The sequence below is a fragment of the Actinophytocola xinjiangensis genome (genome assembly GCF_001921215.1).
Taxonomy (GTDB): domain Bacteria; phylum Actinomycetota; class Actinomycetes; order Mycobacteriales; family Pseudonocardiaceae; genus Actinophytocola; species Actinophytocola xinjiangensis.
Genome location: NZ_MSIF01000041.1, coordinates 1 through 55,735, shown reverse-complemented (window position 1 = coordinate 55,735; position 55,735 = coordinate 1). Strand labels below are relative to the sequence as shown.

The 55,735-nt window shown below is 71.3% G+C and carries 56 protein-coding genes and 1 pseudogene; 37 read left to right on the top strand and 20 right to left on the bottom strand.

The window, feature by feature from the left end; translation table 11 throughout:
- From BLA60_RS44480 to BLA60_RS40170, 9 genes and pseudogenes are all read left to right on the top strand, one after another.
- Positions 1-329 (top strand): annotated as a pseudogene (locus BLA60_RS44480) (SCO3242 family prenyltransferase); the annotation flags it as partial.
- Positions 326-1,798 carry an EboA domain-containing protein gene (locus BLA60_RS40205; protein WP_075138345.1) on the top strand — a complete coding sequence of 491 codons (1,473 nt, stop codon included), beginning with the start codon at positions 326-328 and terminating at the stop codon, positions 1,796-1,798. The pseudogene BLA60_RS44480 and the gene BLA60_RS40205, both read left to right, overlap by 4 nt.
- Positions 1,795-2,658 (top strand): TatD family hydrolase, encoded by an 864-nt coding sequence (locus BLA60_RS46050; RefSeq protein ID WP_075138344.1) that lies wholly within the window; start codon positions 1,795-1,797, stop codon positions 2,656-2,658. The genes BLA60_RS40205 and BLA60_RS46050 overlap by 4 nt, the downstream gene beginning before the upstream one ends.
- The gene (eboE, locus tag BLA60_RS46045) at positions 2,655-3,791 is read left to right on the top strand and encodes a metabolite traffic protein EboE (protein WP_084736109.1); all 1,137 of its coding nucleotides are present in this window, start codon (positions 2,655-2,657) and stop codon (positions 3,789-3,791) included. The genes BLA60_RS46050 and eboE overlap by 4 nt, the downstream gene beginning before the upstream one ends.
- Positions 3,788-5,194, top strand: coding sequence for an alkaline phosphatase family protein (locus BLA60_RS40190; protein WP_281257524.1), 1,407 nt, complete (start codon positions 3,788-3,790; stop codon positions 5,192-5,194). Before eboE ends, BLA60_RS40190 begins: the two co-directional genes overlap by 4 nt.
- Complete coding sequence (locus BLA60_RS40185) at positions 5,191-6,195, top strand: sugar phosphate isomerase/epimerase family protein (protein WP_075138343.1); 1,005 nt, start codon at positions 5,191-5,193, stop codon at positions 6,193-6,195. The genes BLA60_RS40190 and BLA60_RS40185 overlap by 4 nt, the downstream gene beginning before the upstream one ends.
- 49 nt (positions 6,196-6,244) lie before the next feature.
- Complete coding sequence (locus tag BLA60_RS40180; protein ID WP_075138342.1) at positions 6,245-7,105, top strand: sugar phosphate isomerase/epimerase family protein; 861 nt, start codon at positions 6,245-6,247, stop codon at positions 7,103-7,105.
- 50 nt (positions 7,106-7,155) lie between these two features.
- Positions 7,156-8,562 carry a xylulokinase gene (gene xylB / locus BLA60_RS40175; RefSeq protein ID WP_075138341.1) on the top strand — a complete coding sequence of 469 codons (1,407 nt, stop codon included), beginning with the start codon at positions 7,156-7,158 and terminating at the stop codon, positions 8,560-8,562.
- Positions 8,563-8,648: 86 nt separating this feature from the next.
- Positions 8,649-8,999, top strand: coding sequence for a hypothetical protein (locus BLA60_RS40170; protein WP_084736108.1), 351 nt, complete (start codon positions 8,649-8,651; stop codon positions 8,997-8,999).
- A gap of 111 nt (positions 9,000-9,110) precedes the next feature.
- Here the strand turns inward: BLA60_RS40170 and BLA60_RS40165 are convergent, their stop codons facing one another.
- The gene (locus BLA60_RS40165) at positions 9,111-9,539 is read right to left on the bottom strand and encodes a hypothetical protein (protein WP_075138340.1); all 429 of its coding nucleotides are present in this window, start codon (positions 9,537-9,539) and stop codon (positions 9,111-9,113) included.
- Between the two features lie 95 nt (positions 9,540-9,634).
- Between BLA60_RS40165 and BLA60_RS40160 the strand changes: the two genes are divergently transcribed.
- The 7 genes from BLA60_RS40160 (at position 9,635) to BLA60_RS40130 (ending at position 18,066) form a co-directional block, all read left to right on the top strand.
- Positions 9,635-10,822, top strand: a complete 1,188-nt coding sequence (locus BLA60_RS40160; protein WP_075138339.1) for a saccharopine dehydrogenase family protein — start codon at positions 9,635-9,637, stop codon at positions 10,820-10,822.
- Positions 10,823-11,155: 333 nt separating this feature from the next.
- Positions 11,156-12,316: a BMP family lipoprotein gene (locus BLA60_RS40155; RefSeq protein WP_075138338.1), complete on the top strand. Its 1,161-nt coding sequence runs from the start codon at positions 11,156-11,158 to the stop codon at positions 12,314-12,316.
- Between the two features lie 82 nt (positions 12,317-12,398).
- On the top strand, positions 12,399-14,009 hold the full coding sequence (locus tag BLA60_RS40150) for an ABC transporter ATP-binding protein (protein WP_084736104.1): 1,611 nt from the start codon (positions 12,399-12,401) through the stop codon (positions 14,007-14,009).
- On the top strand, positions 14,006-15,103 hold the full coding sequence (locus tag BLA60_RS40145) for an ABC transporter permease (RefSeq protein ID WP_245812489.1): 1,098 nt from the start codon (positions 14,006-14,008) through the stop codon (positions 15,101-15,103). Before BLA60_RS40150 ends, BLA60_RS40145 begins: the two co-directional genes overlap by 4 nt.
- Positions 15,100-16,377: an ABC transporter permease gene (locus BLA60_RS40140; protein WP_084736103.1), complete on the top strand. Its 1,278-nt coding sequence runs from the start codon at positions 15,100-15,102 to the stop codon at positions 16,375-16,377. Before BLA60_RS40145 ends, BLA60_RS40140 begins: the two co-directional genes overlap by 4 nt.
- A 22-nt stretch (positions 16,378-16,399) precedes the next feature.
- Positions 16,400-16,792 (top strand): cytidine deaminase, encoded by a 393-nt coding sequence (locus tag BLA60_RS40135; protein WP_075138353.1) that lies wholly within the window; start codon positions 16,400-16,402, stop codon positions 16,790-16,792.
- Positions 16,789-18,066 (top strand): thymidine phosphorylase, encoded by a 1,278-nt coding sequence (locus tag BLA60_RS40130; RefSeq protein ID WP_075138336.1) that lies wholly within the window; start codon positions 16,789-16,791, stop codon positions 18,064-18,066. Before BLA60_RS40135 ends, BLA60_RS40130 begins: the two co-directional genes overlap by 4 nt.
- Positions 18,067-18,132: 66 nt before the next feature.
- Here BLA60_RS40130 and BLA60_RS40125 read toward each other — a convergent pair whose 3' ends face one another.
- On the bottom strand, positions 18,133-19,275 hold the full coding sequence (locus BLA60_RS40125; protein WP_075138352.1) for a coiled-coil domain-containing protein: 1,143 nt from the start codon (positions 19,273-19,275) through the stop codon (positions 18,133-18,135).
- Between the two features lie 258 nt (positions 19,276-19,533).
- Between BLA60_RS40125 and BLA60_RS40120 the strand changes: the two genes are divergently transcribed.
- On the top strand, positions 19,534-20,637 hold the full coding sequence (locus BLA60_RS40120) for an adenosine deaminase (protein ID WP_154814948.1): 1,104 nt from the start codon (positions 19,534-19,536) through the stop codon (positions 20,635-20,637).
- Between the two features lies 1 nt (position 20,638).
- On the opposite strand, the gene BLA60_RS40115 is transcribed toward BLA60_RS40120, so the two are convergent.
- The 8 genes from BLA60_RS40115 to deoC all read right to left on the bottom strand — a co-directional run bounded on the left by BLA60_RS40115 (position 20,639) and on the right by deoC (position 27,864).
- A complete protein-coding gene (locus BLA60_RS40115) occupies positions 20,639-21,940 on the bottom strand; it encodes a primosomal protein (RefSeq protein WP_075138335.1) in 1,302 nt (433 codons plus the stop codon).
- Positions 21,941-22,016: 76 nt separating this feature from the next.
- Complete coding sequence (locus BLA60_RS40110) at positions 22,017-22,526, bottom strand: YbaB/EbfC family nucleoid-associated protein (RefSeq protein WP_075138334.1); 510 nt, start codon at positions 22,524-22,526, stop codon at positions 22,017-22,019.
- Positions 22,523-22,933, bottom strand: coding sequence for a YbaB/EbfC family nucleoid-associated protein (locus BLA60_RS40105; protein WP_075138333.1), 411 nt, complete (start codon positions 22,931-22,933; stop codon positions 22,523-22,525). Before BLA60_RS40105 ends, BLA60_RS40110 begins: the two co-directional genes overlap by 4 nt.
- Before the next feature lie 31 nt (positions 22,934-22,964).
- A complete protein-coding gene (locus BLA60_RS40100) occupies positions 22,965-24,071 on the bottom strand; it encodes a C40 family peptidase (protein WP_075138332.1) in 1,107 nt (368 codons plus the stop codon).
- Complete coding sequence (locus tag BLA60_RS40095; protein WP_075138331.1) at positions 24,068-24,415, bottom strand: hypothetical protein; 348 nt, start codon at positions 24,413-24,415, stop codon at positions 24,068-24,070. Before BLA60_RS40095 ends, BLA60_RS40100 begins: the two co-directional genes overlap by 4 nt.
- 186 nt (positions 24,416-24,601) lie before the next feature.
- Positions 24,602-25,468 (bottom strand): aldehyde dehydrogenase family protein, encoded by an 867-nt coding sequence (locus tag BLA60_RS40090; protein WP_075138330.1) that lies wholly within the window; start codon positions 25,466-25,468, stop codon positions 24,602-24,604.
- Entirely contained in the window at positions 25,461-26,894 is a 1,434-nt protein-coding gene (locus BLA60_RS40085; protein WP_075138329.1) for an aldehyde dehydrogenase family protein, read from the bottom strand. The genes BLA60_RS40090 and BLA60_RS40085 overlap by 8 nt, the downstream gene beginning before the upstream one ends.
- Before the next feature lies 1 nt (position 26,895).
- Positions 26,896-27,864, bottom strand: coding sequence for a deoxyribose-phosphate aldolase (gene deoC / locus BLA60_RS40080; protein WP_075138328.1), 969 nt, complete (start codon positions 27,862-27,864; stop codon positions 26,896-26,898).
- Positions 27,865-28,105: 241 nt separating this feature from the next.
- Here deoC and BLA60_RS46390 point away from each other — a divergent pair, with 241 nt between their 5' ends.
- Positions 28,106-28,789 carry a methyltransferase gene (locus tag BLA60_RS46390; RefSeq protein WP_084736102.1) on the top strand — a complete coding sequence of 228 codons (684 nt, stop codon included), beginning with the start codon at positions 28,106-28,108 and terminating at the stop codon, positions 28,787-28,789.
- Positions 28,771-29,145 (top strand): methyltransferase, encoded by a 375-nt coding sequence (locus BLA60_RS46385; RefSeq protein ID WP_084736123.1) that lies wholly within the window; start codon positions 28,771-28,773, stop codon positions 29,143-29,145. The genes BLA60_RS46390 and BLA60_RS46385 overlap by 19 nt, the downstream gene beginning before the upstream one ends.
- Positions 29,146-29,156: 11 nt before the next feature.
- Here BLA60_RS46385 and BLA60_RS40070 read toward each other — a convergent pair whose 3' ends face one another.
- Complete coding sequence (locus tag BLA60_RS40070; protein WP_075138327.1) at positions 29,157-29,801, bottom strand: DUF1707 SHOCT-like domain-containing protein; 645 nt, start codon at positions 29,799-29,801, stop codon at positions 29,157-29,159.
- Positions 29,802-29,908: 107 nt separating this feature from the next.
- On the opposite strand from BLA60_RS40070, the gene BLA60_RS40065 reads away from it, so the two are divergent.
- From BLA60_RS40065 to BLA60_RS40015, 11 genes are read left to right on the top strand one after another with little or no spacing between them, the layout of a single operon-like run.
- Positions 29,909-30,637: a GntR family transcriptional regulator gene (locus BLA60_RS40065; protein ID WP_075138326.1), complete on the top strand. Its 729-nt coding sequence runs from the start codon at positions 29,909-29,911 to the stop codon at positions 30,635-30,637.
- 33 nt (positions 30,638-30,670) lie between these two features.
- Entirely contained in the window at positions 30,671-31,468 is a 798-nt protein-coding gene (locus BLA60_RS40060) for an ABC transporter ATP-binding protein (RefSeq protein WP_075138325.1), read from the top strand.
- Positions 31,465-32,334, top strand: coding sequence for an ABC transporter permease (locus BLA60_RS40055; RefSeq protein ID WP_084736099.1), 870 nt, complete (start codon positions 31,465-31,467; stop codon positions 32,332-32,334). Before BLA60_RS40060 ends, BLA60_RS40055 begins: the two co-directional genes overlap by 4 nt.
- The gene (locus tag BLA60_RS40050) at positions 32,331-33,191 is read left to right on the top strand and encodes an ABC transporter permease (RefSeq protein WP_084736097.1); all 861 of its coding nucleotides are present in this window, start codon (positions 32,331-32,333) and stop codon (positions 33,189-33,191) included. Before BLA60_RS40055 ends, BLA60_RS40050 begins: the two co-directional genes overlap by 4 nt.
- An 18-nt stretch (positions 33,192-33,209) precedes the next feature.
- On the top strand, positions 33,210-34,232 hold the full coding sequence (locus BLA60_RS40045; protein WP_162293085.1) for an ABC transporter substrate-binding protein: 1,023 nt from the start codon (positions 33,210-33,212) through the stop codon (positions 34,230-34,232).
- Between the two features lie 12 nt (positions 34,233-34,244).
- A complete protein-coding gene (locus BLA60_RS40040; RefSeq protein WP_075138323.1) occupies positions 34,245-35,003 on the top strand; it encodes a fumarylacetoacetate hydrolase family protein in 759 nt (252 codons plus the stop codon).
- A gap of 30 nt (positions 35,004-35,033) precedes the next feature.
- Positions 35,034-35,657 carry a uracil phosphoribosyltransferase gene (upp, locus tag BLA60_RS40035; RefSeq protein ID WP_075138322.1) on the top strand — a complete coding sequence of 208 codons (624 nt, stop codon included), beginning with the start codon at positions 35,034-35,036 and terminating at the stop codon, positions 35,655-35,657.
- A 40-nt stretch (positions 35,658-35,697) separates the two neighbouring features.
- Positions 35,698-35,904, top strand: coding sequence for a type II toxin-antitoxin system VapB family antitoxin (locus BLA60_RS40030; RefSeq protein ID WP_075138321.1), 207 nt, complete (start codon positions 35,698-35,700; stop codon positions 35,902-35,904).
- Positions 35,905-35,936: 32 nt separating this feature from the next.
- A complete protein-coding gene (locus BLA60_RS40025; protein WP_075138320.1) occupies positions 35,937-36,326 on the top strand; it encodes a type II toxin-antitoxin system death-on-curing family toxin in 390 nt (129 codons plus the stop codon).
- Positions 36,327-36,364: 38 nt separating this feature from the next.
- A complete protein-coding gene (locus BLA60_RS40020) occupies positions 36,365-36,769 on the top strand; it encodes a MerR family transcriptional regulator (RefSeq protein ID WP_075138319.1) in 405 nt (134 codons plus the stop codon).
- Positions 36,770-36,816: 47 nt separating this feature from the next.
- Positions 36,817-37,464, top strand: coding sequence for a DUF8017 domain-containing protein (locus tag BLA60_RS40015; RefSeq protein ID WP_075138318.1), 648 nt, complete (start codon positions 36,817-36,819; stop codon positions 37,462-37,464).
- Here BLA60_RS40015 and BLA60_RS40010 read toward each other — a convergent pair.
- From BLA60_RS40010 to BLA60_RS39995, 4 genes are read right to left on the bottom strand one after another with little or no spacing between them, the layout of a single operon-like run.
- Positions 37,457-37,906 (bottom strand): flavodoxin family protein, encoded by a 450-nt coding sequence (locus BLA60_RS40010; RefSeq protein WP_075138317.1) that lies wholly within the window; start codon positions 37,904-37,906, stop codon positions 37,457-37,459. The genes BLA60_RS40015 and BLA60_RS40010 overlap by 8 nt on opposite strands.
- 40 nt (positions 37,907-37,946) lie before the next feature.
- Complete coding sequence (locus BLA60_RS40005; RefSeq protein ID WP_075138316.1) at positions 37,947-39,566, bottom strand: phospho-sugar mutase; 1,620 nt, start codon at positions 39,564-39,566, stop codon at positions 37,947-37,949.
- Positions 39,563-40,348, bottom strand: coding sequence for a purine-nucleoside phosphorylase (locus tag BLA60_RS40000; RefSeq protein ID WP_075138315.1), 786 nt, complete (start codon positions 40,346-40,348; stop codon positions 39,563-39,565). Before BLA60_RS40000 ends, BLA60_RS40005 begins: the two co-directional genes overlap by 4 nt.
- Positions 40,349-40,381: 33 nt before the next feature.
- Positions 40,382-42,106: a serine/threonine-protein kinase gene (locus tag BLA60_RS39995; RefSeq protein ID WP_075138314.1), complete on the bottom strand. Its 1,725-nt coding sequence runs from the start codon at positions 42,104-42,106 to the stop codon at positions 40,382-40,384.
- A 60-nt stretch (positions 42,107-42,166) separates the two neighbouring features.
- Here BLA60_RS39995 and BLA60_RS39990 point away from each other — a divergent pair, with 60 nt between their 5' ends.
- From BLA60_RS39990 to BLA60_RS39970, 5 genes are all read left to right on the top strand, one after another.
- Positions 42,167-43,606, top strand: a complete 1,440-nt coding sequence (locus BLA60_RS39990) for a methylmalonyl-CoA mutase subunit beta (protein WP_075138313.1) — start codon at positions 42,167-42,169, stop codon at positions 43,604-43,606.
- Complete coding sequence (gene scpA / locus BLA60_RS39985; protein WP_075138312.1) at positions 43,603-45,789, top strand: methylmalonyl-CoA mutase; 2,187 nt, start codon at positions 43,603-43,605, stop codon at positions 45,787-45,789. Before BLA60_RS39990 ends, scpA begins: the two co-directional genes overlap by 4 nt.
- On the top strand, positions 45,789-46,787 hold the full coding sequence (gene meaB, locus BLA60_RS39980) for a methylmalonyl Co-A mutase-associated GTPase MeaB (protein ID WP_075138311.1): 999 nt from the start codon (positions 45,789-45,791) through the stop codon (positions 46,785-46,787). The genes scpA and meaB overlap by 1 nt, the downstream gene beginning before the upstream one ends.
- A 10-nt stretch (positions 46,788-46,797) precedes the next feature.
- Complete coding sequence (locus BLA60_RS39975; RefSeq protein WP_075138310.1) at positions 46,798-47,115, top strand: hypothetical protein; 318 nt, start codon at positions 46,798-46,800, stop codon at positions 47,113-47,115.
- 134 nt (positions 47,116-47,249) lie between these two features.
- Positions 47,250-48,566 (top strand): amidohydrolase, encoded by a 1,317-nt coding sequence (locus BLA60_RS39970; protein ID WP_075138348.1) that lies wholly within the window; start codon positions 47,250-47,252, stop codon positions 48,564-48,566.
- Between the two features lie 3 nt (positions 48,567-48,569).
- Here the strand turns inward: BLA60_RS39970 and BLA60_RS39965 are convergent, their stop codons facing one another.
- Together BLA60_RS39965 and BLA60_RS39960 are read right to left on the bottom strand one after the other, a co-directional pair.
- A complete protein-coding gene (locus BLA60_RS39965; protein WP_075138309.1) occupies positions 48,570-48,860 on the bottom strand; it encodes a hypothetical protein in 291 nt (96 codons plus the stop codon).
- Between the two features lie 10 nt (positions 48,861-48,870).
- The gene (locus tag BLA60_RS39960; protein WP_075138308.1) at positions 48,871-49,323 is read right to left on the bottom strand and encodes a gamma-glutamylcyclotransferase; all 453 of its coding nucleotides are present in this window, start codon (positions 49,321-49,323) and stop codon (positions 48,871-48,873) included.
- 117 nt (positions 49,324-49,440) lie between these two features.
- Here BLA60_RS39960 and BLA60_RS39955 point away from each other — a divergent pair, with 117 nt between their 5' ends.
- The gene (locus BLA60_RS39955) at positions 49,441-50,844 is read left to right on the top strand and encodes an NAD(P)H-quinone dehydrogenase (protein ID WP_075138307.1); all 1,404 of its coding nucleotides are present in this window, start codon (positions 49,441-49,443) and stop codon (positions 50,842-50,844) included.
- Here the strand turns inward: BLA60_RS39955 and BLA60_RS39950 are convergent.
- The 3 genes from BLA60_RS39950 to BLA60_RS39940 form a co-directional block, all read right to left on the bottom strand.
- The gene (locus tag BLA60_RS39950) at positions 50,775-51,287 is read right to left on the bottom strand and encodes a DUF3592 domain-containing protein (RefSeq protein ID WP_154814945.1); all 513 of its coding nucleotides are present in this window, start codon (positions 51,285-51,287) and stop codon (positions 50,775-50,777) included. The two genes, BLA60_RS39955 and BLA60_RS39950, sit on opposite strands and share 70 nt — an antisense overlap.
- A gap of 77 nt (positions 51,288-51,364) precedes the next feature.
- Positions 51,365-52,879: a glycerol kinase GlpK gene (gene glpK / locus BLA60_RS39945; RefSeq protein ID WP_075138305.1), complete on the bottom strand. Its 1,515-nt coding sequence runs from the start codon at positions 52,877-52,879 to the stop codon at positions 51,365-51,367.
- Between the two features lie 17 nt (positions 52,880-52,896).
- Positions 52,897-53,646: an MIP/aquaporin family protein gene (locus BLA60_RS39940; protein ID WP_075138347.1), complete on the bottom strand. Its 750-nt coding sequence runs from the start codon at positions 53,644-53,646 to the stop codon at positions 52,897-52,899.
- A 236-nt stretch (positions 53,647-53,882) separates the two neighbouring features.
- Here BLA60_RS39940 and glpD point away from each other — a divergent pair, with 236 nt between their 5' ends.
- A complete protein-coding gene (gene glpD / locus BLA60_RS39935) occupies positions 53,883-55,598 on the top strand; it encodes a glycerol-3-phosphate dehydrogenase (RefSeq protein WP_075138346.1) in 1,716 nt (571 codons plus the stop codon).
- The last annotated feature ends 137 nt before the right edge of the window (positions 55,599-55,735 follow it).

Here is a 55,735-nt window from a genome sequence, read left to right as displayed (position 1 = left end):
GGTCGCCCGCCTCGGCCGCGACCGCGCTCGCCGCCACGGCGGCGGCCAGCGTCGCGGCGGTCGGCGGCCACGCCCACTCCGGGCGCCACCGGCTCGGCGCGCTCACCGCCGGGGCGCTGTACTCGGCGACCGTCGGGCGCGCGCAGCTCGCCGCCCGCGACGACCCGTCGGCCGACACCGTCCGGCGCGCCACCATGGCCGGGATCCACGGCATGGTGCCGTTGCAGGCGGCACTGGCCGCGCGCCGGGGCTCGCTGCTGGGCGCGCTCGCGGTGGTCGCCGCGCTGCCGCTGGCCCGCCGGCTGTCACGGAAGGTGAGCCCGACATGAGCGCCTTCCACCTCGGGTACGGGACCAACGGGTTCGCCAACCACCGCCTCGACGACGCGCTCCGGCTGATCGCCGACCTCGGCTACACGGCCGTCGCGCTCACCCTCGACCACCACCACCTCGACCCCTACGACGACGACGTGCTCGCCGAGACCGACCGGGTCGCGCGGCTGCTCGCCCGGCTCGGGCTGCGCTGCGTGGTCGAGACCGGCGCCCGCTACCTGCTCGACCCCAGCCGCAAGCACCACCCGACGCTGGTGTGCGACGAACCCGCCGCCCGGATCGACTTCCTGCGCCGCGCGGTGCGCATCGCCGCCGAGCTGGACGCGGACTGCGTGTCCTTCTGGTCGGGGATCCGGCCCTCGTCGGTGAACCCGGAGCTGGCGTGGCGGCGGATGCGCACCGGGGTGTCGACCGTGCTCGACGAGGCCACCCCGCTCGGCGTCCGGCTGGGACTCGAACCGGAGCCGGGGATGTTCGTCGAGCGGCTGGCCGACGCGCTGCACCTGCGCGCCGACCTCGGCGAACCCGAGCTGCTCGGCATCACCCTGGACGTCGGGCACTGCGTGGCCGTCGAACCCCAGGACGCGCCGGCGTGTGTGCGGGAAGCCGCCGGCCTGCTGGTCAACGTGCAGCTCGACGACATGCGCCCCGGGGTGCACGAGCACCTGGAGTTCGGCGAAGGTGACCTGGACCTCGCCGCGACCCTGGCCGCGCTCGACGAGGTCGGCTACACCGGTGTCGCGGCGGTCGAGCTTCCCCGGCACAGCCACGCGGCGCCCGACGTCGCCGCCACGGCGATCAGCGCGCTGCGCGCGGCGATGGTGCCCGACCGGGCGCCCCGAACTGTGGAAGGCGAGGTGGAGTGGGTGACACAGGTGGATCATCCCTGGCTGGTCGACGCCGAGGACCGGGTGCGGGCCGACCCGGCCGCGATCGCGACGTTGTTCCCCGCCGTCGGGCGCAAGGTCGGCCGGGCGCCGCTGCGTCCCGAGTCCGACCCGCAGGGTCTGGTGCACGGCACCGTCGACGACCTCGCCCGCACCCGGCTGCTCACCGTGCTGGCCGGGGTCCTCGCCGGTGAGGCGCTGACCACCGAGATCGCCCAGCTGTACCGCTACGGCGACGACGCCGAACGCCGGGGGGTGCTGCGCGGGCTCGGGGCGCTGCCAGAGGAGGTCGCCGGTACCGGGCTGGAGATCGTGCGGGACGCGTTGCGTGCCAACGACATCCGGCTGGTCGCCGCCGCCATGGGCGCCTTCGGCGCCCGGCACCTCGACGCGCACGCCTGGCGCCACGGCGTGCTCAAGTGCCTGTTCGTCGGCGTGCCGCTGGCCGCGGTCGCCGACCTCGACCGGCGTGCCGACGCCGAGCTGCGGCGCATGGTCTCCGACTATGCCGACGAACGGCGCGCCGCCGGCCGGGACGTTCCGGCCGACGCGGAACGACTGCTGGAGGTTCGCTCGTGAGGATCTTCGACCCGCACATCCACATGACCTCGCGGACCACCGACGACTACGAGGCCATGTACTCCGTCGGCGTCCGCGCGCTGGTCGAGCCGGCGTTCTGGCTGGGGCAGCCGCGGACCAGCGTCGCCTCGTTCACCGACTACTTCGACAGCCTCATCGGCTGGGAGCGGTTCCGGGCCGCGCAGTTCGGCATCCGCCACCACTGCACCATCGCGCTCAACCCCAAGGAGGCCAACGACCCCCGCTGCCGCGAGGTGCTCGACGTGCTGCCCCGCTACCTCGCCAAGGACGGCGTGGTCGCCGTCGGCGAGGTCGGCTACGACTCGATGACCCCCGAGGAGGACGAGGTCCTGGCCGCCCAGCTGGCGATGGCCGTCGAGCACGAGCTGCCGGCGCTGGTGCACACCCCGCACCGGGACAAGCTCGCCGGCACCCGGCGCACGGTCGACGTGGTGCGCGAGTCGGGCCTGGCCCCCGGACGGGTGCTGGTCGACCACCTCAACGAGCCGACGGTCGCGGTGGTCGCCGACTCCGGCTGCTGGATGGGTTTCTCGATCTACCCGGACACCAAGATGGACGAGCAGCGGATGGTCGCCATCCTCCGCGAGTACGGCACCGACCGGATGATCGTCAACTCCGCCGCCGACTGGGGCCGCTCGGACCCGCTCAAGACGTACAAGACCGGCCTGGCCATGCTGGAGGCCGGCTTCGACGAGTCCGATGTGGACAAGGTGCTGTGGCAGAACCCGGTCGAGTTCTACGGCCAGAGCGATCGGCTGGTGCTCGACGAGCTGCCCGGGTTCACCGCGTCCACCGACACCTTCGCCGGCAACTCGGTGCTGCGCGGCGGTGGCGCGTGACCCCACTGTCCTACTGCACCAACGTGCACCCGGCGGAGGACCTGCCGGGTGTGCTGGCGCAGCTGGACCGCTACGCCGAGCCGGTGCGCCGGCTGGTCGGGGTCGACGTGCTCGGGCTCGGGCTGTGGCTGCCGGCGGGGCTGGCCGGTGAGCTGGCCGGCGACCCGGCGCTGCGGGCCCGGCTGCGCGCCGAGCTGGACGCGCGCGGCCTGGAGGTGTACACGCTCAACGCCTTCCCCTACGGCGGCTTCCACGACGACGTGGTCAAGCACTCGGTGTACCGTCCGCAGTGGACCGATCCCCGACGTCTCGAGTACACGGTGGACTGTGCGACCGTGCTGGCCGACCTGCTGCCCGACACCGCGAGCTACGGCAGCATCTCGACCCTGCCGCTGGCCTGGCGCGCCCCGTGGGACGGCGCCGACGACACGGCCGCCACCTCGGCGTTCGCCGAGCTGACCGGTGTGCTGGCGGGGATGGCGCGGCGGGACGGGCGGCCGATCCGGTTGGCCGTCGAGCCGGAGCCGGGCTGCGTGCTGGACACCGTGGCCGACGCGGTGAGCTGGCTGGCGAACCGGGTCGACCCGCGGTTCGTCGGACTCTGCCTGGACACCTGCCACCTGGCGGTGTCCTTCGCCGACCCGGCCGAGACCGTCGCCGCGATCCACCGGGCCGGGCTGTCGGTGGTGAAGGTGCAGGCCTCGGCGGCGTTGCAGGTCGAGGAGCCGGCCAGCGAGGCGGCGCAGGCGGCGCTGGCCGACTTCACCGAGCCGCGCTACCTGCACCAGGTGCGCGAGCGCACCGGCGACGGCGCGGTCCTCGGCTCCGACGACCTGCCCCAGGCCCTGGCCGAGCTGCCGGCCCAGCGCGCCTGGCGGGTGCACTTCCACGTGCCGCTGCACGCCCGCCCGGCCGCCCCGCTGTCGGCGACCACCGACGTCCTGCGGGGCGCGGTGGCGGCCCTGGAGTCCACTGTGGAGGAATTGCCGCACATCGAGGTGGAGACCTACACCTGGAGTGTGCTGCCAGAGACCGCGGGCAACGGTGGGGACACCGCCCTGATCCGCGGCATCGCCGCCGAGCTGCGTTGGGCCGCCGCCCAGCTGCTCGGCCAGGAGGGAGGGGTCCGGTGACCGTGTCGACCACCCGGCTGGTGCTGCTCGACGTCGTGGGACTGACGCCGAAACTGTTGCGGTACATGCCCAACCTGTCCGCGCTGGCCCACCGGGGCTGGCAGGCCGAACTGGGCACCGTGCTGCCGGCGGTGACCTGCAGTGCCCAGTCGACGTTCCTGACCGGCGCGATGCCGGCCAGCCACGGGATCGTCGGCAACGGCTGGTACTTCCGCGACGTCGGCGAGATCCACCTGTGGCGCCAGCACAACCGGCTGGTGGAAGGGGACAAGGTCTGGGAGGCCGCGCGGGCGCGGGTGCCCGGCTACACCGCGGCCAACGTCTGCTGGTGGTACGCCATGGGCGCCAGTACCGACATCACGGTCACCCCCCGGCCGATCTACCACGCCGACGGCCGCAAGTCGCCCGACGCCTACGTGCGTCCGCCGGCCCTGCACGACGAGCTGGTCGGCGCGCTCGGCGAGTTCCCGCTGTTCCAGTACTGGGGGCCCACCGCCGCGCTGCGGTCCAGCGAGTGGATCATCGGCGCGGCCCGCAAGGTGCTCGCCGAACACCACCCCGACCTGGTCATGGTCTACGTCCCGCACCTGGACTACGACCTGCAACGCTTCGGCCCGGACGCCCCGCAGGCCGCGCAGGCCGCCCGCGAGGTCGACGCCGCGCTCGGCCCGCTGCTGGCCGACGCGCAGAACGCCGGCGCCACCGTCGTCGCGCTCTCCGAGTACGGCATCACGCCGGTGCGCCGCCCGGTCGACATCAACCGCCTGCTGCGCACCGAGGGACTGCTGGAGGTCTACACCCAGGCCGGCATGGAGTACCTGGACCCGTGGACGTCGCGGGCGTTCGCGGTGGCCGACCACCAGGTCGCGCACGTGTACGTCAACGACTCCCAGGACCTGCCCAGGGTGCGCGAACTGCTCGGCGAGCTGACCGGCGTCGACGAGGTGCTCGGCCGCGAGGAGCAGGCGAAGTACGGCATCGACCACCCGCGCTCGGGCGAGCTCGTGGTCACCGCCGAGCCCGACGCGTGGTTCACCTACTACTACTGGCTCGATGACGACCGCGCACCGGACTTCGCACGCGGCGTGGAGATCCACCGCAAGCCCGGCTACGACCCGGCCGAGCTGTTCTTCGACCCGGCCGACAGGTTGGCCAAGGCCAAGGCCGGGCTGAACCTGGTGCGCAAGAAGGCCGGCCTGCGCTACGCGATGAGCGTGGTGCCACTCGACCCGACCTGCGTGCGGGGCTCGCACGGACGGTTGCCCGACCGGCCGGAGGACGGGCCGGTGCTGCTGTGTTCGGTGCCCGACGCCGAACCCGGCGGAGCCCTCGGCGCGACCGAGGTACACGACCTGTTGTTGCGACTGCAAGGAATTGGCGTACCGGAAGGAGTTCGACGATGAGTCGACCAGTCACCCTGTTCACCGGCCAGTGGGCCGACCTCCCGTTCGAGGAGGTGTGCAAGCTCGCCGCGCAGTGGGGTTACGACGGGCTGGAGATCGCCTGCTCCGGCGACCACTTCGAGGTGGACCGGGCACTGGCCGAGGACGACTACGTGGCCAACAAGCTCGCGCAGTTGGAGTCGCACGGCCTGAAGGTGTGGACCATCTCCAACCACCTCGTCGGCCAGGCGATCTGCGACGACCCGATCGACGAGCGGCACCGCAACATCCTGCCGGCCCGCATCTGGGGCGACGGGGAACCCGAGGGCGTGCGCCAGCGCGCCGCGGCCGAACTGGCCGACACCGCCCGCGCGGCGGCCAAGCTCGGGGTGAACACCGTCGTCGGGTTCACCGGCTCGAAGATCTGGAAGTACGTGGCGATGTTCCCGCCGGTGTCCCAGGAGGTCATCGACGACGGCTACGCCGACTTCGCCCGCCGGTGGAACCCGATCCTGGACGTGTTCGACGAGGTCGGGGTGCGGTTCGCGCACGAGGTGCACCCGTCGGAGATCGCCTACGACTACTGGACGACCAAACGGACCCTGGAGGCGGTGGACAACCGGCCGGCGTTCGGCCTGAACTGGGACCCGTCGCACTTCGTGTGGCAGGACCTCGACCCGGTCGGGTTCATCCTGGACTTCGCCGACCGCATCTACCACGTGGACTGCAAGGACACGAAGAAGCGCTTCGACGGCCGCAACGGCCGGCTCGGCAGCCACCTGGCGTGGGCCGACCCGAGGCGCGGCTGGGACTTCGTGTCCACCGGCCACGGTGACGTGCCGTGGGAGGAGTCGTTCCGCGCGCTCAACGCGATCGGCTACACCGGCCCGATCTCGGTGGAGTGGGAGGACGCCGGCATGGACCGGCTGCGGGGGGCCGAGGAGGCGGTGACGTTCATCCGCAACCTGATCTTCGACAAGCCGACCGCGGCGTTCGACGCCGCCTTCTCCACCAAGGACTGACGGGGCACCGGGGGACTGATTCCGACAGGTTCCAACGAAGGGATTCGTCATGGCTCTCTCCAGAAGGACGATGTTGCGCGGCGCGGCGGCCGGTGCCGTGGCGGCCGGTGCGGCCGCGGCGTTACCCGGCACCGCGAGCGCGACCGGTGAGCGCGGCGGCGGCCGGCCGTGGTCGCGGCGGGTACCCAAGGACAAGATCAGCATCCAGCTCTACACGCTGCGTTCGGTCCTGGAGACCGACCTGGAGGGCACGCTCTCCGCGCTGGCCGACATCGGCTACCGCAAGGTCGAGCTGGCCGGCACCTACGGCCGCAGCGCCACCGAGTTCCGCGCCATTCTCGACCGCTACCACCTGCGGGCGAGTTCGACCCACGTCGGCATCGACGGTGACCTCGACCAGGCCATCGCCGACGCGAAGATCCTCGGCAACCGCCGCAGCAACGTGGCCTGGGCGAGCTACCCGACGCTGGCCGAGTGGCGGGAGTTCGCCGGTCGCCTGGACGCGGCCGGCAAGCTCTACCGGCGCGCCGGGATCGGGTTCGGCTACCACAACCACGCCCACGAGTTCGCCAGGATCGACGGCGTGCGGCCGTGGGACGTGCTGGTGCGCGGGACCTCGCGGCGCAACGTCAGCCTGGAGATGGACCTGTACTGGGTGGTGGTCGGTGGCGGCGACCCGGTCGGCGAGTTCTACAAGGTGGCCGGCCGGGTCAGGCAGTACCACGTGAAGGACCGCGCCCCCGACGGCGGTTTCGCCGACCTGGGCGAGGGGAACATCGACTTCCCCCGCATCTTCCGGTCGAACTGGCCGTTGGAGGTCGACGAGTACATCGTCGAGAACGACGAGCCGGTCGACGCGCTCAGGTGCGCGAAGACGGGTTACGACTATCTCGTCGGAGTGCGGTTCTAGTTTCTCGGTTCGTTGCTCGGAGCCTGTCTGTCGTTCGGAGGTTGGGGACCATGCCGCTGGTGGCCGGGGTCGACTCGTCGACCCAGTCCTGCAAGGTGGTGGTGCGAGACGCGGAGTCCGGTGCGCTGGTGCGCAGCGGATCCGCCCGGCACCCCGAGGGGACCGAGGTGGACCCCACGGCGTGGTGGGAGGCACTGGAGGTCGCGATCGAGCGGGCCGGCGGCGTCGACGACGTCGCCGCCGTCTCGGTCGCCGGCCAACAGCACGGGATGGTGTGCCTGTCGGACACCGGGGAGGTGGTCCGCCCCGCCCTGCTGTGGAACGACACCCGCTCGGCCCCCGCCGCCACCGCCCTGATCGACGAACTGGGCGGCGCGGCGGCGTGGGCCGACGCGGTCGGTGTGGTCCCGGTCGCGTCGGTGACCGTGACCAAGCTGCGCTGGCTGGCCGAGCACGAGCCGGACTCGGCCGCCGCCACCGCCGCCGTGTGCCTGCCGCACGACTACCTGACGTGGAAGCTGCGCGGCACCGGCGACATCACCACGCTGACCACCGACCGTGGCGACGCCTCCGGCACCGGGTACTTCTCCCCGGCGACCGGCCGCTACCGGCCCGACCTGCTCGAACTGGCCCTGGGCCGGGTACCCGGCCTGCCGACCGTGCTCGGCCCGTCGGACACCGCCGGCCGCCTGGCCTCCGGTGCCCTGGTGGGCGCGGGCACCGGCGACAACATGGCCGCCGCTCTCGGCGTCGGCGCCGAACCCGGCGACGTCGTGGTGTCCATCGGCACGTCCGGCACGGTGTTCGCCGTGGCCGACAAGCCAAGCGCCGACGCCTCCGGCCTGGTCGCCGGTTTCGCCGACGCGTCCGGCCGGTACCTGCCGCTGGTCTGCACCCTCAACGCCGCCCGGGTCCTGGACGCGGTCGCCAGGATGATCGGCGTCGACCAGGACACGTTCGCCGAGCTGGCCCTGTCCGCCCCGCCCGGTGCCGACGGCCTGGTCCTGGTCCCGTACCTGGAGGGTGAACGGACCCCGAACCTGCCCACCGCCACCGGTGCGCTGCACGGCCTGCGCCTGGCCAACGCCACCCCCGCCCACCAGGCGAGGGCCGCCGTCGAGGGCGTGCTCTGCGGCCTGGCCGACGCGATGGACGCGCTGGTCGCCCAGGGCTGCCGCGCCGACCGGATCCTGCTGGTCGGCGGCGGCGCCAGGTCGGCGGCGGTGCGCCAGGTGGCCCCGCTGGTCCTGGGCCGCCCGGTGGTCGTCCCCGAACCCGGCGAGTACGTCGCCGACGGCGCCGCCCGCCAGGCGGCCTGGGCACTGACCGGCACCGACAGCCCACCCCGCTGGCGGCTGGGTGCCGTCGACGAGGTGACCGGGAAACCGACCCCGGGCCTGCGCGAGCGCTACGCGCAGGCACGCGGCAAGTTCCTCGACCGCCCCGCCGGCAGCTGACCCGGCGGGCCAGGTCACATCGGCGGACCTGCTAGAACTGGGTTCCCACGGGCTGACCCGGCCTGGCCGACCCAAGGAGACCTTTCGTGGAGTTCGTGCGGCTGTTGTTGGTGTTCCTCCATCTGCTCGGTATGGCCGTGCTGATCGGTTCGTTCCTGGTGCAGCGCCGGGTGCCCGCCGGCGGGCAGCTCAACGCCGGCTGGCTGCACGGCGCCGGCCTGCAACTGGTGACCGGTCTGGCACTGCAACTGTTGGCCCCGACCACCGACACCGAGTACAACCACATGAAGCTGGGCATCAAGATGTTGGTGCTGCTCGTGATCGGCGGCCTGGCCCTGACCTACACGCTCAAGAAGAAGCCGGCCCCGTCGTGGCTCAACCCGGTTCTGGGTGGGCTGGTCGTGCTCAACGTCGGCCTGGCCGTCTTCTGGACGTGACCGGGGGACATGACTTCCTGTGAGGGTGGGCCGCCGGCTGGCGGCCCACCCTTTGCCGGTTCAGGGCCGACCCGCCGCGGGGGTGGGCGAGCTGTTCGGCCTTCCCGGTTCTCAGTCCGCCTTCCCGTCCTCCCGTGTGTCCACTGTGGTCTCGACACGGTCCATCCTGGTGACGAGCCCGTCGACCCTGCCCTCCAGTGTGGAGGTCCGGCTCTCGAACCCGGTGAACACCTCTTTCAACTCGATGACGTGGCGCTCGGTGGTGGTCTGGCGGGCGGACAGGTCACCGATGGTCGTCGTGAGAGTGCTGAGCTGGGCGGCCACGGCGTTGACGGTCCGCTCGATACTCCTGAGACGTTCGCCGGTATCGGCGGCGAACTGGTGGTGGAGCGTTTCGAGGTTGGTGAGACGTTGGTCGATGGTGGTGGTGAGGGATTTGAGGCTCTTGACGTTGTCGTTGGTTTCGGTGCTGAGTTCGTAGAGTGCCGCGATGTCGTTGGTGTTGCGGGTGACCATGCGCTGGAGGTCGAGCTGGGCCATGCGAGGGATCCTAACTTTGGGGCCGGCGGGCGGATGCCCGCTCGGGAACGGGTCGGTAGGGTCGGCTACTTCTGGGTAGGAAAGGGGTTTCAGGCATGTCGGTGGGCCGTGAGTTCGACGTGGTGCTGTTCGGGGCGACCGGTTTCACCGGCGGGCTGACCGCCGACTACCTGGCGGCCGAAGCGCCGACCGGTTGCCGGTGGGCGGTGGCCGGTCGGGACGTGGCGAAGTTGGCGGCGTTGCGCGACCGGCTGGCGGTGATCAATCCCGCCTGCGCGAAGCTCGAACTCCTCCACGCGGACGTGACCGACCCGCCCTCGCTGCGTGCCGTGGCGGCGCGCAGCCGGGTGGTGGCCAGCACGGTCGGGCCCTACCTGCTGCACGGCGAACCGTTGGTCGCCGCGTGCGCGGAGGAGGGGACCGACTACCTCGACCTCACCGGGGAGCCGGAGTTCACCGACCGGATGTACCTCACCTATCACGCCAGGGCCAGCGTCACCGGGGCTCGGCTGGTGCACTGCTGTGGGTTCGACTCCATTCCGGCCGATCTCGGCACCTACTTCACCGTCGCCCAGTTGCCGGCGGGGGTGCCGATCCAGGTCCAGGGTTACGTCTCCGGTTCGGCGACCTTCTCCGGCGGCACGCTGTACTCCGCGGTCACCGCCGTCTCGCGGCTGCGCAAGGCGGCCGCGATCGCCGCGCGGCGCCGGCGGGTCGAGGGTCGGCCGACCGACCGGCGGGTGCGTGGTGCGAAGGCGGTGCCCCGCTACGAGAGGACCGTTGGCGCGTGGGCGTTGCCCGCGCCGGTGATCGACCCGCAGGTGGTGTTGCGCTCGGCGAGGGCGCTCGATCGCTACGGCCCCGACTTCAGCTACGGCCACCACCTCACGGTGAGTCGCCTTCCGGTCGCCGCCGCGGTGCTCGGCGGGATCGGTGCGGCGGTGCTGCTGGCGCAGGTGCCGCCGGGGCGCCGGCTGCTGCTGTCCAGGGCGCGGCCGGGCGAGGGGCCGAGCGAGCAGCGGCGCGCGAAGTCCTGGTTCCGTGCCAGGTTCGTCGCGCAGGGTGGCGGCCGGCGGGTGCTGACCGAGGTGAGTGGCGGCGACCCCGGGTACGGGGAGACCGCCAAGATGCTGGCCGAGTCGGCGTTGTGTCTGGCGTTCGACGACCTGCCGTCGACCGCGGGCCAGGTGACCACCGCGGTCGCCATGGGCGACGCGTTGATCAGGCGGCTGACGCGGGCGGGCATCGGTTTCCGGGTGGTGGACGAGCGGGCGCTGGTGTGACGTCGGGTTGATCGCATGCCTCGATCGTCCCCCCGAAAAAGACGGTCCGGGGGAGTCGATCCCGGTTCTGTGGACAACTCCCTGACCTGTGGACAACTCGGCTCTGGGGGCCATTTGGACCTGGTCGCCGAGGGGCGGTCGTGGTACAACGCCTCGCGAAGAGGCGGACCGCACGCGAACGATCACGTTGTGTGCCCCCGGGACCCGGCGCGAAAACGATTGGGTCACGCGCCACTACGCGGCAGTAGCACTTCTTCCGTCGCGGAGTACGGTCTCGCGAATAAGTTTGCGTCCGGCGCATGTCGGACGCCGCAGCCCGGGAGGGAGAAAGCCTTGCGCTTCAAGCGGGGAGTCGCGGTCACCGCGATCGCTTTGACCAGCGTGCTGTCCGTGGTTGGGTGTGCGAAGGATTCCGCATCCTCGGACAACGGGTCCGGCAACCAGAACGGTGCCGCGGCCGGTTGTCAGACCGTGGACAAGCCGGCAGCAGCCGAGGGTAAGACCAGCACGACCGAGACGGCGGCCGACGTCGACGGCAGCAAGCTCAAGGTCGGCCTGGCCTTCGACATCGGCGGCCGGGGCGATGCGTCGTTCAACGACTCGGCCGCGGCCGGGCTCGACGAGGCGATCGCCCAACTGGGCGTGAAGAAGGAGAACACCAAGGAGCTCACGGCCTCCGACCAGGAGAGCGAGGACGCCAAGCAGACCCGCCTGCGTCAGCTCGCCACCGAGGGCCACAACCCGATCGTCTCGGTGGGCTTCGCCTACTCCGAGGCCGTGGTCGCGGTCGCCAAGCAGTTCCCGAACATCAAGTTCGCGGTCGTCGACGGCTTCGCCGAGGGCGCTCCGGAGAACGTCACGTTCCTCGGCTTCGCCGAGCACGAGGGCTCCTTCCTGGTCGGCGTCATCGCCGCGCTCAAGAGCGAGAGCTGCAACATCGGCTTCGTCGGCGGCGTGAACGTCCCGCTGATCCAGAAGTTCCAGGCCGGGTTCGAGCAGGGTGTCAAGGCCGTCGCGCCGGACGCCACGATCGAGTCGCGCTACATCACCGAGGCCGGCGACCTGACCGGGTTCACCGACGCCCCCAAGGGCCAGGTCACCGCGAAGGGCCTGATCGACGGCGGTGCCGACGTGATCTACCACGCCGCCGGCGCGTCCGGCAAGGGTGTGTTCGCCGCGGCCCACGAGGCCGGTGTGATGGCCATCGGTGTCGACTCCGACCAGTACAACCAGGAGACGGTCGCCGAGTTCAAGGACGTGATCATCTCGTCCATGCTCAAGCGGGTCGACGTGGCGGTGTACGACTACATCTCCGCGGTCGCGGCCAACGACCTCGCCAGCCTTCCCCCGGTCTTCGACCTGAAGGTCGACGGCGTCGGCTACTCCACCACCGGCGGCAAGATCGACGCCGAGACCCAGGAGTGGGTCGAGTCGTACAAGCAGCAGATCATCGACGGCAAGGTCACGGTCGAGGACTCCCCGACCGGTAGCTGAGGTATCGGCGTCAAACCCGTGGGTGTACGGCGCACCGGCCGTACACCCACGGGCATTTGACGTGAGAGAAGGGCGCCATCCGATGTCCGACACCGCGCGAACCAGCGCGCAGGCCGTCGAGTTGACCGGCATAACCAAACGGTTCCCAGGCGTGGTCGCCAACTCCGACGTCCACCTGTCCGTTCGCTCCGGCGAGGTCCACGCCCTGTGCGGGGAGAACGGTGCCGGCAAGTCGACCCTGATGAAGATCCTCTACGGGATGCAGACCCCCGACGAGGGCACGATCAGGGTGCACGGTGAACAGATCCACTTCAAGTCGCCGGCCGACGCGATCAAGGCCGGGATCGGCATGGTGCACCAGCACTTCATGCTCGCCGACAACCTGACCGTGCTGGAGAACGTCGTGCTCGGCGCCGAGGCGCTGCACGGCATCGGCCGCCGGGCCAGGGCGAAGGTGCGTGAGCTGGCCGACTCCACCGGCCTGGACGTCGACCCGGACACCCTGGTCGAGCGTCTCGGCGTGGCCGACCGGCAGCGGGTCGAGATCCTCAAGGTCCTGTACCGGGGGGCGCGGATCGTCATCCTCGACGAGCCGACGGCCGTGCTCGTCCCGCAGGAGGTCGACGAGCTGTTCGGCACGCTGCGCTCGATGCGCGCCGACGGCTACACCTTCCTGTTCATCTCCCACAAGCTCGACGAGGTCCGGACCATCGCCGACACGGTGACCGTGATCCGCCGGGGCACCACCGTCGGCACGGTCGACCCCAGCAGGGTGACCAGCCGTCAGCTCGCCGAGATGATGGTCGGCAGCGAGCTGCCCAGCCCGCAGACCCGCACCTCGACGGTCCAGGACCGGGAGATCCTGCGGGTCCGGGACCTGACCCTGCGCACCGCCGACGACCGTGTCCTGCTCGACTCGCTGGAGCTGTCGGTCCGCGCCGGCGAGATCCTGGGTATCGCCGGGGTCGAGGGCAACGGCCAGACCGAACTGGTCGAGACGATCATGGGCATGCGCAAGGCGTCGTCCGGGGTGGTCAACCTCGACGGCGCCGACCTGAGCCGGGTCGGTACGAAGAAGCGCCGCGAGGCCGGCATCGGCTACATCCCCGAGGACCGCACCCGTCACGGCCTGCTGCTCCAGCAGCCGCTGTGGGCCAACCGGATCCTCGGCTACCAGACCCGCCGCCCGACCGCGCGCGGCATGATGATCGACGTCGACGGCGCGCGCCGGGACACCCGGCGCATCGTGGATGAGTTCGACGTCCGTACCCCCGGCATCGAGGTCGCGGCCGGGTCGCTGTCCGGCGGCAACCAGCAGAAGCTGGTGATCGGCCGGGAGCTGTCCGGTGATCCGCTGCTGCTGATCGCCTCGCACCCGACCCGCGGTGTGGACGTCGGCGCCCAGGCCGCCATCTGGGACCAGATCCGGGCCGCGCGGGCCAGGGGACTGGCCGTGCTGCTGGTCTCCGCCGACCTCGACGAGCTGATCGGCCTGTCCGACTCGATCAAGGTCATGTTGCGGGGCCGGTTCGTCGCCGACGCCGACCCGGCGACGGTGACCCCCGAGGACCTCGGCTCGGCGATGACCGGCGCCGGCGCGACCGACGACGAGGGTCACCTCGTGGTCGACCACACAGCCGACGACACCGCCGATCAGGCCGACGGCCGCACTGACGAAGGAGTGGAGAGTTGACCGCCAAGCTGCGTTCGTCGCTGCTGGCGCCGGCGCTCGCGATCGGGTTCTCCGCGCTGCTGTGCGCGATAGCCCTGCTGGTGTCGGGGTCCAACCCCGCCAGTGCGCTCGGCGTGATGATCGGCCAGGTCGGTGAGGGCCAGGTCGCGGTCGACATCGTCAACAGCACGGCCATCTACATGCTGGCCGCGCTGGCGGCGGCCATCGGCTTCCAGATGAACCTGTTGAACATCGGGGTCGAGGGCCAGTACCGGATCGGCGCGCTGGTCGCGGCGATCGTCGGCAGTTGGCTGGTGTTGCCGCCGGTGTTGCACTGGCTGGTGATCCTGTTGGTCGCCATGCTGGCCGGCGCGCTGTGGGCGCTGATCCCGGCGGTGCTGAAGGTGACCCGCGGGGTGCACGAGGTGCTCTCCACGATCATGATGAACGGGATCGCGTTCGGCCTGGCGGCCTTCCTGATCTCCCAGGATCGCTTCGGTGAGCTGGTGGGCAACAACATCTCCACCGAGCCGATCCCCGAGTCCGGTCAGGTGCCCAACGTCGATCTCGGTGACCGGGGGCAGATCTTCGGGCTGGTGCTGTTGGCGGTGGTCGCCGCGGCGGTCTACGGCCTGGTGCTGCACCGAACCCGGTTCGGGTTCGAGTTACGGGCCTCCGGCGAGTCGCCGACCGCGGCCGCCGCGGGTGGCGTCAACGCCAAGAAGATGATCATGATCGCGCTGCTGACCTCCGGCGCGGTCGCCGGCCTGGTCGGCATGCCGGAGATCCTCGGCCGCGACCACGCCTACACCCTCAACTTCCCCGCCAACTACGGCTTCGCCGGTCTGGGCATCGCGCTGCTTGGCCGCAACCACCCGGTGGGGATCGCCTTCGGCGCGCTGCTGTGGGCGTTCCTGGACAAGTCCAAGGTCGCGCTGGACAACGTCGGTGTGCCCCGCGAGATCGCGACGATCATGCAGGGCGCGATCGTGCTCTCGGTGGTCGTGGCCTACGAGATCGTCAAGCGGATGGACCGGGCGGCCGAGCAGCAGCGGGTCGGCCGGGCGATGGGCACCGTGGAACCGGTCGCGGCGGACTCGGGGAGTGCGAAATGAGCATGGTCGAGGTGCAGCCGGGCGGCGCGTCCGGCATGACGATGCCCACGGCGCCCCGGCGCCGGCCCCTGCCCGGCTGGGCGATCTTCCTGCTCGGTGTGGTCGCGGTGGTCGGCGTGCTCGCCACCACCTCCTACCTCACCGACGAGCCCCGGTTGACCTCCTCGTCGACCATGCAGAACACGGTGACACTGGGCTTACCGATCCTGCTCGCCGCCATCGGCGGCATCTGGGCCGAACGCTCGGGCATGATCAACATCGGCCTTGAGGGCATGATGGTCCTTGGCACCTGGGGCGCGGCCTGGGGCGGCCTGCAGGGCGGCCCGTGGGTCGCGGTGCTCTCCGGCGCGGTGTTCGGTGCCCTGGGCGGCGTGCTGCACGCGATCGCCACGGTGAGCTTCGGCGTCAACCACATCGTCTCCGGCGTGGCGATCAACCTGCTCGGGCTCGGGGTCGCGAAGTACCTGTCGACGCTGCTGTTCCAGCCGCTGTCGCACAACCCCCGGGACTCGCCGCCGATCGAGCAGTTCGACACCTACTCCGCGCCGGGCCTGAGCGACTGGCTCGGTGAGTTGGAGGCCGAGCAGCGGGTGGTGATCTCCGACGTCGCCGGCCTGGTCAAGGGCCTGGTGACCAAGGTGTCGCCGATGCTGCTGATCACGATCCTGCTGGTGGTGGCGACCTACGTGGTGCTCTGGCACACCCGGTTCGGGCTGCGGCTGCGCTCCTGCGGCGAGAACCCGGTCGCGGCCGAGTCGCTGGGCGTGAACGTGTACTTCCACAAGTACGTCGCGGTGATCGCCTCCGGCGCGTTCGCCGGTCTCGGTGGTGCCGCGCTCGTGCTCGGCTCGAACCCGGCGATCTACTCCGAGGGCCAGACCGCGAACCGGGGCTTCATCGGCCTGGCCGCGATGATCTTCGGCAACTGGCGTCCCGGTGGTGCGCTCGCCGGCGCCGGCCTGTTCGGCTACGCCGACGGCCTGCGGCTGTCCTCCGGGCCGGGGACGGTGCACTCGCTGCTCTACGCGGCGGTGATCGCGGCGGGGCTGCTGGTGGTCTGGCAGCTGTTCCGGCGCAAGTGGATGACCGCGGCGCTGGCGGCGGCCGGCGCGGTCGTGGTCTACGTCCTGTACTACGTCAGCGACGAGCTGCCCCGGGAGTTCCTGCCCTACACCCCGCACATCATCACGCTGGTGGTGCTGGCACTGGCCGCGCAACGGCTGCGACCACCGGCGGCCGACGGGCTGCCCTACCGGCGAGGTGAGGGTGACTAGCGACGACATGATGATCGACATGATGATCGACAGCGTGAACTGGGACGAACTGCGCGCCGCGGCGGTCACCGCGGCGGCCTCGGCGTACTGCCCGTACTCCGGCCTGCGGGTCGGCGCGGCCGCCGTGGTCGACGACGGCCGCCAGGTGGTCGGCTGCAACGTGGAGAACGCCTCCTACGGCCTTGGCCTGTGCGCCGAGTGCACGATGGTCGGCCAGCTGCGCCTGACCGGCGGCGGCCGGCTGGTCGCGGTGGCCTGCCGGGGCGGCGACGGTGAGCTGCTGATGCCGTGCGGCCGGTGCCGGCAGGTGATCTACGAGTTCGGCGGCCCGGACTGCCTGCTCGACACCCCCGACGGCCCGCTGCCGATGAGTCAGGTCCTGCCGCACGCCTTCGGCCCGGACGACCTGCCATGACCACGATGTCGGCGGTCGACGTCATCCGGACCAAGCGCGACGGCGGCGGGCTGACCGACGAGCAGATCGACTGGGTCGTCGGCGCCTACACCCGGGGCGAGGTGGCCGACGAGCAGATGTCGGCCCTGGCGATGGCGATCTTCCTCAACGGGATGACCGCCGCCGAGACCGCCCGCTGGACCAGGGCGATGATCGACTCCGGCGAGCGGCTGACCTGGCCGGCCGGGCGGCCGACCGTCGACAAGCACTCGACCGGCGGCGTCGGCGACAAGATCACGTTGCCGTTGGCGCCGCTGGTGGCCGCGTGCGGGGTGGCCGTGCCGCAGCTGTCCGGGCGGGGCCTTGGCCACACCGGCGGCACGCTGGACAAGCTGGAGTCGATCCCCGGCTGGCGTGCGCAGCTGACCACCGCCGAGATCGCCGCGCAGCTGGAGACGGTCGGGGCGGTGGTGTGCGCGCCGACCTCGGGGCTGGCTCCCGCCGACCGCAAGCTCTACGCGCTGCGGGACGTGACCGGGACGGTGGAGTGCGTCGCGCTGATCGCCTCGTCGATCATGTCGAAGAAGATCGCCGAGGGCGCGGGCGCGCTGGTGCTCGACGTCAAGGCCGGCTCGGGCGCGTTCATGCCCGACGTCGAGTCGGCGCGGGAGCTGGCACGTGCGCTGGTGGCGATCGGCGTGGAGCACGGGCTGCGGGTCTCGGCGCTGATCACCGACATGTCGGTGCCGCTGGGGCGTGCGGTCGGCAACGCCGTCGAGGTCGCCGAGGCGGTCGACGTGCTGCGTGGCGGCGGCCCGGCCGACGTGGTCGAGCTGACCCTGGCGCTGGCGCGGGAGATGCTGGCGCTGGCCGGTGTCGACGTCGACCCGGCGCGGGTCCTGGCCTCCGGCCGCGCCTACGACACCTGGCGGGCGATGATCACCGCCCAGGGCGGCGACCCGGACGCGGCCCTGCCCGAGCCGGCGCACGTCCACACGGTCACCGCGCGGCGCTCCGGTGTCCTGTCGACGTTGGACGCCCGCGCCGTCGGGGTGGCCGCCTGGCGGCTGGGGGCGGGGCGGGCCCGCAAGGAGGACCCGGTGCAGGCGGCGGCCGGCGTCCTGTGCCGTGCCAAGCCCGGTGACCGGGTCACGGCCGGCGAGCCGATCCTGGAACTGCGCACGGACACCCCGGACGCGATCCCGTCGGCCCTGGCCGCCCTGGAGGGCGGCTACGCGATCGCCGACAGCGCACCGGAACGCACCCCGCTGGTCCTGGAAACACTGCGCCCCTGACCGTTTCCGCGGCGGTCAGGTCCCGCTGCCGTTCCCGGGCGGACAGGCCGCCCGGGAACAGCGGGATCAGGTCGTGGCCTCGGCCTCGTCCGGCTCGTCGGTGCGAATGGTCTTCTGGGGCTTTCCGTTGCGCCGCCGGGCGGTCTGGCGGGGGAGGGTCGCCGGCGGGCGGGGCGGCTGGGCGCCGCCGCCCATCATGAGTTCGGCGAAGGTGGCCATGGCCTCGTCGAGGTGGCCGCCGATGCGGCGTTCGGACTCCTCGTTGCTCGTACGGACCATCGACGCCAGCTGGTCGTTGTCCGGCTGGTTGGTCAGGGTGCCCTCGACCTTGCGCAAACCGTCCGTGACCACGCCACCCAGTTCGCTGATCTTCTGGGTGAAACCGTCTTCGACGGTGTCCAGGCGGGTCGTGAGGCTGTCCAACCGGCCGGTGACCTGCTCCAGGCGCGCCGCCAGCGACTCCAGGCGCTCGGTCCCGTCGACCGTGGACTTCGTGTCGTCGATGGCGTCCTGCATCGACTTGCGCGCCTCGTCGACGGCGCCGCGCACACCGGTCGCCTTCTCGTCGATGTTGTTGTGCAGGGCGTTGGCGGTGTCGCCGAGCCGGCCCTGGACCTTGTCGACGGCCTCGGACACCGACTGGCGCAGGGCATCGCGCGTGGCGTCGAGCTGGCCGCGCAGGGCGCCGTCGGCCTCGTCGACGCGGCCGCGCACGTTCGTCTCGGCCTGGTCGATGCGTTCGCGGACCGGGCCGTGCACGGCGGCCGGCAACGCGTCGAGCTTGAGGTCCTGCTTGTCGAGGTGCTTGTCCAGGTGCGCGTCGAGCTCGTCGATGCGGCGGTGGATGTTGGCCAGCTTGTCCTCGAGCCCGTCCATCCGCCCCGCCACGCCCTCGAACCGCCCGGTCACCCCGTCGAGCCGGCCGTCGAGCTGGGCGAAGGGGGTGGCGAGCTTGTCGACGATGGCCTCGACCGCGCGGGTCAGCGCCGCGATGGCGCCGTCCTGGGCCTCCAGCCGGGCGATCGCGTCCTCGACGCGGGTGGACAGGGTGTTCAGTTCGCCTCGGTCGGGCATTTCGGAGAGGCGCTTGCGCACCGACCCGATCGACTCCAGGGGGGAGAGCCGCGCGTGGATTTCGTCCAGGGTGTCGAAGATCTGCTGCTGTTCGCTCTCACGGATCTCAGCGGCGCGTACGAGCATGTTGCGCATCCGGTCGAACGACACCGTCGAATTGTTCTCGTTCACGGAGGTGACCTTCGTCGTGGGGAGGGGCAGGGCCGGCCTTGCGAGCCTAGCCACTCCGAGAACGCATCCATACACCACCCGTGAGTTGATTGCAGCTCCAACGATGAGCTGTTAGGCCGATCAGCGGAGGCAGATCGGGCTGTTGCCGCGTACAGGCATGACCTTGAGTGGCCTTGCGATTACCCGATCGGGTGATATGGACGGGCTGAGTACCGTTGCGTCATGTTGACGTCGAACCCCGTTCCGGTGACCCCGGAGGCTGTCCGTTCCGCCCCCAAGGTGCTGCTGCACGACCATCTCGACGGCGGGCTGCGCCCGGCCACGGTGGTCGAACTCGCCGACGCCGTCGGCTACACCGATCTCCCCACCCAGGACGCGACGGCGTTGGGCGGCTGGTTCCGCGACGCCGCCGACTCCGGCTCGCTGGTGCGCTACCTGGAGACGTTCGCGCACACCTGCGGTGTCATGCAGACCGAGGAGGCGCTCGTGCGGGTCGCCGCCGAGTGCGCCGAGGACCTCGCCGACGACGGCGTGGTCTACGCCGAGGTCCGCTACGCGCCGGAACTGTTCAGCGAACGGGGCCTGCACCTGGACGCGATCGTCGCGGCCGTGCAGGAGGGTTTCCGCCTCGGTGAGCAGCGGGCGCTGGAACGCGGCCGGCGGATCCGGATCGGCACGCTGCTGTGCGCGATGCGCCAGAACGCCCGCTCGTTGGAGATCGCCGAACTCGCGGTGCGCCACCGCGACAGCGGTGTCGTCGGCTTCGACATCGCCGGGCCGGAGGCCGGTTTCCCGCCCACCCGCAACCTTGACGCGTTCGAGTACCTGCGCCAGCAGAACATGCACTTCACGATCCACGCCGGCGAGGCGTTCGGGCTGCCCTCGATCTGGGAGGCGATCCAGCACTGCGGTGCCGAGCGGCTCGGGCACGGCGTGCGGATCGTCGACGACATCAAGGTCGACGAGGACGGCACCATCCACTTGGGACGGTTGGCCAGTTATGTGCGGGACCGCCGGATCCCGCTGGAGATGTGCCCGTCGTCGAACGTGCAGACCGGCGCGGCGCCCTCGATCGCCGAACACCCGATCGGCCTGCTGGCCAAGCTGCGCTTCCGGGTCACGGTGAACACCGACAACCGGCTGATGTCCAACTGCCTGCCCTCCACCGAGATGACCGCGCTGGTCGAGGCGTTCGGCTACGACTGGGCGGACCTGCAGTGGTTCACCATCAACGCCATGAAGTCGGCGTTCATCGGCTTCGACGAACGCCTGGCGATCACCAACGACATCATCAAGCCCGGCTACGCCGCGCTGATGGGCAGCTGACTCAGGGCTGGTCGAGGCGGTCCTCGAACGCCTCGACCAGACGCTGCCAGGCCTGCTGCTCGGCGTCGAACGGCGCGCTCGGCGCGTGCCGGTGGCGGGTCGGGTCGGGCCGCAGGATAAACGAGACCAGCCAGCCGAGGCTCTCCGACTGCGCGAGCGCCTCGGTCACGGTCTTGTCGTCGGCCCAGTCAGCGGCGTCGGTCAGCAGCTCGACCGCGAGGTCGAGCTGCACCGGGTCGACCGCCTCCGGGCCCTCGCCGAAGTCGTCGGCCAGACCGTTGAGCACGTAGGTGTTGTCGGTCTCCACGTCGATCTCGAGGGTGCCGTCGGTGGCCTTGGCGGCCACCTCGTCCCAGGTCGAGACCTCGGCGAGGTCGTTGTCGGCGGGTGCGGAGGCCAGGTACTTGGCCAGCGCGCGCGGGGACTTGGTGACGGTGATCTTGCCGTCGGCGCCGAGGAAGATCGGCTCGTCGTCGAGGTAGCAGCGCAGCGTGTAGTACTCCGCCTCCACCGTGACGATCTTGATCGGGTCGATGCCGACCTCGGCCCAGAACCCGACCGGCTCGGTCTCGTCCTCGTCCTCCTCGTCGGCCTCGGTGTCGGCGTCGGCGTCGGCCTCCGCGTCGGAGTCGGTGCTCTCGGCGGTGTCCACGTCCTCGGCGTCCTCCGCGTCCAGCGCGTCCTCGGCCTCCTCGGACTCGGCCTGGTAGGCGGCCAACTCGTCGGTGGTGGCGTCCAGGGTCGCCTTGTCGACCTCGGGGACGACCACGACCTCGTCGATGGCGTCGAGGACCTCGTCCCAGCGCTGCGAGATGGTCTCGGCGAGGTCGGTCCACAACTTCTCGCCCTCGCGCCCGGTGAACGGGAACGTGCCCTGTTCGAGGACGGCGAACCCGGCCGCCGAGTTCAGCACCTCGTGCACCTCGTCGAGCTCGCAGACGTCGGCCAGCGAGCGCACGATCGCGACGATGTCGGCCAGCTCGCCGATGGTCCAGGTGTCCGGCTCCTCGGCCGCCAGCTCCGGCACGCCGACCAGGTCGTAGGTGTGCGCCTCGTCCGGCAGGAGTTCGGGCACCGACAGCTCCGGGACCACCTCCCACGCGGGGTGGTCGGACAGGTCGTGCTCACCGACCGTGCGGACGAACGCCGCGAGGTGCGCGGCGTCGGGAAAGGCGTACAGGTCCTCCTCATGACCGAGGAAGGCCTCCCATTCCTCACCGTCCTCACGCCAGCGCGGCGCCCACAGCGTCACGAGGTCGCCCTGGGGCAGGCCGAGCTCGATGGAGACGATGTCCTGAGACATTGCTGGACCTCCTGGTCACGCAATCCGTGGGCACACAGAACGTCGGCACTCTACGTGGTGCCGGATTCGGCGTGGATCACCGGTCGGAGCGTAGCGATGATGGGTCGAAGGAGGCGAGTTCGTTATCCGGGTCGTAACCGGTTCCAGCGGCCGGTTCGCCCTCGTCGCGGCGCAGCCGTTCGTCGCGGCGGGCCTGGAACTGCTCGGCGGTGAGGCCGCCCTCGTCCTGACGGCGGGCCGGCGCGGCCCTGCCGGAGAGCTGTTCGAGCGCGTAGGTCAGGTTGTCGCCGAGCAGCAGCGCGACCTTGTTGTAGCCGGACTGGGTGGCGTCGTCCATGGCGACGGCCGCGACCCGCACGATCACCCGGCCGAGGTGCTCGCCGTAGCGGGCGGCCTCGGGCGCCAGCCACAGGCGCAGCAACCTGCCCCGCCCGTCGACGGTGACCTCGACGGTGCCGTTGCGGTCGTGCGCGGTGCCGGTCACCGTGCCGAGGATCGTGTCCACTTGGGACAACGCGTCCTGGCGGGCGCGGCCGTCGGCGATGAGCTGCTCGGTGCTGCGGTTGAGCGGTTCACGATCGATCACCGGCGCTCACCCCGGTTCTTGAGCGGGTCGCCGAAGGCGGCGTCGGGGTCGGCGTCGGCCTCCTCGTCGTCCACCGGGACATAGCCCAGCGACTCGAGGTCCTGCTCGCCGACGACTGGTGACAGCGCGCGGTGCATGTTGCCACCGGCCAGTCGGGTGGCCCGCTCGGTGACCGCGACGATGTGCCGGGCGAGGGTGTCCATGTCCAGCTGGAGCGCGGCCGGACTCAGCGCCAGGTCGGTGAGCAGCCCGCCCGGGGCGACCTCCACGCTGATCGCTCCGTCCGGTGAGGTGGCCCGGCCACTGATCCGGCCGGCCCTGGCGACCTCGGCCCCGGCCCGCACACCGGCCTCGCGCACGCGCCGGTCCACCACCGCCAGCTCGTGGTCGATGTCTATCTCCGCCACGTCCCCTCCCCGTGTGTCCGAGCCGGCGTGCTCACCCGGTCGGGCGGTAGAACCCGACGAAGGGCATGCCGGCGTTGGTGGTGCGCAGCGGGCCGACCTGAACCGGGTCGCCGGCCTCGACCATCTGGCCGTTGCCGATGTACATGGCGACGTGGCCCTCCCAGCAGATCAGGTCGCCGGGCAGCAGCTGGTCGGCCGACGGGACCTCGGCGCCGATGTCCTGTTCGCGGGAGGTACGCGGGATGTCCAGACCGCCCTCGCCGTAGGCGTACTGGGTCAGGCCGCTGCAGTCCAGGCCGACGCCGGGCGAGGTGCCGCCCCAGACGTAGGGCACGCCGAGCTGGCCGAGCGCGGCCCGCACGGCCTTGGCCGCGGTCTCGTTGGGCGCCATGACCGTGCTGCCGTCGGGCAGGTTCACCGCGACACCGGAGCCCGGCTGCGGCGGGATCGCCATCGGCAGCCGCTTCTTGGTGGCCACGCCACCACCACCGCCGCCGCCGTAGTCGCCGCCACCCCCGCCTCCGCCGCCCCCACCGCCGCCACCGGAGGTGTAGGCCGACGGCGGGGCGCTCGGCTGGGCGGCGGCCGGCGCCGTCGAGCCGCCCTCGGCGCTGTCGAGCCGGGTGACCACACCGGTCAGCTGGTTCATCACCGCTTCGAGGTTGGTGCTGGACTCGCCGGAGACCTGGGCGCCGAGGCGGATCAGCTCGCCGATCTTGGCCTGCGCGCCGGCGTGGTCGCCGGCCTGGCGCAGCGCCGCGGCGGTCGAGAGGAGCTGCGCGGCGCGGTCCATGAAGTTGTCGATCAGCTGCTGGTTGGTGGACTGGCCGACCTTGAGGATGCCGGCGGCCTCGCGCACCGCGCCCTGGACCTCGGCGCTGTAGGTGCCGATGTCGCGGGCGGCGGTGGTCATCGTGGCGGCGTCGGCGGCCTGGCGGTCGGCGGCGCCGCCGGCCCAGCCGTCCTGCAGCGCCCTGGTCCGCGAGCCGGCGTCGGTGTCGTAGCTGTGCAGGGCGGTCTGCACGGAGCCGTGCACCTGGTCGAGGCCGTCGATGGCGCCGTCGTCGGTGGCGAGTTGGCGTTGCGCGTCGGCGGCGGGGGACACGAGGGTCTCCACCATCGGACCGGTGAAGGTCATGCCTGCTCACCTCCGGCGCGGCGTAGGCCGATCGAGTGCTCGTCCTCGAGTTCGACGTAGTTGGTCCAGGTGTTGTCGACCGCCTCGGCCATCTGCTCGGTCGTGGTCGACAGCCCGTTGATCCGATCGACCTGGCGCCGGGTGGCGTTACGGATGGCGTCGGCGAGACCGACGTCGCTGCCGACGCGGGAGAACGCGTTGCCGTCCAGGCCGGTGTGGTCGGCCAGGCCGTTGCCGCGCAGGTCGTCGGCCAGCGGGCGGAACCCCCTGGTGAACGCGTGGAAGGCGCCTTCCTCCGCGTCGTAGCCCGGCGGCGGTGGTGGAATCCGATCCTCGTGAGTCATCTGTCCCCTCCCTGGAGGTTCAGACGCGGGCCAGCCCCCAGCGGCTCCCACTCGATCGTCCAGGCTAGGACATCGGACCCGGTCGTGGCGGTGCCTCGGGCGGAATCCCCACCGGTGGACCAGTGCTTGTTTGCATTCGGATCCGTTGTCCCGCCGTCACCTTGCCCGCTGTCACCTTGCCCGCCGTCACCTTCCCTTCGGGTGCCAGACGGTCTTGGTCTCCACGAACGCGCGCAGCCGGGAGATGTCGGGGGTCTCGGTCCAGTCGGGCTCGGTGGCGCGCCGGCGCAGGACGCGTTTGACGGTGCCGGCGCACGCGCGTTCCAGGTCGGCGGCCAGCGACTCCGGCGCGCCGGTCAGGTCGACGGCGTTGACGTCGGCGTGCGAGGCGAGCCACGGGGCGAGTTCGGCGGTGCGGCCGGTGAGGAGGTTGACCACCCCGCCCGGCACGTCGGAGGTGGCGAGCACCTCGGAGAGGGTGATCGCCGGCAGTGGCCGGTCCTGGCTGGTGACCACGACGGCGGTGTTGCCGGTGGCGATCACCGGGGCGAGCACGCTCACCAGACCGAGCAGTGACGAGGTCTGCGGGGCCAGGACGCCGACCACGCCGGTCGGTTCCGGGACGGAGAACGAGAAGTACGGGCCGGCGACCGGGTTGGCGGCGCCGAGCACGGTGGCGATCTTGTCGGTCCAGCCGGCGTACCAGACCCACCGGTCGATCGCCGCGTCCACTGTGGACTGTGCGCGTTTGCCGTTGACGCCTTCGCTGGCGGCGATCTCGGCGGCGAACTGCTCGCGCCGGCCCTCCAGCAACTCGGCCACCCGGTAGAGCACCTGGCCCCGGTTGTAGGCGGTGGCGCCCGACCAGCCGCCGACGGCCTTGCGCGCGGCGACCACGGCCTCCCGCACGTCCTTGCGCGAGGCCTGGGCGGCGTTGGCCAGGAAGGTGCCCTTGGTGTCGTGCACCGGGTAGGAGCGACCGGACTCCGAGCGGGGGAACGCGCCGCCGACGTAGAGCTTGTAGGTCTTGGCGACCGTCAGACGATCAGACATCGAGGTAGGCCTCCAGTCCGGCGCGGCCACCCTCCCGGCCGAAGCCGGACTCCTGGTAGCCGCCGAAGGGCGCGGTGGGGTCGAAACGGTTGAAGGTGTTGGCCCACACCACGCCGGCGCGCAGCCGGTCGGCCATCCACAGGATCCGGGAGCCCTTGTCGGTCCAGATGCCGGCGGACAGGCCGTAGGGGGTGTTGTTGGCCTTGGCGATCGCCTCGTCGGGGGTGCGGAAGGTGAGCACGGACAGCACCGGGCCGAAGATCTCCTCGCGGGCGATCCGCATGGCCTGGCTGACCCCGGAGAAGACCGTCGGGGCGACGAAGAAACCCTTGTCCGGCAACGGACACGGGCTCACCCACTTCTCGGCGCCCTCCTGTTCGCCGGCGCTGACCAGGTCGGTGATCCGGGTGAGCTGCTCGCGGGAGTTGATGGCGCCGACGTCGGTGTTCTTGTCCAGCGGGTCGCCCACGCGCAGCGTGGCCACCCGCACACGCAGCTTGTCGAGCAGTTCACCGGCGACCGACTCCTGGACCAGCAGCCGCGAACCGGCGCAGCACACGTGGCCCTGGTTGAAGAAGATGCCGTTGACGATGCCCTCGACGGCCTGGTCGAGCGGGGCGTCGTCGAACACGATGTTGGCCGCCTTGCCGCCCAGTTCGAGGGTCAGCTTCTTGCCGGTGCCGGCGACCGAGCGCTGGATGAGCTTGCCGACCTCGGTGGAGCCGGTGAAGGCGACCTTGTCGACCTCGGCGTGGTTGACCAGTTCGGCGCCGACGCCGCCGGCGCCGGGCAGGATGTTGACCACGCCGGGCGGCAGGTCGGCCTGCTGGATGATCTCGGCGAGCACCAGCGCGGTCAGCGGCGTGGTCTCGGCCGGCTTGAGGACCACGGTGTTCCCGCAGGCCAGGGCCGGCGCGATCTTCCAGGCGGCCATCAGTAGCGGGAAGTTCCACGGGATGACCTGGCCGGCGACGCCGAGCGGTTTCGGGTCGGGGCCAAGGCCAGCGTAGGCGAGCTTGTCGGCCCAGCCGGCGTGGTAGAAGAAGTGCGCGGACGCGGTCGGGACGTCGACGTCGCGCGACTCCCTGATCGGCTTGCCGTTGTCGAGGCTCTCCAGCACGGCCAGTTCGCGGGCGCGTTCGGCGATCATCCTGGCGATCCGGTAGATGTACTTGGCGCGTTCGGCGCCCGGCATCCGGCCCCAGACCTTGTCCTGGGCCCGCCGCGCGGCCTTCACCGCTTTGTCCACATCGGACGGTGCGGCGGTGGAGACCTCGGCCAGGACCTCCTCGGTGGCCGGATTGACGGACTTGAGCGGCTCACCGCCGCCCTCGACGAACTGGCCGTCGAGGAACATCCGGTAGCTGGGCTTGAGGTTGGCGATGTCCCGGGACTCCGGTGCCGGGGCGTACTCCCATGTGTTCACGTCAGTCCACCGTTACGTAGTCCGGGCCGCTGTAGTGGCCGTCGAGTTGGGCGCGGCGCTGCATCAGCAGGTCGTTGAGCAGGCTGGACGCGCCGAAGCGGAACTTGTCGGGGGTGAGCCACTGGGGCCCGGCGACTTCGTGCACGGCCACCAGGTAGCGGATGGCGTCCTTGGTGACCCGGATGCCGCCGGCCGGCTTGACCCCCAGGACGGTGCCGGTGGCGGTGTGCCAGTCGCGCACGGCCTGCAACATGACGTGGGTGACCGGCAGCGTGGCGGCCGGCGAGACCTTGCCGGTGGAGGTCTTGATGAAGTCGGCCCCGGCGAGCATCGCCAGCCACGAGGCGCGGCGCACGTTGTCGTAGGTGACCAGCTCGCCGGTCTCCAGGATGACCTTGAGGTGCGCCTCGCCGCTGGCCCGCCTGATGGTGGCGATCTCGTCGAACACCTGCCCGTAGCGCCCGGACAGGAACGCGCCCCGGTCGATCACCATGTCGACCTCGGTCGCCCCGGCGGCCACGGCCAGTTCGGTGTCGGCGATCTTCACCGGCAGGCTGGACCGCCCGCTCGGGAAGGCGGTGGAGACACTGGCGATGTTGATGTCCGTCCCCCGTAAGGCCTCGACGGCCGTGGGCACCAGGTCCGGGTAGACACAGACCGCCGCGACCGGCGGCACCTCGGGCCGCTCCGGGTCGGGCCGACGGGCCTTGGCGCACAGCGAGCGGACCTTGCCGTCGGTGTCGGCGCCCTCCAACGTGGTCAGGTCGACCATGCTGATGGCGGTGTCGATCGCCCACAGCTTCGAGGCCTTCTTGATGCTGCGGGTGGCGAGCCCGGCCGCGCGCTGCTCCACGCCGACCTGGTCGACACCGGGCAGCCCGTGCAGGAAGCGCCGCAGGGACGTCTCGTCGCGGGTCGCGTCGGAGAGGTGAGGGGGTAGCCCCGTACTCGCCGTTGGGGGTGAGGACATGCGCCGAGTCTATGCGCCCCGCCAGCCCCTCCCGACCTCCCGGAACGAGTTGTCCACAGGTGACCGGGTTGTCCACATGTCGATCTTCGTGGCTTGTGCGGACGGGCTGGTCGTGCTGGGCCGGCGTCGTTCACCTGATGGTGCGAATGCCTGACCCGTCGTCGTGATTTTCGGCGCCAGGCCGGTGTCCGTGCCACATCATGGGTTCGGTCGGCTGGTCCAGCGAGGGCAGGACGAGAACATGACGAGCGACATGACGAGTGACGTGACGAGTTACGACATCCGGGACCATCGCGCGATGCTCTCGGCGACCACCGGCGATTTCGTCAGCCAGGCGGCGCGGACCCTCGCCGAACTCCGGGTCCCGGACCTGCTGCACGGCACGCCACGATCGGCGGAGGAGATCGCGGAGTCCGTCGGTACCCATCCGGACGCGACGTTCCGCCTGCTGCGGTGCGCGGTGTTCCTCGGCTTCCTCACCCACGACGACGCGACCGGCCGCTTCGCCACCACCGCACTGCTCGACCGGCTGCGCACCGACGCGCCCGACTCCCTGCGCAACACGGCGATCATGTCGAGCAGCCCCGGCCACTGGGGCCTGTGGGGCCTGCTGCCCGACGTCGTGCGCACCGGCACGGAGCAGTCGGCCCTGGCGCACGGCCGGTCGATCTGGGAGTACTACGCCGAGCACCCCGACGAGGCCGACCGGTTCACCCGGGGCATGACCGAACTGTCCGCCCAGATCATCCGCGAGGCCGTCGCGGCGATCGACGCGAAGCCCGGCGACACCATCGTCGACCTCGGCGGCGCCACCGGGGCCTTCGTGCTGTCGATGCTCGAACGGCATCCGGGGACGAACGGCATCGTCGTGGACCTGCCCACTCCACGGACGCGGCCCGGCGCGAGATCGCCCGGCGGAACCTGACCGGGCGGTGTGCCGCGCGGCCGGGTGACTTCTTCGCCGCCGTCCCCCCGGCCGACCTCTACCTGGTGAAATCCATCCTGCACGACTGGGACGACGACGCCTGTGTCCGGCTGCTCGTGCGGTGCCGCGAGGCCATGAACGAGGGCGGCCGGGTGGTGGTCGTCGACATCGTGATCGGCCCGACCTCGCGGCCGGGTCCGGCGGCGCTGCTCGACCTCAACATGCTCGTCAAGCACCCGGGCCGCGAACACGACCTCGCCGACTTCGACCGGATCTTCGCCTCGGCCGGTCTGCGCCGGGCACGCACCACCGCGCTGAACGGCCCCTACCACGCCATCGAGGCCGTCCCCGTCTGAGCGGTCCGGGGCTATTCCTCGATCTGCTTGTTCTTCTTCTTCTTGCGACGCTTGACCTCGACGGCGCCCCAGAACGCCAGGCCGGTGATCTTCACGTGCGGCATGCCGGGCCGGGGGTCCATCTGGTCGTGCACCTGGTTCTCGAACGCGCCCATGAAACCCGACCCGTTCACCTGGACTGTCACGTCCTCCGGCACGTAGATCTCGACGGCGCCCATCATGGCGAACGCCTGGATCGTGGTCTCGGCGTCCTCGAACCGCGCCCCGGTGAGGTCGAGTTCGACGCCGCCCATGAACGCCACCGCGTTGAACGTCGGCGGCAGGGTCCACACGCCCTTGCGTTCCGCGCCGGACATCACGGCGATGGCCGTCGAGGAGGTGCCCCGGCCGCCGATCCGGTTGGTCGGGGCGGGAAGCGGCTGGGCCGTCGGGACCTGGAGCGCGGTCGGCTGTTGGCCGGCCGGCAGGTCGCGGGTGATCGGTTCCAGCTCACCGTAGGTCTTGGCCGAATAGACCTTGTCGAGCCGCTCCTCCAGTTCGGTGACGGTGATCCGGCCCTCCGCCATCGAGTTGTGCAGGAACTGCGCGACCCGTTCCCGGTCGTCGTTGGACACCCGCATGTCCCGCGGGTCTGGCACGGCAGGCAGGTCACTCACGTAGGTGAGGTTAGCGCGCCGGTCAGTGGGGCGATGCGGGTGGAGCGTTGACGGGCAAAATCATATCAGATATGTTCTGCCGTGACTCCCATCACAAGGAGCGGTCCTTGTCCGACCTGAAGTCGCAGACGATCTACCGGGCCCTGCGCGAGCGCATCCTGCGCAACGAACTCGCCTCGGGCACCCGGCTGGTCCTGCGAGAACTCGCCAACACCTACGAGACCAGTGACATCCCCGTCCGCGAGGCGCTACGCATGCTCGAGCGCGACGGGCTGGTCGAGATGGTGCCCTACCGGGGCGCCCGGGTGACCACGCTGACCCAACGCGAGATCGAGGAGACCTACTTCATCCGCGGCCACCTGGAGAGCATCGCCACCGGCCTGGCCGCGCAACGGATCACCGACGACGAACTCGCCGCCCTCGACGACCTCATGGTGCTCATGCGCGCCGCCGTCGCAGACCAGGACGGCCCCCGCTTCTCCGACCTCAACCACCAGTTCCACGAGACGATCGTCGCCGCCTGCGGCAACCAGATGCTCTGCGAGCTGACCATGGACATCTGGCAGCGCCACTCCGGCTTCCAGCGGGTGTTCCGGATGGTCCCCGAACGCCTCGCCCGGTCCCAGTCCGAGCACGAGGGGATCATGGCCGCGCTGCACGCCAGGGACGCCGACCGCGCCGCGAAGCTCGCCCTGTGGCACAAGCGATCGGTCGGCGAGACCGTCAGCACGCTGGTGGAACGTCCAGAGCGCGACGACGCGGAGGACACCGCGCAGGACACCGCGCGGGACACAGCGGAGGACACCGCGGAGGACACAGCGGAGGGCACCGCCTGACGCCACCCCCGATTCCCCAGGGAGCGCCCCGACATGCAGCAGACAACGGAGTCCGTTCGCTTCGACCACGTCTACAAAGCCTTCGTCGCCCGCGGCAGCGAACCCGTGCTGGCCCTGCGGGACGTGACCTTCCAGGCGCGACCGGGGGAGTTCGTCAGCCTGGTCGGACCCTCCGGCTGCGGGAAGTCCACCTGCCTGAACCTGCTCGCCGGCCTGGACTCGCCCTCCGACGGCACCGTCGCCCACGACGGCGACCCGGTCCACGGCGTGAACACCTCGGTCGGCTACATCACCCAGGAGGACAACCTGCTGCCGTGGCGGTCGCTGCGCGGCAACGTCGAACTGAGCATGGAACTGCGCGGCGTGCCCCGCCGCGAACGCCGCGACCGCGCGCAGGAGTTCATCGAACTGGTCGGCCTGGCCGGGTTCGAGGAGCACTACCCGCACCAGCTCTCCGGCGGTATGCGCAAGCGCGCCGGCATCATCCGCACCCTGGTCTACGACTCCGGCGTGGTGCTGATGGACGAGCCGTTCGGTCCGCTGGACGCCCAGACCAGGGTGATCCTGCAGGCCGAGCTGCTACGCCTGTGGGAACGCTCGCGGCCCACGGTCCTGTTCGTCACCCACGACCTGGTCGAGGCGATCGCGCTGTCCGACCGGATCCTGGTGTTCACCGGCAACCCCGGCACGATCAAACGGGACTACCGGGTCGACCTGCCCCGCCCGCGCGACCCGTTCCACATCCACGAGACCCCCGGCTTCGGCGAACTGCACGACGCGCTCTGGTCGGACATCCGGGTGGAGATCGAGCACGCGCGGGGTGTCTCATGACCCTGCTCGCGACCACGCCCAACGGCACGCCCCACGGCCTGGACCGGGGTGCGGAGGTGCTCGCCGAGGCCGGGGCGGCGCAGCGGCGGCGCCGGCGGCGGGAGCGGACCGTGCGCTGGGCCGGCACGGTCGGGCTCGGCGCGGCGATCCTGCTGTTCTGGCAGTTCGGCCTGGAGTACCTGGTCAACCCCCGGTACGTGAGCGACCCGCTGTCGGTCGCCGGCCGGATGGGGGAGCTGGCGGCCGACGGCGCGATCCTCACCCACGTCGGCGTGACGCTGGGCGAGGCCGGTCTCGGCTTCCTGATCGGTGCGAGCGCGGGCCTGGCCAGCGCGTTCGCCCTGGCGCAGACCCGGCGCGGCTACGAGGTGTTCGAGCCGTTCCTGGTCGGCTTCTACTCGATCCCGAAGATCGCGCTGGCGCCGCTGTTCATCATGTGGTTCGGCCTCGGGTCGACACCCAAGGTGATCATGGCGGCGCTGCTGGTCTACTTCATCGTCTTCGTCAACACCGCCACCGGGATCCGCGAGGTCAACCCCGGGCTGCTGCGGGTGTGCCGGGTGTTCGGCGCGCGGCGCCGCGACCTGGTCGGCAAGGTCGTGCTGCCGGCGGCGGCGCCGGCCGTGGTGGCCAGCATCCGGATCACGTTCACCCGGGCCATCGAGGGCGCGGTGCTCTCCGAGTTCGTCGCCTCCACCCAGGGCCTTGGCTACCTGGTCGCCCGCGCCTCGCGCGCGTTCGACATCGCGACCGTCTTCGCCGGGATCGTGATCATCGCCGTGGTCGTGATGGCGGCCAACGCGGTGCTGCGCCTGGCCGAGACCAGGCTGCTGCCCGGTCACCACGGCGGGCGGGTGCACGGATGAGCACCGCCGTCACGTCCACCGCCACGTCCCGGGGCGAGCAGGTCCTCGCCGACACCCGCCGCACCCACCGCGCCGCCCGCCGGGCCAACCGGCTGTTCCTGCTCACCACCCGGCTGGCGATCGTGGCCGTGGTGGTCGCGGGCTGGGAACTGGCGTCGGGGGAGGTGGTCCGGCCGTTCTTCGTCAGCTCGCCCAGCGCCATCGCCGAACAGGTCGGCGACTGGGTCACCAGCGGCGAACTCTGGTACCACGGGCGGTTCACCGTCACCGCCGCGTTCCTCGGCTACGTGTTCGGCGCGCTCGGCGGGGTGCTGGTGGCCTGGCCGCTTGGCCTCGCGCGCGCCGCCCACCGGATCGTCGAGCCGTACTTCCTGGTGGCGTACTCGGTGCCGGCGGTGGCGATGGGCCCGGTGTTCATCCTGTGGTTCGGCATCGGCCTGACGCCCAAGGTGCTGATCGCCGCCTACTTCGTGTTCTTCATCGTGTTCGTCAACACCGTCGCCGGCTTCCACCAGGTGCCATCGGGCCTGCTGGACGTGACCCGGGTGATGGGCGCCTCCCGGAGCGCCCGGTTCCGCACGGTGATGCTGCCCAGCGCGCTGCCCTACGTGCTCGCCGCGCTGCGGATCACGTTGCCGGCGGCCATGATCGGCGCGGTCACCGGCGAGTTCATCTCCGCCAACCGCGGCCTCGGGTTCCTCACCCGGGACGCCGCCGCCCGGTTCTCCAGCGCCGGCGTGCTCGCCGGGGTGCTGTGCCTGAGCGTGATCGTCCTGCTGATGAACCTGCTGCTGCGCCCCCTGCGGCACGCCCTGCGCTGGCAGCGGCAACGCATCGACCTGACAACCGCCACCTGAGAAATGAAGGAGGGCACGATGAGAAGGAGTCACGCGATCCTCGGTGTGCTGGCGCTGGCGCTGCCGGTCGCGGCCTGCGGCGGTGACGCCGGAGCCGGCGGGCTCGAACCGGTCACGGTGACCTCGCTGCCCAGCGCGTTCCTCGCCTCGATGTACGTCGCCGAGAAGAACGGGCTGTTCGCCGACGAGGGCATCGACCTGGAGATCGTCGAGCTGCAGAGCGGTGTCGACGGGGTGTCGGCGGTGGTGTCGGGCAGCGCCCAGTTCGCCGACATGGGCCTGGACGACCTCGCCACGCTCGCCCAGGAGGGCGAGGAGAGCCTGGTGATGACCCACAACCTGGTCGGGCGGGTCACCTTCACCCTGGTGATGAACCCCGACGTGGCCCGCGACAAGGGCGTCACCCGGGAGTCGCCGATCGAGGACCGGTACGCGGCCCTGGAGGGCCTCAAGCTCGGCGTCACCTCGCCGGGCGCGGCCAGCGACAAGTACCTGCGCCACTACCTGCGCTCGGCCGGCCTCGACCCGGAGCGGGACGCGGAGATCATCGCGATCGGCGACGGCGCGTCGCTGCTGGCGGCGCTGGAGACCGGGCAGATCGACGCCTACCAGCTCTCCCCGCCCACCCCCTACGTCGCCGAACAGGAGGGCTTCGGCACGGTCCTCATCGACGGCCCGGCCGGCGACGTACCCGAGTTCAAGGACTTCGTGTACACGGGTTTCGCCGTCAACCGGGCGTGGGCGGAGGAGAACCCGCGGACCGCCCAGGCGTTCAGCCGTGCCCTCAACGCCGGGATGGAACGGGTGGCCGCCGACACGGCCGCCGCCTCCGCCGAGATCGTCGACCGGATGGGCGAGGACGACGTGGCGATCATCCAGCAGACCCTGGACGCGCTGCTGCCGGCGCTGTCCCGCGACGGGTGCTTCGACCCGGCGGCGGTGCGCTCGACGCTGGAGACCATGGACTCGGTCGAACTGACCCCGGACCTGGGCGACGCGAACGAGGGCGCCCTGTGGACCAACGACTACAACGGTTGCTGAGGAAGGACGTCCATGAAGATCGTGCGCTACCGGAGCGCCGGAGCCGCCGCCTGGGGAGTCATCGACGACGAGGGCGTGGTGACCACCGCCGACGGCACGCCGTTCGTCGACCTGCGCCCGACCGGGCAGGCGGTGGCGAACCCGACCCTGCTCGCCCCGGTCACGCCGCGCACCGTGATGTGCGTCGGGCGCAACTACCGTTCGCACGCCGAGGAGTTCGGCAACAAGGTGCCCGACGAGCCGCTGCTGTTCCTCAAGCCGCCCTCGGCGGTGATCGGCCCGGACGCGCCGGTGGTGTACCCGTCGCTGTCCGGGCGGGTGGATCCGGAGGCGGAGCTGGTGCTGGTGATCGGCCGGCGCGCCAGCCGGGTGGCGGCGGCCGACGCGTGGTCGGTCATCGGCGGCTACACCTGCGGCAACGACATGACCGCGCGCGACATCCAGAAGTCCGACGGCCAGTGGACCAGGGGCAAGGGGTTCGACACGTTCTGCCCGGTCGGCCCGTGGGTGGAGACCGACTACGACCCGACCGACGTCGCCGTGACGTGTGTGGTGGACGGAGAGGAGCGGCAGAACGGCCGCACCAAGGACCTGATCTTCCCGATCCCGTACCTCATCGAGTACATCACCCGGTTCACCACGCTCGAACCGGGCGACGTGATCCTCAGCGGGACCCCCGAAGGGGTGCGCCCGGTCCAGCCGGGCAACCGGGTGACCGTGGCGGTGGAGGGTCTCGGTTCGCTGAGCAACCCGATCGTCGCGCAGGACTAGCGGTGGCCCGCTGGGCTACGGTGTCGCCCCATGGACGTGCGCACCGTCGATCACCCGCTGGCCAAGGCCCGCCTGACCGTCATGCGGGACGCCCGCACCGACAACGCCACCTTCCGGGCGGCGCTGCACGAGCTGACCGTGATGCTGATCTACGAGGCCCTGCGCGACGCCCCGGTGCGCACCGAGCGGATCCACACCCCGGTGGCCCGCACCGAGGGCTACGCGCTGGCCAACCCGCCGCTGCTGGTGCCGGTGCTGCGGGCGGGGCTGGGCATGGCCGACCAGGCGCACCGGCTGATCCCCGAGGCGCAGATGGGGTTCGTCGGCCTGGCGCGCAACGAGGAGACGCTGGAGCCGACCCCGTACATGGAGTCGCTGCCGGCGTCGCTGGCCGGGCGGCCGGTGTTCGTGCTCGACCCGATGCTGGCGACCGGCGGATCGATGGAGTACACGATCCGCCTGCTGACCGGGCGGGGCGCGACCGACGTGACGGCGGTGTGCGCGCTGGCCGCCCCGGAGGGCATCCGCCACCTCGCCGAGTCGGGGCTGCCGGTGCGGCTGGTCACGGCCAGTGTCGACGAGCGGCTCAACGACTCCGGGTACATCGTGCCCGGGTTGGGAGACGCTGGAGACCGGCAGTACGGGGCCGTTTGAGGTCTCGTCGCGGTGGTATCACGGTGGTACCGTGAGGCATATGGCGATGACCCTGAGGCTCTCGGACGAGGAGAATCAGCGCCTCGCTGAACTCGCGTCCGTCGAAGGCCGTTCCAAACAGGAGATCATGCGGCTGGCGCTGGCCGACCGCTGGGCCCGACTGCAGAAGGAACAGCAACTCGCCGAGGTGTTGAGCCGGGTGCTACCCCGCTACCAGGGATTACTGGACAGAATCGGAACCGCCTGAATTCTGTCGGTGGGTAGTGGCATGATCGCTCGGTGATCGTGTATTTGGACGCCAGCGACTTACTCGTTCTGGCCGCTGCCGTCACCGGTGGTGACCTCGTCGTGCGCGATCTCGGCCTGCTCGACGCCGCAGCCCACCGGCCGAGGGCCACCGTGCTCGGCGTGCAGGCCTACGACACGTTGTGGCTCAAGGCTTCCGCGCTGCTCGACTCCATCGTGTGCACCCGCCCGCTGGCCGAGGGCAACTGGCGGCTGGGCTGGGTCGCGGCGGTCGCGCTGTGCGACATGAACGGCTGGTGGGTCGACGCCGACGAGGACGAGGCGCTGGACCTCGTGCGGGAGGTCGGCCGGGGCAGGATCGGCGTCCCGGAGATGGCCGCGCACCTGGAGCAGTGGGCCAAGCCGAAGGAAGCCGATATGTAGTTGACCTGGAGCGCACTCCAGCTCCTACGGTCGAACCCGTGACCTACGCGATCGCCGAGGCGGCCCACCGCAGTGGGCTGTCGATCGACACACTCCGTTACTACGAACGCATCGAACTGATCGACCCGCCGGCCCGCGACTCCGGTGGCCGGCGCGTGTACACCGAGACCGACCTCGCCTGGCTGGGTTTCCTGACCAGGCTGCGCACCACGGGCATGCCGATCCGGATGATGCGCGAGTACGCCAAGCTGCGTCACCAGGGCGTCACCAGCGCCGGCCGGCGCAAACAGATCCTGGTCACCCAGCGTGCCGAGGTGCTGGAGCGGATCGCCGAGCTGCACGCGTGCCTGGACGTGCTGAACCACAAGATCACCAACTACGAACAGTGCGAACGGGACCTGGAGGAACGCAACCCGGGCGTGTTCGCCGAGGCCAGCGCCTGAGCGGCCGGTGAGCGTGCCGCGACAGCGGCGGCGGGCACGATCCCGCCATGACTCGTGGATTCGCCGCCCTGGCCGGTGCCCTGGCGGTGCTCACCCTGGCCGCGGCGCTGGTGTTCGCCGGCGGGGACGCGGTGCCCGGCGAGCCGGTGGCCGCACCCCGCGCGCCCGCTTCCTCGCCCTCTTCGTCGGTGAGCGCGCCGCCCTCGACCACGCGGCCCTGGCACGTGGTGACCGTCCGGGAGGTGTGGAACGGGCGGGACGTGACGTTCGAGGTGCCGCCGGACTGGGAGGTCCACGGCGGCGAGCCGGTCTACCGGCCGGGGTACTGCCCGGGACAGTCGGACTCGTTCCTGGGTCTGGTGTCGCTGTCCGACGCGCGGGCCGACGACCCCAGCACCGCCGTCGAGCAGCGGTTGGAGGAGCTGCTGCGCGGCCCGTTCGCCGGCCGGGGCGCCTCGGTCGACCTCGGCGAGGTCAGCGGCGACCGGACGTCGCGGCTGATCAGGGAGGCGCGGATCACCACGGCACGGACCGGCCCGTGCGACGCCGAGGTGACCGCGTTCCACCTGCTGGCGGTGCTCCACAAGGACGGGAAGGGCTGTCTGCTGTTCGAGGTGCGGGCCGACCAGGACGTGCCGGACGCCGCGCCGGAGTCCGACCTGCGCAGGATCGTCAGCAGCGTCCGGTTCACATGAGGCTGGCCGCGACGGTCGCGCCGAGTTCCCAGCAGGCGTCCAGATCGGCCTTCGCCGGCTCCCCGGTGACCGACACGTGCGGCGTCACCTGCGACCACCCGAGCCCGGTCACCACCGACTCGATGCCCCGGATCGCCCCGGCGGTGTCGCTGTTGCCGTGCACGTACAGCCCGAACGGCCGGCCCCGGGTGGAGTCCAGGCACGGGTAGTAGGCGAGGTCGAAGAACACCTTGAGCGCGCCGGACATCATGCCGAGGTTGGCGGGCGTGCCGAGGATGTAGCCGTCGGCGGCCAGCGCGTCGGACGGCGTCGCGGCCAACGCCGCCCGCCGCACCACCTCGACCCCTTCGATCTCCTCGGCTCCCGCCCCCGCCACCACCGCCTCGAACATCCCCTGCACACTCGGCGACGGCGTGTGATGCACGATCAACAACCTGGCCATGCCGCCATTCAACCTCCCGCGCCGGGCGCGGGCGACCGGGTCAGGGGTTGAGCAGGGACTCGACCTCGGTGCGCAGGGCGGTGAGGCGGGCGGTGGCCTTCTCGCGGGCGGCGGGCAGGTCGTCGGTGGGGGGTTCGGTGATCTCCAGGTAGGCCTTGACCTTCGGTTCGGTGCCGGAGGGGCGGACGATCACCCGCAGGCCCTCGCCGCGCAGGCGCAGGACGTCGGGGGCGGGGTTGTCCTGGGTGACGGGGGTGCCGGTGAGGGTGGTCGGCGGGGTGGCGCGCAGGCCGGCGACCAGCGGGCCGATCCTGGCCAGATCGGTGAAGCGCAGGGAGATCTGGGCCGTGAGGTGCACGCCGTGCGTGCGCGCGAGGTCGTCGAGGGCGTCGGGCAGGCCCCGGCCGGCGGCCTTGAGGGTGGCGGCCAGGTCGCAGGCCACCACGGCGGCGGAGATGCCGTCCTTGTCCCGCACGGCGTCCGGGTCGACGCACACGCCCAGCGCCTCCTCGTAGGCGAACACCAGGCCCTCGCCGGCCCTGGCCAGCCACTTGAACCCGGTCAGGGTCTCGGTGTGCCGGGCGTGGTGGGCGGCGGCGATCAGGGCGAGCTGGGACGAGGACACGATCGTGGTGGCCACCAACGGATCCGGCTTGTCCACAGTGGACAGAATGTGGTCGCCGACGAGGGAGCCGGTCTCGTCGCCGGTGAGCATGCGCCAGCCGTCGGGGAAGCGGACGCCCAGCGCGCAGCGGTCGGCGTCCGGGTCCAGCGCGATCGCCAGGTCCGCGTCCGCCGCCTCGGCGGTGGCCAGCAGCAGGTCGGCGGCGCCGGGCTCCTCAGGATTGGGGAAGGTGACCGTCGGGAAGTCCGGGTCGGGGTCGGCCTGCTCGGCGACCAGCGTCACGTCGGTGAAACCCGCCGCCGCCAACGCCTGCCTCGCCGTGTCGCCGCCGACGCCGTGCAGCGGGGTGAGCACCACGCGCAGGTCGCGTGCCGTGCCCCGGGGCAGCGTGGCGACCCGCGCCAGGTAGTCGTCGATGCCGGGGACCGGCTGGCCGCCGGGGCTGGTCGGCACCAGTCTGGCCGGCGGGGCGTCCCGGATCCCGGCCTCGATCAGCCGGTCGTCCGGCGGGACGATCTGGGCGCCGTCGTCGGTGTAGACCTTGTAGCCGTTGTCCGCCGGCGGGTTGTGCGACGCGGTGATCTGGAGGCCGGCGACCGCGCCCAGCGACCGCACCAGGAACGCGGTCACCGGCGTCGGCAGCGGGCCGGGCAGCGTGGCGACCCGGAAACCCGCCGCCACCAACACCTCGGTCGCCGCCACCGCGAACTCCGCCGAGCCGTGCCGCGCGTCCCGCCCGACGACCACCAGGCCGCCGGAATGTCCTTTGTGGACCAACCAGGCGGCGACACCGGCGGTCGCACGCAACACCACCGCCCGGTTCATCCCGTTGGACCCCGCGCGGACCGGCCCGCGCAACCCCGCCGTGCCGAACGCCAGCGTGCCGTTCATCCGGTCCGCCAGATCATCCACCGCGCCCGGGGCGCCGCCCATCGCGTTGGCCACCACCCGCTGCAACTCCAGCGTCGTGTCCGCGTCCGGATCGTCGGCCATCCACCGGAACGCCTCGTCCCGCAGCGGCGCCGGCAGACTCATGACCGCTCCACCAGCGACCGCAGCAGGCCCCCCATCCGGCCGGCCGCCGCCCGGCCCGCCTCCAGAACCTCCTCGTGGTTCAACGGCTCACCGGTCACCCCCGCCGCCAGGTTCGTCACCAGCGACAGCCCGAAGACCTCCATCCCGGCCGCGCGCGCCGCGATCGCCTCCAGGACCGTCGACATGCCGACCAGGTCCGCGCCCATCGTGCGCAGCATCCGGATCTCGGCCGGGGTCTCGAAATGCGGGCCCGGCAGGCCCGCGTACACGCCCTCCACCAGCGACGGGTCGATCTCCCGGGCCAGGTCACGCAGCCGCGGCGAGTACAGGTCGGTCAGGTCGACGAACTGGGCGCCGACCAGCGGGGAGGTGGCCGTCAGGTTCAGGTGGTCGGAGATCAGGACCGGGGAGCCAACCGGGATCCCGTCCCGCAGACACCCGGCCGCGTTGGTCAGCACGATCGTGCGACACCCGGCCGCGGCGGCCGTGCGCACGGCGTGCACGACCGGCGCGACGCCGAGACCCTCGTAGAAGTGGGTGCGGCCGAGCAACACCAGGACCCGGCGGTCGGCGACCCGCAACGAGCGGATCGTCCCGCCGTGGCCGGCGACGGTGGGGGCGGTGAAGCCCGGGAGGTCGGCCATCGGGATCTCGGCGGTGGGGGCGCCGATCTCGTCGGCGGCGGGGCGCCAGCCCGAGCCAAGGACGACGGCGATGTCGTGGGCCTGCTCACCGGTGTGGGCGAGAAGGGTTTTCGCTGCTTGCTCGGCGGTGGTGGTCACGGGCGGGGAGCTTAGCTTTCGTCGTCGCCCGCCTCAGCCGGTGACTTTGAAAGTGGCGATGAGGCGGTCGAACAGTTCCCGGCGGCCGGTGTCCTCCTGGTCGACCGGGACGGTGACACCCACCACCCACAGGTCGTTGGCCACGGGGTAGGCGTTGGCGAACGTGACGCGGTTCTGGTTGCGGGCGCGCGGGTCGCCGGGGGCCAGGACGCTGGCGTGGTCGGTGGTGCGGTAGACGAGTTGGAGTGCCTGTTCGGTGGCGTTGGGCACGAGGTTCTTCACCTCGGCGGTGGCGATGGAGTTGGGCACGACGTTGGGCAGATCGCCCAGGTCCGACAGGTAGTCCTTGATGGTGTCGCTCGCGTAGAAGTCCGCGAAGCGTTCGACGGTGAACGTTCTGGTGCCGTCGGGGGACACGAAGTACACGCGGGTACTGGCCAGGTCCCCCACCCGACGTTCCTCGACGAACCGGATCCAGTCGACGGGGATCTTCACCAGATAGCTTCCGCCCTGGGCGCCCACGACCGTGGCGGCGTCGCCCCGGTGTTCGACCAGTTCGTCGGGTGGCGGTTCGGGCTGGGGGGTCGTGGGAGGCGCCGACGTCCGGGACGGGGGCAGAAGAGGTTCGCCGCCGGCCACCCTGGCCAGGGCGAAGCCGCCGCTGGCCGCACCGGCGAACAGCAGCACCGCCACGAGGGTGAGGGCCACCGACGCCGCCGGGCCCCGGTGGCGTCGGGGCGTGACCGCCTGCGGGCTGAACGGGAGCGGGCCCGGCGCGGGGGCCAGTGCCGGTGCCGCCGGCTCGGGCACCGGCGGCGTGGGCGGCGCCACCAGCGGCGGGGTGACCTTGGTGGGGGCCTCGTCGCCGGTCGAGCCGTCGAGCCTGTGCAGGTCCTGCGCCGACAGGAGCGGCGTCGACGGGGGCGGCAGCAGCGGGTGCAGGCGGTTGCGGAGCTCGGCCAGGGTGATGCGTTCGCCCGGCTCCTTCACCATCAGCGCGGCGATGATCTCCACCAGGGGACCGTCGGCGTGGGTGGGGCGGGGGATCTCGCCGTGGACGACCTCGTTGATGATCTCCAGTACGCCGCCGCCGGTGTTGTACGGGGGCTCGCCCTCGACGGCGGCGAACAGCGTCGTGCCAAGGCCCCAGAGGTCGGCGGCCGGCGTGACCGCGTCACCCGCCGCCACCTCGGGGGCGATGTAGCAGGGGGAACCGAGCATCACACCGGTTCTGGTGATCGTCTTCTCCGACACGTTCCTGGCGATACCGAAGTCGGTCAGCTTCACCTGGCCGTCGTCGCAGACCAGGACGTTGCCGGGCTTCACGTCGCGGTGGGTGATGCCCACCTGGTGGGCGGCACCCAGGCCGGCGGCGATCGCGTCGCCGATGGCGGCGACCTTCGACGTCTCCAGCGGGCCAAGGGCGCGCAACAACTCGGCCAGGCTGTGCGCGCGGACGTACTCGGTCACCACGAACGGCTCGCCGCCCTCACGGGCCACGTCGTGCAGGGTGATCACGTTCGGGTGGGACAACGCGGCGATCGCCCGCGCCTCGCGCAGGGTGCGTTCGCGCAGCTCGTCGGCCTCCTGGTCGGGCAGGCCCGGCGGGCGCAGCACCTCCTTGACCGCCACCCGGCGGCGCAGGAACTCGTCGTAGGCCTCCCAGACGATGCCCATGGAGCCCTGGCCGAGCTTGCGTCGCAGGCGGTAGCGCCCGGCGACGAGGCGATCGGCGCGTTCCACGGACACGGCGACCATTGTGCGGCATTCGCCACAGGCAACCGGCGCGAACCCGTGAACTCCGTAGCATTGGCCGATATGACCTCGGCGGATCGGCTGGAACTGGCCTCGGAATTCCCGGCGGCCACCGCCGACCAGTGGCGGGCGCTGGTCGGCGGTGTACTACGCAAATCGGGCATCGAGACCGATGACGTGGAAGCCGTGCTCGCCAGCGCGACCTACGACGGGTTCGACCTCAAACCCCTGTACACGGCCGAGGACACCGCGTCACCGGCCGGCTTCCCCGGGCTGCCGCCGTTCGTGCGGGGCGGCACCCCCGACGGGCGCGTCCTGGGCGGCTGGGACGTCCGCCAACGCCACGCCGACCCCGACCCGGCCCGCACCCGCCAGGCCATCCTCGCCGACCTCGAGAACGGCGCCACCTCCGTCTGGCTGGTCGCCGGCACCGCCGGACTGCCGGTGGACGCCATCGGCGACGTCCTCGCCGACGTCTACCTCGACCTCGCGCCGGTCACCCTCGACGCCGGCGACCAGACCGCCGCCGCCGCCACCGCCCTGCTGGCCGCGCACGCCGACAAGGGCGTCCAGGCCAGCGAGATCCGGGGCAACCTCGGCGCCGACCCGATCGGGCTGCGCGCCCGCACCGGCACCGCCACCGACCTCGACGGCGCCGTCGCCCTGGCCCGCGACACCGCCCGGCGCCACCCCCGGCTGCGGGCCCTGGTCGCCGACGGCCTGCCCTACCACGACGCCGGCGCCTCCGACGGGCAGGAACTCGGCTACGCCGTCGCCACCGGCGTCGCCTACCTGCGCGCCCTGACCGACGCCGGCCTCGACGTCGACACCGCCGCCGGGCTGCTGGAGTTCCGCCTGGCCGCCACCGTCGACCAGTTCGCCACGATCGCCAAGTTCCGGGCCGCGCGCCGGCTGTGGGCCAGGGTCACCGAGGTCTGCGGCGCCGCCACCCGAAGCGCCCCGCAGCACGCGGTCACCTCCTCCACGATGATGACCCGCCGCGACCCCTGGGTGAACATGCTGCGCACCACCGTCGCCTGCTTCGCCGCCGGGGTCGGCGGAGCCGACGCGGTCACCGTGCAGCCCTTCGACGCCGCCATCGGCCTGCCGGACGGCTTCGCCCGGCGCATCGCGCGCAACACCCAGTCGATCCTCGTCGAGGAGTCCAAGGTCGCCGGAGTGCTCGACCCGGCCGGCGGGTCCTGGTACCTGGAGCGGCACACCGACGACCTCGCGCACGCCGCCTGGGCCGTGTTCACCGGCGTCGAACGGGCCGGGGGCATCGTCGCCGCCCTGGACAGCGGGCTGGTCGACGAGCGGATCACCGCCACCCGCGACGCGCGCACCGCCCGCCTGGCCGAGGGCGCCGAGGCCATCACCGGCGTCACCGCCTTCCCGAACGAGCACGAGAAACCCCTGGAGCGCCCGCCCGCCCCGCCCCAGCCGGGCGGTGGGCTGCCCCGGATCCGCTACGCCGAGCCGTTCGAGGAGGCACACCGGTGACCATCCCCGACTTCTCCGACCTCGCCCTCGGCGAGCCGGACCCCGGCAGCGCCGGGGCCTGGCAGGCCGCCGTGCAGGAGGCGACCGGCAAGGCCCCCGACGCGCTCATGTGGGAGACCCCCGAGGGCATCGGCGTCAAACCGCTCTACACCGCCGAGGACCTCACCGACCTGGACTTCCTGCACACCTACCCGGGTGTCGTCCCGTACCTGCGCGGGCCGTACCCGACGATGTACGTCAACCAGCCGTGGACCATCCGCCAGTACGCCGGGTTCTCCACCGCCGAGGAGTCCAACGCCTTCTACCGCCGCAACATCGCCGCCGGCCAGAAGGGCCTGTCGGTCGCCTTCGACCTGGCCACCCACCGAGGCTACGACTCCGACCACCCGCGCGTGGCCGGCGACGTCGGCATGGCCGGCGTGGCCATCGACTCCATCTACGACATGCGCCAGCTCTTCGACGGCATCCCGCTGGACAGGATGTCGGTGTCGATGACCATGAACGGCGCCGTGCTGCCGATCCTCGCGCTCTACGTGGTGGCCGCCGAGGAACAGGGGGTGTCGCAGGGCCAGCTCGCCGGGACCATCCAGAACGACATCCTCAAGGAGTTCATGGTCCGCAACACCTACATCTACCCGCCGCAGCCGTCGATGCGGATCATCTCCGACATCTTCGCGCACACCTCGGCGCACATGCCGAAGTTCAACTCGATCTCCATCTCCGGCTACCACATGCAGGAGGCCGGGGCGACCGCCGACCTGGAGCTGGCCTACACGCTGGCCGACGGCGTCGAGTACCTGCGCGCCGGGGTCGACGCCGGCCTGCCGGTCGACTCGTTCGCGCCGAGACTGTCGTTCTTCTGGGCCATCGGCATGAACTTCTTCATGGAGGTCGCCAAGCTGCGGGCCGCGCGGCTGCTGTGGGCCAAGCTCGTGAAACAGTTCGAGCCGAAGTCCGACAAGTCGCTGTCGCTGCGCACCCACTGCCAGACCTCCGGCTGGTCGCTGACCGCCCAGGACGTCTACAACAACGTCGTGCGCACCTGCGTGGAGGCGATGGCCGCCACCCAGGGCCACACCCAGTCGCTGCACACCAACGCCCTGGACGAGGCGCTGGCGCTGCCCACCGACTTCTCCGCGCGGATCGCCCGCAACACCCAGCTGCTGCTCCAGCAGGAGTCCAACACCACCCGGGTCATCGACCCGTGGGGCGGCAGCGCGTTCGTCGAACGGCTGACCTACGAGCTGGCCCGCAAGGCGTGGGGGCACATCGCCGAGGTCGAGTCGGCCGGCGGCATGGCCCGCGCGATCGACGCCGGCATCCCGAAGCTGCGCATCGAGGAGGCCGCCGCCCGCACCCAGGCGCGGATCGACTCCGGCCGCCAGCCGGTCGTCGGGGTCAACAAGTACCGCCTCGGCGACGGCGACGCCGACGAGCGGATCGACGTGCTCAAGGTCGACAACGCCGGGGTCCGCGCCCAGCAGCTGGACAAACTGCGCCGGCTGCGCGCCGAACGCGACCCCGACGCCGTGGACACCGCCCTGCGCGCGCTCTCGCACGCCGCCAACGGCACCGGGAACCTGCTGGCGCTGGCCATCGACGCCGCCCGCGCCAAGGCCACCGTCGGCGAGATCTCCGACGCGCTGGGCACGGTGTGGGGCCGCCACTCCGCCCAGATCCGTACGATCTCCGGCGTGTACTCCGAGGAGGTCGGCGGTTCGTCGGACGTCGACCAGGCGCGGGCGGTCGTCGACGCCTTCGCCGAGGCCGAGGGGCGCCGCCCGCGCATCCTGGTCGCCAAGATGGGCCAGGACGGGCACGACCGGGGCCAGAAGGTGATCGCCACCGCGTTCGCCGACCTCGGTTTCGACGTCGACGTGGGCCCGCTGTTCCAGACCCCGGCCGAGGTCGCCCGCCAGGCCGTCGAGGCCGACGTGCACGTCGTGGGCGTCAACTCGCTGGCCGCCGGGCACCTGACGCTGGTGCCGGCGCTGCGCGAGGAACTCGCGGCGCTGGGCCGCGACGACATCGTCATCGTCGTCGGCGGCGTCATCCCGCCGCAGGACCACGAGGAGCTGCGCGCGGCCGGCGCGTCGGCGATCTTCGGGCCGGGCACGGTCATCGCCACCGCCGCGACCGAGCTGGTGCGCACGCTCGCCGGCCAGCACGGACACCCCGCGTAGTGGCGCGGACGCTCGACCTGTCCGACTACGTCGCGGGGGTCCTCGACGGCGACCGGGCCGTGCTGTCGCGGGCGATCACGCTCGTCGAGTCGCGCCGGCCCGACCACCGCGACCTCGCCCAGCGGATGCTCGTCGAGCTGCTGCCGCACGCCGGGGGAGCGCACCGGGTCGGCGTCACCGGCGTGCCGGGGGTCGGCAAGTCGACGTTCGTCGACGCGCTCGGCACGATGCTCACCGAGGCCCGCCACCGGGTGGCGGTGCTGGCCGTCGACCCGTCCTCGACCCGTACCGGCGGCTCGATCCTGGGCGACAAGACCAGGATGGCGCGGCTGTCGGTCGACCCGGCGGCGTTCATCCGCCCGTCGCCGACCTCCGGCACGCTCGGCGGGGTCGCCAGGGCCACCCGCGAGACGATCGTGCTGATGGAGGCCGCCGGCTACGACGTGGTGCTGGTGGAGACCGTCGGCGTCGGCCAGTCGGAGATCTCGGTGGCCAACATGGTCGACTGCTTCCTGCTGCTGACCCTGGCCCGCACCGGCGACCAGCTGCAGGGCATCAAGAAGGGTGTGCTGGAGCTGGCGGACGTGATCGCGGTGAACAAGGCCGACGGCGAGTACGAGATCCCCGCCCGCAAGGCCGCCCGCGAACTGTCCGGCGCGCTGCGGCTGCTGCGCACCGCCGGCGCCGCCTGGACCCCGCCCGTGCTGACCTGCTCCGGGCAGACCGGCAGCGGCCTGGACACCGTGTGGGAGCAGGTGCGACGCCACCACCGGACGCTGACCGAGTCCGGCGCGCTGGCCACCCGGCGCCGCCGCCAGCAGGTCGACTGGATGTGGACCATGGTCCAGGACACCCTGCTCACCCGGTTGCGCGAGAACCGCTCGGTGCGTGATCTGGCCCCGGAGCTGGAGAAAGCCGTCGCCGAGGGCGCGTTGACGCCGACGCTGGGCGCCCGGCGGATACTCGAAGTGTTCGCCGACTCACCGCGCGCTGACTAGGCTGGGGGGTATGCGTAACGCCGCACGGCTCGTCATCGTGGCTCTCACCGCGCTGCTGCTGGCTCTCCCAGCCGGTGTCGCCGGGGTATCCGCCGGTGCCGAGACCCGCGCGGACCAGTCGCACGCGGTCGCCGCCCAACCGGCGCCGACCGAGACCTCCCAGCCCGGCACCACCACGCCGGACGGACCGGAGCTCACCCCGGCCGAGACCGAGGCCGACAAGGTCGACCAGCGACGCAAGCTCGTGATGGGTATCGCCTCGGCGGTGCTGCTCGGGATCGTCGTGTGGGGACGGAGCGTCCGCAGGAAGAAGGCCAAGGCCGGCTGAGCCGTCGTTGGCCGATTGTGATCGTTTAGCCTGGCTGAAGAACGTTCACCGTTCGCCGCACTGTGTATACCGAAAATCGGTTACCCAGCGTTCTTCGTCCAATCCTCAACCAGCCATGGTGCAGGATGGGCGAGGTGACAGTGCTCGATTCGCGGTCCGGCATGCCAGGGGACCGGGACGACGTGGCAGCGGAAGCAGTGACAGCGGGTATGGCAGCGGGGACCGGCGTGCTGATAACCGACGAGGGTGTCAGTATGCCCACGGTGTACGACATCGGCGTGGGACGCGGGCCTGGTTGGCTCGACGACTGGCTCATGCGCAACGGCCTGGACGTCCTCGCCTGGTACCGCCACATCCACGCCAACCCGGAGTTGTCCCGGCGCGAGTTCGCGACCACCGAGATGGTGGCCCGCCTGCTCTCCAACGCCGGCCTCCGCCCGAAGATCTTCGACAGCGGCACCGGCCTGACCTGCGACATCGGCACCGGTGACCGCTGTGTGGCGCTGCGCGCGGACATGGACGCCCTGCCGCTGACCGAACTGACCGGCCTGCCGTTCTCCTCCACCGTCCCCGGCGCGGCGCACGCCTGCGGCCACGACGCGCACACCTCGATGGTCCTGGGCGCCGGCCTCGCGCTGGCCTCCGCGCCCGAACTGCCCGGCCGGGTGCGGCTGGTGTTCCAGCCCGCCGAGGAGGTCATGCCCGGCGGCGCGCTGGACGTGATCGCCGCCGGTGGCCTCGACGGCGTCGAATCGATCTTCGGCCTGCACTGCGACCCCCGGCTGCGGGTCGGCCGGGTCGGCTCCCGCGTCGGCGCCATCACCTCGGCCACCGACCTGCTCGAACTGCGCCTGACCTCCCCCGGCGGGCACACCTCCCGCCCGCACCTGACCGCCGACCTGGTGCACGCGCTGGGCACGGTCATCACCGGCCTGCCGGCCCTGCTGTCCCGGCGCATCGACCCGCGCTCGGGCACCGTGCTGGTCTGGGGCGCGGTGCACGCCGGCGAGGCACCCAACGCCGTCCCGCAGGACGGCGTGCTGCGCGGCACCCTGCGCACCGCCGACCACGAGGTGTGGGCCGACCTGCAACCGCTGGTCGCCGGCCTGATCCAGTCGCTGCTCGCGCCGACCGGCGTCGGTTTCGAACTCGAACACCGCCGGGGCGTGCCGCCGGTGGTCAACGACGAGGAGTCGACCGCCGTGCTGTGCGCCGGGGTCGAGGCCGCGCTCGGCGAGCACGCGCTGACCACCACCAAGCAGTCCTCCGGCGGCGAGGACTTCGGCTGGTACCTGGAGCAGATCTCCGGCTCGTTCGCCCGCCTGGGCGTCGCGCCGGGCGACGACCCGGCGGCCGACCTGCACCAGCCGACGTTCCAGCTGGACGAGCGGGCGCTGCCGGTCGGCATCCGGGTGCTCACGCACACCGCGCTGGCGGCCCTGGCCACCTAGGAATCAGTAGTGGTCGCCGCCGTCGCGCCGGTTGGCGACGGCGACCATCAGGGCCATGATCAGCGCGTACAGGCCCAGGGCGATACCGGCGTGCACCAGCCGCCGGTACCCGCCGGCCTCGTCGAGGAACACGCTCAGCCCGCCGAAGGCGCCGATCACCGCGAACAGCCCCACCGACACCTTCACGAACCGCCCGTAGGAGCACCACCAGGTGCAGCTGCCGGCGGTCAGGTGAGAGCACAGCGAGTCGCCGTGCCCCGTGCGGGGAAGCTGTTTGGCGCCGTGGCGGCTCATCGGCCAGGCCCTACGGGCCGATGCCGCGACAGGGGCGGATTCGCAGGTCGGAGACGTAGTCGGCGGGCGCCCCGGCGGCCTCGGCGGCGTCGGACACCACCCCGAGGTAACGCGCGGACGGCAGTCCGCCCTCGTAGGCGTCCAGCACGTACAGCCAGGACAGGACCGAACCCTCCAGGGTCTGCACCCGCAGGCGGATCTTCGAGTGCAGGCCCAGCTCGGAGCCCTCCCAGCTGTCCAGCCGGGCCTCGTCCTCCTGGGTGACGTCGTAGAGCACGACGAACACCTGGTGGTCGGGGTCCTCGACGATCGTGGCCAGCGCGCCTTCCCAGCCGAGGTCCTCCCCGCCGAAGGTCAGCCGCCAACCGACGAGCCAGCCGGTACCCGCCATCGGCGAGTGCGGCGCTCGCTCCATCATCTGGGCGGGATCCATGTTGGACCCGTACGCGGCGTAGAGCGGCACGACGACAGCGTAGCGATACCTCGGATCATGTGCGCCGACCTGGCGTCAGCGTGTTCGTCTTCCTGGGCGCCGCGTACGGTTGGGCACGTTCGGACCGAACGCGGAGGGGAGCAGCGAGTGACCCGGATCGTGATCATGGGTGGCGGCCCGGCGGGTTACGAGGCGGCGCTGGTCGCCGCGCAGCACGGGGCCGACGTCACGATCGTCGAACGGGACGGTCTTGGCGGCGCCTGCGTGCTCTACGACTGCGTCCCGTCCAAGACCTTCATCGCCTCCGCCGGCGCCCGCTCCTCGTTCCACAACGCCGACGAGCTGGGCATCCGCACCGACAGCCACCTGCCGGCGGTCGACCTGCCGGTCGTCCACGGCCGGGTCAGGGGCCTGGCGCTGGCCCAGTCGGCCGACGTGCGCAACCGGGTCCAGCGCGAGGGCGTGCGGGTGATCAACGGCGTCGCCCGGTTCGCCGACGAGCGCACCGGCCTGGCCGCCCACCAGATCCTCGCCCACGGCCTCGACGGCACCACCTCGACGCTGGAGGCCGACGTGGTGCTCATCGCCACCGGCGCGACGCCCCGGGTGCTGCCCGGCGCCGAGCCCGACGGCGAACGGATCCTCGACTGGCGCCAGATCTACGACCTGCCCGAGCTGCCGGAACACCTGGTCGTGGTGGGTTCCGGGGTCACCGGCGCGGAGTTCGTCTCCGCCTACACCGAGATGGGGGTGCGGGTCACGCTGATCTCCAGCCGCGACCGGGTGCTGCCCCACGAGGACGCCGACGCGGCCGCGGTCCTGGAGGACGTCTACGCCGCGCGCGGCACCGAGGTCGTCAAGCACGCGCGGGCCGAGCGGGTCGAACGCACCGCCAAGGGCGTGGTCGTGCACCTGCGCGGCGGGCAGACCGTCGAGGCCAGCCACGCGCTGATGACCGTCGGCTCGGTGCCCAACACCGCCGACCTCGGCCTGGAGAAGGTCGGCCTGCGGACCGCGCAGGGCGGGTTCGTGTCGGTCGACCGGGTGTCGCGCACCAGCGTCCCCGGCGTCTACGCGGCCGGCGACTGCACGGGTCTGCTGATGCTGGCGTCGGTGGCGGCCATGCAGGGCCGGATCGCGATGTGGCACGCGCTGGGCGAGGGCGTGTCGCCGATCAAGCTCAAGACCGTGGCGGCCAACGTGTTCACCCACCCGGAGATCGCCACCGTCGGGATCAGCCAGCAGTCCATCGACTCCGGCGAGGTGCCGGCGCGCACGATCATGCTGCCGCTGGCGACCAACGCGCGGGCCAAGATGGAGGGCCTGCACCGGGGTTTCGTGAAGCTGTTCTGCCGACCGGCGACCGGCGTGGTGATCGGCGGGGTGGTCGTCGCGCCGACGGCCAGCGAGTTGATCCTGCCGATCGCGCTCGCCGTGCAGAACCAGCTCACCGTCGAGCACCTGGCGCACACGTTCTCGGTCTACCCGTCGCTGTCGGGCTCCATCACCGAGGCCGGGCGCCGGCTCATGCGCCACGACGACCTGGACTGAACGGGGATCCGCACCGGGTCGGCGGCGAACAGCCACGCGTGCAGGGCCATCACCAGGCCCAGGGTCAGCAGCAGCCCGCCGGCCAGCACCAGCGCCGGCTCGACCACGGTGTCGGCCGCCAGCCGCACGTTCTGCGGGTCGCGGATCAGGTAGCGGATGTCGAGCGTGGCGCCGACGGCGTGCTCACCGGAGTATTTGGCCAGGTCGGCGGTCACCGCCCGGCCGTCCTCGGTGGTGTAGTCCACGATCAGGGTGTCGCGCGGTTCCTCCTGGGCCACCGCGACGACCGTGGCCCGCGCCCGCACCGCGTTGGCCTTCTCGTCGACGATCATCAGCCCGTAGCCGCCGGTGAACACGACCGCGACGAGCAGCAACGCCAGCGCGAACGAGCGGTACTGCCGGCGGTTCATCGGCTGGCCGGCGGCAGGTCTGGCGATACGCAAAGTCGGAGCCTCCCCAGGAAAACCCCGACCGGGCACGTGGCTGCCGGGAAATAGTACCGGCAGCCACGTGCGGTTGGTCAGTCGTCCTCGGAAACCCAGTCGAACGTCCGGGTGACCGCCTTCTTCCACTGGGCGTAGGTCTTCTCCCGCGCGGCGTCGTCCATCGACGGCGCCCACTCCTTGTCCTTGGCCCAGTTCCGGCGGATGTCGTCCTCGCCCGCCCAGAACCCGACGGCGAGCCCGGCCGCGTACGCGGCGCCGAGCGCGGTCGTCTCGGCGACCACCGGGCGGATCACCGGCACGCCGAGGATGTCGGCCTGGAACTGCATCAGCAGCTCGTTGCCGACCATGCCGCCGTCGACCTTCAGCGACTTGAGCGGCACCCCGGAGTCGGCGTTCATCGCGTCGATGACCTCGCGGGACTGGAACGCCGTGGCCTCCAGCACCGCCCGCGCCAGGTGGCCCTTGTTGACGAACCTGGTCAGCCCGACGATGGCACCGCGCGCGTCGGCCCGCCAGTAGGGCGCGAACAGCCCGGAGAACGCCGGCACGAAGTAGCAGCCGCCGTTGTCCTCGACCTTGCGCGCGTGCGTCTCGATCTCCGGCGCGGTGGCGATCATGCCGAGGTTGTCGCGGAGCCACTGCACCAGCGAGCCGGTGACCGCGATCGAACCCTCCAGCGCGTACACCGGCGCCTTGTCACCGATCTTGTAGCAGACCGTGGTCAGCAGCCCGTTCTGCGAGGCGACCTGCTCGGTGCCGGTGTTGAGCAGCACGAAGTTGCCGGTGCCGTAGGTGTTCTTCGCCTCGCCGACCGACAGGCACGCCTGGCCGAACGTCGCCGCCTGCTGGTCGCCCAGGATCCCGGCGATCGGCACCCCGGCCAGCGCGCCGCGCTGGCGGACCTTGCCGTACTCCTCGGAGGAGGAGCGGATCTCGGGCAGCATCGACAGCGGGATCTTCATGTCCGCGGCGATCGACTCGTCCCAGGACAGCGTGGACAGGTCCATCAGCAGCGTGCGGGAGGCGTTGGTCGGGTCGGTGACGTGCACGCCGCCTTCCGGGCCGCCGGTCATGTTCCACAGCAGCCAGGTGTCCATGTTGCCGAACAGCAGGTCGCCGGCCTCGGCGCGTTCCCGCGCGCCGTCGACGTTGTCCAGGATCCAGCGGATCTTCGGCCCGGAGAAGTAGGTGGCCAGCGGCAGACCGGTCGTGGCCTTGTACCGGTCCTGCCCGCCGCCCAGCGCCTCGAGTTCGGCGCAGATCCTGTCGGTTCTGGTGTCCTGCCAGACGATCGCGTTGTACACCGGCTTGCCGGTCCTGCGGTCCCACACCAGCGAGGTCTCCCGCTGGTTGGTGATGCCGATGGCGACGATGTCCTTGTCGTCCAGGTCGCCCTTGGCCAGTGCGCCGGCCGTGACCTCCCTGGTGTTGCGCCAGATCTCCTCGGCGTCGTGCTCGACCCAGCCGGCACGCGGGAAGATCTGCTCGTGTTCCTTCTGGTCGACCGACACGACCTTCCCGTCGTGGCTGAACACCATGCAGCGGGTCGAGGTGGTGCCCTGGTCGATCGCGGCTACGTAACTGGTCATGGATATGCCTCTCTGGTTCAGGACACCGGCAGAGCTTGGTACAGCAACCCGGCCAGGATCGCGCCGACGATCGGGCCGACCACCGGCACCCAGGAGTAGTTCCACTCCGGGCTGCCCTTGCCCTTGATGGGCAGCAGGGCGTACGCGATACGGGGACCGAGGTCACGGGCCGGGTTGATGGCGTACCCGGTCGGGCCACCGAGGGAGGCACCGATGCTGATCACGACGAACGCGACGGCCGCGTAGCCCAGCGCGGAGTTGCCGAAGTTCGGCACCCCGTCGGTGTCGACGTCGGCGGCCGGGCTCAGCAGGATCCAGAACACCAGGACGAAGGTGGCGATGATTTCCGTGACCAGGTTCCAGGCGTAGTTGGGCACCGTCGGCCCGGTGCAGAAGATGCCCCGGGTCCCGCCAGGGTCGTCGTGCGTGTCGAACTGGAGTTTGTAGGCCGCCCAGGCCAGCGTGGCACCGAGGATCGCGCCGATCATCTGGCCGAGGAAGTACGCCGGTGCGAGCCCCCAACCGAAGTCGGAGTTGCCGGCCGAGAGCAGACCGATGGTCACCGCCGGGTTGATGTGTGCCCCGGTCGGGTGAGAGATGCTCGCGCCGACGAACACCGCGAAACCCCAGCCGATGTTGACCAGCAACCAGCCACCGTTGAACCCGAGTGATTTCTTCAACACCGTGTTCGCGACCACACCGGCACCCAGCAGAATCAGCGCCGCCGTGCCCAACAATTCCCAGATGAAGATTTCGCCGAAAGACAGATCCACGACCCACTCCTCCGCGATGAAGTGGTAGGCGGCCGTGGCCAGAGGGTTGGGCGCCGGTGCCTACCCTGAGCGGTTTCGGACGCTACGGGAGCAAGGTCAACTTGTCCAGAGATCGGTTTCGCCCGAAACGGGCCTGTCGGACGTGTGGCCGGTAGCGTGGATCAGGTCCGGACCAGCAGTGTCGAGGAGGGGCCGTGAACGACCGGAACACGCACTCCGCTTCGGAAACCATCGGTGGCCGGCTGGGCACCGAGGAGCGGGCGGAGGCCTGGCGACGGCTGGGTTCGGAGACGTTCGACCTGGTGGTGATCGGCGGCGGTGTGGTCGGCGCCGGCACCGCGCTGGACGCGGCCACGCGGGGGCTGCGGGTGGCCCTGGTCGAGGCCCGCGACCTGGCGTCCGGCACGTCCAGCCGCTCCAGCAAGCTGTTCCACGGTGGCCTGCGCTACCTGGAACAGCTGGAGTTCGGCCTGGTGCGCGAGGCCCTGCGGGAGCGGGAGCTGATGCTCACCCGGCTGGCGCCCCACCTGGTGAAACCCGTGAGCTTCCTGTACCCGCTGACCCACCGCCTGTGGGAACGCCCTTACACCGCAGCGGGTTTGTTCCTCTACGACACGATGGGTGGCGCCCGATCGGTGCCAGGACAGAAACATCTGTCACGCGCTGGTGCCATGCGCATGGTGCCGGCTCTGAAACGGTCGTCCCTCATCGGTGGAATCCGGTACTACGACGCCCAATCCGACGACGCTCGGCACACGATGACCGTCGCCCGCACGGCCGCGCACTACGGGGCCGTCATCCGCACCTCGACCCAGGTCGTCGGATTCACCCGAGAGGCTGACCGGGTGTCCGGTGTCCGGGTGCACGACGTCGAGAACGGCGAGGAGTTGGAGATCCAGGCCAACGCGGTGATCAACTGCACCGGCGTGTGGACCGACGAGCTGCAACGCCTGTCCGGATCGCGGGGCCGGTTCCGGGTGCGGGCGTCCAAGGGCGTGCACATCGTGGTGCCCCGGGACCGGATCGTGTCCGAGTCGGGCCTGATCCTGCGGACGGAGAAATCCGTCCTGTTCGTGATCCCCTGGCGAAATCACTGGATCGTGGGAACCACCGACACCGACTGGAACCTCGACCTGGCACACCCCGCCGCCACCAAACACGACATCGACTACCTGTTGGAGCACGTCAACAAGGCCCTGGCAACGCCACTGACCCACGACGACATCGAAGGCGTGTACGCCGGTCTGCGCCCGCTGCTGGCCGGCGAGAGCGAGGAGACCTCGAAACTGTCCCGCGAACACGCCGTGGCGCGCGTGGCGCCCGGCTTGGTGGCCATCGCCGGCGGGAAGTACACGACCTACCGGGTGATGGCCGCCGACGCCGTCGACGCGGCGTCGGCCGACCTGCCTGGCCGCCTGCAGCCGTCGATCACCGACAAGGTGCCGCTGCTGGGCGCCGACGGCTATCACGCGTTGGTGAACCAGGTCGACCAGCTGGGGGCACGGCACGGCCTGCACCCATACCGGGTGCGCCACCTGCTCGACCGGTACGGGTCGCTGGTCCACGAGGTGCTGGCACTGGCCGAGGACCGGCCGGAGCTGCTCCGCCCCCTGACCGCGGCCCCGGACTACCTACAGGTCGAAGTCGTGTACGCGACGTCGCACGAAGGGGCGCTGCACATCGAGGACACCCTGGCCAGGCGGACCCGGATCTCCATCGAGTACCCCCACCGGGGCGTCGACTGCGCCGCACAGGTCGCCGAACTGATGGGATCGGTCCTGGGCTGGGACGAGGAGACCGTCCAACGGGAGATCTCGGTCTACGACGCCCGGGTGAAGGCGGAACGCGATTCCCAGACCGAGCCCGACGACCTGTCGGCGGACGCCCGCCGCTCAGCGGCCCCGGAGGCCCGCCCCGAACTCCTGGAACCGTCCCCAACCACCTGACACTTCTCGCCTTTTCGCGCTCTCGCGGCCTACACCGGCATCCCCCACCCTCTCCGGGGGCAATGCCGCTTACTTAGCGGGGGGTCTGTGGTGCTGGGGTGGGTGTTGTGGTCATCGTAGCGCGGGACGGGTAGCGT

Excerpts from the sequence above, each read along its gene's own strand:
- BLA60_RS40100 (WP_075138332.1), bottom strand. The coding sequence starts at position 24,071 with ATGACCTTCACCGGTCCGATGGTGGAGACCCTCGTGTCCCCCGCCGCC.
- upp (WP_075138322.1), top strand. The coding sequence starts at position 35,034 with ATGGACGTGCGCACCGTCGATCACCCGCTGGCCAAGGCCCGCCTGACC.
- BLA60_RS46390 (WP_084736102.1), top strand. The coding sequence starts at position 28,106 with ATGACGAGCGACATGACGAGTGACGTGACGAGTTACGACATCCGGGAC.
- BLA60_RS40120 (WP_154814948.1), top strand. The coding sequence starts at position 19,534 with ATGTTGACGTCGAACCCCGTTCCGGTGACCCCGGAGGCTGTCCGTTCC.
- BLA60_RS40185 (WP_075138343.1), top strand. The coding sequence starts at position 5,191 with ATGAGTCGACCAGTCACCCTGTTCACCGGCCAGTGGGCCGACCTCCCG.
- BLA60_RS40090 (WP_075138330.1), bottom strand. The coding sequence starts at position 25,468 with ATGTCTGATCGTCTGACGGTCGCCAAGACCTACAAGCTCTACGTCGGC.
- BLA60_RS40180 (WP_075138342.1), top strand. The coding sequence starts at position 6,245 with ATGGCTCTCTCCAGAAGGACGATGTTGCGCGGCGCGGCGGCCGGTGCC.
- BLA60_RS40165 (WP_075138340.1), bottom strand. The coding sequence starts at position 9,539 with ATGGCCCAGCTCGACCTCCAGCGCATGGTCACCCGCAACACCAACGAC.
- BLA60_RS39975 (WP_075138310.1), top strand. The coding sequence starts at position 46,798 with ATGCGTAACGCCGCACGGCTCGTCATCGTGGCTCTCACCGCGCTGCTG.
- deoC (WP_075138328.1), bottom strand. The coding sequence starts at position 27,864 with ATGTCCTCACCCCCAACGGCGAGTACGGGGCTACCCCCTCACCTCTCC.
- BLA60_RS40160 (WP_075138339.1), top strand. The coding sequence starts at position 9,635 with ATGTCGGTGGGCCGTGAGTTCGACGTGGTGCTGTTCGGGGCGACCGGT.
- BLA60_RS39995 (WP_075138314.1), bottom strand. The coding sequence starts at position 42,106 with ATGGTCGCCGTGTCCGTGGAACGCGCCGATCGCCTCGTCGCCGGGCGC.
- BLA60_RS40150 (WP_084736104.1), top strand. The coding sequence starts at position 12,399 with ATGTCCGACACCGCGCGAACCAGCGCGCAGGCCGTCGAGTTGACCGGC.
- BLA60_RS40010 (WP_075138317.1), bottom strand. The coding sequence starts at position 37,906 with ATGGCCAGGTTGTTGATCGTGCATCACACGCCGTCGCCGAGTGTGCAG.
- BLA60_RS40050 (WP_084736097.1), top strand. The coding sequence starts at position 32,331 with ATGAGCACCGCCGTCACGTCCACCGCCACGTCCCGGGGCGAGCAGGTC.
- BLA60_RS40030 (WP_075138321.1), top strand. The coding sequence starts at position 35,698 with ATGGCGATGACCCTGAGGCTCTCGGACGAGGAGAATCAGCGCCTCGCT.
- BLA60_RS40135 (WP_075138353.1), top strand. The coding sequence starts at position 16,400 with ATGATCGACAGCGTGAACTGGGACGAACTGCGCGCCGCGGCGGTCACC.
- BLA60_RS40205 (WP_075138345.1), top strand. The coding sequence starts at position 326 with ATGAGCGCCTTCCACCTCGGGTACGGGACCAACGGGTTCGCCAACCAC.
- BLA60_RS40040 (WP_075138323.1), top strand. The coding sequence starts at position 34,245 with ATGAAGATCGTGCGCTACCGGAGCGCCGGAGCCGCCGCCTGGGGAGTC.
- BLA60_RS40115 (WP_075138335.1), bottom strand. The coding sequence starts at position 21,940 with ATGTCTCAGGACATCGTCTCCATCGAGCTCGGCCTGCCCCAGGGCGAC.
- BLA60_RS40005 (WP_075138316.1), bottom strand. The coding sequence starts at position 39,566 with ATGAGTCTGCCGGCGCCGCTGCGGGACGAGGCGTTCCGGTGGATGGCC.
- BLA60_RS40125 (WP_075138352.1), bottom strand. The coding sequence starts at position 19,275 with ATGCGCAACATGCTCGTACGCGCCGCTGAGATCCGTGAGAGCGAACAG.
- BLA60_RS40095 (WP_075138331.1), bottom strand. The coding sequence starts at position 24,415 with ATGACTCACGAGGATCGGATTCCACCACCGCCGCCGGGCTACGACGCG.
- BLA60_RS40055 (WP_084736099.1), top strand. The coding sequence starts at position 31,465 with ATGACCCTGCTCGCGACCACGCCCAACGGCACGCCCCACGGCCTGGAC.
- BLA60_RS39965 (WP_075138309.1), bottom strand. The coding sequence starts at position 48,860 with ATGAGCCGCCACGGCGCCAAACAGCTTCCCCGCACGGGGCACGGCGAC.
- BLA60_RS40060 (WP_075138325.1), top strand. The coding sequence starts at position 30,671 with ATGCAGCAGACAACGGAGTCCGTTCGCTTCGACCACGTCTACAAAGCC.
- glpK (WP_075138305.1), bottom strand. The coding sequence starts at position 52,879 with ATGACCAGTTACGTAGCCGCGATCGACCAGGGCACCACCTCGACCCGC.
- BLA60_RS39990 (WP_075138313.1), top strand. The coding sequence starts at position 42,167 with ATGACCTCGGCGGATCGGCTGGAACTGGCCTCGGAATTCCCGGCGGCC.
- BLA60_RS40045 (WP_162293085.1), top strand. The coding sequence starts at position 33,210 with ATGAGAAGGAGTCACGCGATCCTCGGTGTGCTGGCGCTGGCGCTGCCG.
- BLA60_RS40140 (WP_084736103.1), top strand. The coding sequence starts at position 15,100 with ATGAGCATGGTCGAGGTGCAGCCGGGCGGCGCGTCCGGCATGACGATG.
- BLA60_RS40015 (WP_075138318.1), top strand. The coding sequence starts at position 36,817 with ATGACTCGTGGATTCGCCGCCCTGGCCGGTGCCCTGGCGGTGCTCACC.
- xylB (WP_075138341.1), top strand. The coding sequence starts at position 7,156 with ATGCCGCTGGTGGCCGGGGTCGACTCGTCGACCCAGTCCTGCAAGGTG.
- BLA60_RS40130 (WP_075138336.1), top strand. The coding sequence starts at position 16,789 with ATGACCACGATGTCGGCGGTCGACGTCATCCGGACCAAGCGCGACGGC.